The organism is Paenibacillus sp. J22P143, from assembly GCF_059692035.1.
Map to the genome: position 1 here is coordinate 1 of NZ_JCAUAQ010000033.1, position 46,291 is coordinate 46,291.

Annotated in this window: 51 protein-coding genes; 11 read left to right on the plus strand and 40 right to left on the minus strand. The window is 39.2% G+C overall.

All coding sequences use genetic code 11. From position 1 onward, the window contains the following. Positions 1-197: 197 nt before the first annotated feature. From AC58PQ_RS26485 to AC58PQ_RS26660, 36 genes are all read right to left on the minus strand, one after another. Positions 198-572: an ABC transporter ATP-binding protein gene (locus tag AC58PQ_RS26485; protein WP_497246871.1), complete on the minus strand. Its 375-nt coding sequence runs from the start codon at positions 570-572 to the stop codon at positions 198-200. A gap of 4 nt (positions 573-576) precedes the next feature. Beyond that, positions 577-942: a head-tail connector protein gene (locus tag AC58PQ_RS26490; RefSeq protein WP_497246873.1), complete on the minus strand. Its 366-nt coding sequence runs from the start codon at positions 940-942 to the stop codon at positions 577-579. Then, on the minus strand, positions 932-1,111 hold the full coding sequence (locus AC58PQ_RS26495; protein WP_497246875.1) for a DUF7210 family protein: 180 nt from the start codon (positions 1,109-1,111) through the stop codon (positions 932-934). The genes AC58PQ_RS26490 and AC58PQ_RS26495 overlap by 11 nt, the downstream gene beginning before the upstream one ends. Positions 1,112-1,131: 20 nt before the next feature. Beyond that, positions 1,132-2,175, minus strand: coding sequence for a major capsid protein (locus AC58PQ_RS26500; protein ID WP_497246877.1), 1,044 nt, complete (start codon positions 2,173-2,175; stop codon positions 1,132-1,134). Between the two features lie 18 nt (positions 2,176-2,193). Next, on the minus strand, positions 2,194-2,565 hold the full coding sequence (locus AC58PQ_RS26505) for a hypothetical protein (protein WP_497246879.1): 372 nt from the start codon (positions 2,563-2,565) through the stop codon (positions 2,194-2,196). Between the two features lie 21 nt (positions 2,566-2,586). Beyond that, positions 2,587-3,216: a phage scaffolding protein gene (locus AC58PQ_RS26510; protein ID WP_497246881.1), complete on the minus strand. Its 630-nt coding sequence runs from the start codon at positions 3,214-3,216 to the stop codon at positions 2,587-2,589. 215 nt (positions 3,217-3,431) lie between these two features. Next, positions 3,432-4,403: an endonuclease NucS domain-containing protein gene (locus AC58PQ_RS26515; protein WP_497246883.1), complete on the minus strand. Its 972-nt coding sequence runs from the start codon at positions 4,401-4,403 to the stop codon at positions 3,432-3,434. Positions 4,404-4,780: 377 nt separating this feature from the next. Next, on the minus strand, positions 4,781-6,466 hold the full coding sequence (locus AC58PQ_RS26520; protein ID WP_497246885.1) for a minor capsid protein: 1,686 nt from the start codon (positions 6,464-6,466) through the stop codon (positions 4,781-4,783). Beyond that, entirely contained in the window at positions 6,463-7,905 is a 1,443-nt protein-coding gene (locus AC58PQ_RS26525; protein WP_497246887.1) for a phage portal protein, read from the minus strand. The genes AC58PQ_RS26520 and AC58PQ_RS26525 overlap by 4 nt, the downstream gene beginning before the upstream one ends. 22 nt (positions 7,906-7,927) lie before the next feature. After that, on the minus strand, positions 7,928-9,169 hold the full coding sequence (locus AC58PQ_RS26530) for a PBSX family phage terminase large subunit (protein WP_497246889.1): 1,242 nt from the start codon (positions 9,167-9,169) through the stop codon (positions 7,928-7,930). After that, positions 9,162-10,004 (minus strand): phage terminase small subunit, encoded by an 843-nt coding sequence (gene terS, locus AC58PQ_RS26535; protein WP_497246891.1) that lies wholly within the window; start codon positions 10,002-10,004, stop codon positions 9,162-9,164. The genes AC58PQ_RS26530 and terS overlap by 8 nt, the downstream gene beginning before the upstream one ends. Before the next feature lie 68 nt (positions 10,005-10,072). Further along, the gene (locus AC58PQ_RS26540) at positions 10,073-10,300 is read right to left on the minus strand and encodes a hypothetical protein (RefSeq protein WP_497246893.1); all 228 of its coding nucleotides are present in this window, start codon (positions 10,298-10,300) and stop codon (positions 10,073-10,075) included. A 170-nt stretch (positions 10,301-10,470) separates the two neighbouring features. Then, on the minus strand, positions 10,471-10,701 hold the full coding sequence (locus AC58PQ_RS26545) for a 3-ketosteroid-delta-1-dehydrogenase (protein ID WP_497246895.1): 231 nt from the start codon (positions 10,699-10,701) through the stop codon (positions 10,471-10,473). Between the two features lie 84 nt (positions 10,702-10,785). Then, positions 10,786-11,745, minus strand: a complete 960-nt coding sequence (locus AC58PQ_RS26550) for a hypothetical protein (protein ID WP_497246897.1) — start codon at positions 11,743-11,745, stop codon at positions 10,786-10,788. Between the two features lie 304 nt (positions 11,746-12,049). Beyond that, positions 12,050-13,063 (minus strand): stalk domain-containing protein, encoded by a 1,014-nt coding sequence (locus AC58PQ_RS26555; RefSeq protein ID WP_497246899.1) that lies wholly within the window; start codon positions 13,061-13,063, stop codon positions 12,050-12,052. A gap of 708 nt (positions 13,064-13,771) precedes the next feature. Continuing rightward, complete coding sequence (locus tag AC58PQ_RS26560; protein ID WP_497246901.1) at positions 13,772-15,082, minus strand: DNA methyltransferase; 1,311 nt, start codon at positions 15,080-15,082, stop codon at positions 13,772-13,774. A 149-nt stretch (positions 15,083-15,231) separates the two neighbouring features. Next, positions 15,232-15,858: a hypothetical protein gene (locus tag AC58PQ_RS26565; protein WP_497246903.1), complete on the minus strand. Its 627-nt coding sequence runs from the start codon at positions 15,856-15,858 to the stop codon at positions 15,232-15,234. A 15-nt stretch (positions 15,859-15,873) separates the two neighbouring features. Continuing rightward, positions 15,874-16,305, minus strand: a complete 432-nt coding sequence (locus AC58PQ_RS26570) for a colicin E3/pyocin S6 family cytotoxin (RefSeq protein WP_497246905.1) — start codon at positions 16,303-16,305, stop codon at positions 15,874-15,876. Between the two features lie 267 nt (positions 16,306-16,572). Beyond that, the gene (locus AC58PQ_RS26575) at positions 16,573-16,743 is read right to left on the minus strand and encodes a hypothetical protein (protein ID WP_497246907.1); all 171 of its coding nucleotides are present in this window, start codon (positions 16,741-16,743) and stop codon (positions 16,573-16,575) included. A 184-nt stretch (positions 16,744-16,927) separates the two neighbouring features. Continuing rightward, a complete protein-coding gene (locus AC58PQ_RS26580) occupies positions 16,928-17,551 on the minus strand; it encodes a DUF1643 domain-containing protein (RefSeq protein WP_497246909.1) in 624 nt (207 codons plus the stop codon). Between the two features lie 33 nt (positions 17,552-17,584). Further along, entirely contained in the window at positions 17,585-17,866 is a 282-nt protein-coding gene (locus AC58PQ_RS26585) for a hypothetical protein (RefSeq protein WP_497246911.1), read from the minus strand. Between the two features lie 116 nt (positions 17,867-17,982). After that, the gene (locus AC58PQ_RS26590) at positions 17,983-18,549 is read right to left on the minus strand and encodes a sigma-70 family RNA polymerase sigma factor (protein ID WP_497246913.1); all 567 of its coding nucleotides are present in this window, start codon (positions 18,547-18,549) and stop codon (positions 17,983-17,985) included. 93 nt (positions 18,550-18,642) lie between these two features. Continuing rightward, the gene (locus AC58PQ_RS26595) at positions 18,643-18,993 is read right to left on the minus strand and encodes a hypothetical protein (protein WP_497246915.1); all 351 of its coding nucleotides are present in this window, start codon (positions 18,991-18,993) and stop codon (positions 18,643-18,645) included. A 17-nt stretch (positions 18,994-19,010) separates the two neighbouring features. Continuing rightward, positions 19,011-20,408 carry a replicative DNA helicase gene (gene dnaB / locus AC58PQ_RS26600; RefSeq protein WP_497246917.1) on the minus strand — a complete coding sequence of 466 codons (1,398 nt, stop codon included), beginning with the start codon at positions 20,406-20,408 and terminating at the stop codon, positions 19,011-19,013. Further along, the gene (locus AC58PQ_RS26605) at positions 20,386-20,787 is read right to left on the minus strand and encodes a replicative helicase loader/inhibitor (RefSeq protein WP_497246919.1); all 402 of its coding nucleotides are present in this window, start codon (positions 20,785-20,787) and stop codon (positions 20,386-20,388) included. Before AC58PQ_RS26605 ends, dnaB begins: the two co-directional genes overlap by 23 nt. After that, positions 20,747-21,685, minus strand: a complete 939-nt coding sequence (locus AC58PQ_RS26610) for a hypothetical protein (protein WP_497246921.1) — start codon at positions 21,683-21,685, stop codon at positions 20,747-20,749. Before AC58PQ_RS26610 ends, AC58PQ_RS26605 begins: the two co-directional genes overlap by 41 nt. Positions 21,686-21,746: 61 nt before the next feature. Then, positions 21,747-21,899, minus strand: coding sequence for a DUF6906 family protein (locus tag AC58PQ_RS26615; protein ID WP_236286980.1), 153 nt, complete (start codon positions 21,897-21,899; stop codon positions 21,747-21,749). After that, positions 21,896-22,093 carry a hypothetical protein gene (locus tag AC58PQ_RS26620; protein ID WP_497246923.1) on the minus strand — a complete coding sequence of 66 codons (198 nt, stop codon included), beginning with the start codon at positions 22,091-22,093 and terminating at the stop codon, positions 21,896-21,898. Before AC58PQ_RS26620 ends, AC58PQ_RS26615 begins: the two co-directional genes overlap by 4 nt. Then, entirely contained in the window at positions 22,090-24,636 is a 2,547-nt protein-coding gene (locus AC58PQ_RS26625; RefSeq protein ID WP_497246925.1) for a sbcc family protein, read from the minus strand. The genes AC58PQ_RS26620 and AC58PQ_RS26625 overlap by 4 nt, the downstream gene beginning before the upstream one ends. Next, entirely contained in the window at positions 24,633-25,805 is a 1,173-nt protein-coding gene (locus AC58PQ_RS26630) for a metallophosphoesterase family protein (protein WP_497246927.1), read from the minus strand. The genes AC58PQ_RS26625 and AC58PQ_RS26630 overlap by 4 nt, the downstream gene beginning before the upstream one ends. 11 nt (positions 25,806-25,816) lie before the next feature. Continuing rightward, entirely contained in the window at positions 25,817-26,818 is a 1,002-nt protein-coding gene (locus tag AC58PQ_RS26635; RefSeq protein ID WP_497246929.1) for a hypothetical protein, read from the minus strand. A gap of 1 nt (position 26,819) precedes the next feature. After that, positions 26,820-27,167, minus strand: a complete 348-nt coding sequence (locus tag AC58PQ_RS26640) for a hypothetical protein (protein WP_497246931.1) — start codon at positions 27,165-27,167, stop codon at positions 26,820-26,822. A gap of 19 nt (positions 27,168-27,186) precedes the next feature. Beyond that, a complete protein-coding gene (locus AC58PQ_RS26645; RefSeq protein WP_497246933.1) occupies positions 27,187-27,435 on the minus strand; it encodes an AbrB/MazE/SpoVT family DNA-binding domain-containing protein in 249 nt (82 codons plus the stop codon). 353 nt (positions 27,436-27,788) lie between these two features. Further along, on the minus strand, positions 27,789-28,295 hold the full coding sequence (locus tag AC58PQ_RS26650) for a helix-turn-helix domain-containing protein (RefSeq protein ID WP_497246935.1): 507 nt from the start codon (positions 28,293-28,295) through the stop codon (positions 27,789-27,791). 143 nt (positions 28,296-28,438) lie between these two features. Then, a complete protein-coding gene (locus AC58PQ_RS26655; RefSeq protein ID WP_497246937.1) occupies positions 28,439-28,642 on the minus strand; it encodes a helix-turn-helix domain-containing protein in 204 nt (67 codons plus the stop codon). A gap of 13 nt (positions 28,643-28,655) precedes the next feature. Continuing rightward, on the minus strand, positions 28,656-28,880 hold the full coding sequence (locus tag AC58PQ_RS26660) for a helix-turn-helix transcriptional regulator (protein ID WP_497246939.1): 225 nt from the start codon (positions 28,878-28,880) through the stop codon (positions 28,656-28,658). A 155-nt stretch (positions 28,881-29,035) separates the two neighbouring features. Here AC58PQ_RS26660 and AC58PQ_RS26665 point away from each other — a divergent pair, with 155 nt between their 5' ends. Beyond that, entirely contained in the window at positions 29,036-29,401 is a 366-nt protein-coding gene (locus AC58PQ_RS26665) for a helix-turn-helix domain-containing protein (RefSeq protein ID WP_497246941.1), read from the plus strand. An 83-nt stretch (positions 29,402-29,484) separates the two neighbouring features. Here AC58PQ_RS26665 and AC58PQ_RS26670 read toward each other — a convergent pair whose 3' ends face one another. Continuing rightward, positions 29,485-30,174 carry a stalk domain-containing protein gene (locus AC58PQ_RS26670; RefSeq protein ID WP_497246943.1) on the minus strand — a complete coding sequence of 230 codons (690 nt, stop codon included), beginning with the start codon at positions 30,172-30,174 and terminating at the stop codon, positions 29,485-29,487. A gap of 189 nt (positions 30,175-30,363) precedes the next feature. Here AC58PQ_RS26670 and AC58PQ_RS26675 point away from each other — a divergent pair, with 189 nt between their 5' ends. The 3 genes from AC58PQ_RS26675 (at position 30,364) to AC58PQ_RS26685 (ending at position 32,792) form a co-directional block, all read left to right on the plus strand. Next, a complete protein-coding gene (locus AC58PQ_RS26675; RefSeq protein WP_497246945.1) occupies positions 30,364-30,552 on the plus strand; it encodes a hypothetical protein in 189 nt (62 codons plus the stop codon). Between the two features lie 67 nt (positions 30,553-30,619). Continuing rightward, entirely contained in the window at positions 30,620-31,654 is a 1,035-nt protein-coding gene (locus AC58PQ_RS26680) for an SAP domain-containing protein (protein ID WP_497246947.1), read from the plus strand. A gap of 397 nt (positions 31,655-32,051) precedes the next feature. Next, positions 32,052-32,792, plus strand: a complete 741-nt coding sequence (locus AC58PQ_RS26685) for a hypothetical protein (RefSeq protein WP_497246949.1) — start codon at positions 32,052-32,054, stop codon at positions 32,790-32,792. A gap of 234 nt (positions 32,793-33,026) precedes the next feature. On the opposite strand, the gene AC58PQ_RS26690 is transcribed toward AC58PQ_RS26685, so the two are convergent. Then, on the minus strand, positions 33,027-35,651 hold the full coding sequence (locus tag AC58PQ_RS26690; protein WP_497246951.1) for a DEAD/DEAH box helicase family protein: 2,625 nt from the start codon (positions 35,649-35,651) through the stop codon (positions 33,027-33,029). Continuing rightward, positions 35,644-37,533, minus strand: coding sequence for a DNA methyltransferase (locus AC58PQ_RS26695; RefSeq protein ID WP_497246953.1), 1,890 nt, complete (start codon positions 37,531-37,533; stop codon positions 35,644-35,646). Before AC58PQ_RS26695 ends, AC58PQ_RS26690 begins: the two co-directional genes overlap by 8 nt. Positions 37,534-37,973: 440 nt before the next feature. Here AC58PQ_RS26695 and AC58PQ_RS26700 point away from each other — a divergent pair, with 440 nt between their 5' ends. The 7 genes from AC58PQ_RS26700 (at position 37,974) to AC58PQ_RS26730 (ending at position 44,446) form a co-directional block, all read left to right on the plus strand. Then, positions 37,974-39,176, plus strand: a complete 1,203-nt coding sequence (locus AC58PQ_RS26700) for a hypothetical protein (RefSeq protein WP_497246955.1) — start codon at positions 37,974-37,976, stop codon at positions 39,174-39,176. An 80-nt stretch (positions 39,177-39,256) separates the two neighbouring features. Next, entirely contained in the window at positions 39,257-39,793 is a 537-nt protein-coding gene (locus AC58PQ_RS26705; RefSeq protein WP_497246957.1) for a hypothetical protein, read from the plus strand. Further along, complete coding sequence (locus tag AC58PQ_RS26710) at positions 39,777-40,799, plus strand: hypothetical protein (protein WP_497246959.1); 1,023 nt, start codon at positions 39,777-39,779, stop codon at positions 40,797-40,799. The genes AC58PQ_RS26705 and AC58PQ_RS26710 overlap by 17 nt, the downstream gene beginning before the upstream one ends. A gap of 236 nt (positions 40,800-41,035) precedes the next feature. After that, positions 41,036-41,626 (plus strand): ImmA/IrrE family metallo-endopeptidase, encoded by a 591-nt coding sequence (locus AC58PQ_RS26715; protein WP_497246961.1) that lies wholly within the window; start codon positions 41,036-41,038, stop codon positions 41,624-41,626. A 2-nt stretch (positions 41,627-41,628) separates the two neighbouring features. Beyond that, a complete protein-coding gene (locus tag AC58PQ_RS26720; protein WP_497246963.1) occupies positions 41,629-42,021 on the plus strand; it encodes a hypothetical protein in 393 nt (130 codons plus the stop codon). A gap of 3 nt (positions 42,022-42,024) precedes the next feature. Then, positions 42,025-43,188 carry a tyrosine-type recombinase/integrase gene (locus tag AC58PQ_RS26725; protein WP_497246965.1) on the plus strand — a complete coding sequence of 388 codons (1,164 nt, stop codon included), beginning with the start codon at positions 42,025-42,027 and terminating at the stop codon, positions 43,186-43,188. A 148-nt stretch (positions 43,189-43,336) separates the two neighbouring features. Beyond that, positions 43,337-44,446, plus strand: a complete 1,110-nt coding sequence (locus tag AC58PQ_RS26730) for an RES family NAD+ phosphorylase (protein ID WP_497246967.1) — start codon at positions 43,337-43,339, stop codon at positions 44,444-44,446. A 644-nt stretch (positions 44,447-45,090) separates the two neighbouring features. Here the strand turns inward: AC58PQ_RS26730 and AC58PQ_RS26735 are convergent. Next, positions 45,091-46,086: a tetratricopeptide repeat protein gene (locus AC58PQ_RS26735; RefSeq protein ID WP_497246969.1), complete on the minus strand. Its 996-nt coding sequence runs from the start codon at positions 46,084-46,086 to the stop codon at positions 45,091-45,093. Positions 46,087-46,291: the final 205 nt, after the last annotated feature.

A 46,291-nucleotide genomic window follows, 5' to 3' on the forward strand; every position in this document is an offset into this window, starting at 1 on the left:
ATCTCAGGCAAAGCACTAGAACATTCACGTCTCATTACCCACTGAACATTGTGAATCATTTCACACCTTAACTATATTAAAATAACTGTCTTGACATCTTGTAGCACCATATAGGAATGCAGGAGCATGTTCTTGAAGTTGATCTAGACCTTTCTTAAAATCCTTCAACTCCATTAAACTAAAGTCACCTAAGCGGCTCATGCACGGCCAACATCACTCAACAAAATCTCTTGATGTGTTGGATAACGAAACGGCTTTCCAACTTGCTGAAACCTAATATCCATTCCATCTTGAATGACGTTTATCTCACTACCTGCTTTAATAATGGTTACATCCGGAGAAATAAAGAGCTTAGCGTCGTAATCAATCGTATTATCGGTATCCGTACTCGTCACACCTCTAAGCGAAGTTTGAGATAAGGAGCAAGGCTCCTCCTGTAGGACTATAATCCGCTGTTGGCCTGTCGCCTTAGTTACCGGATCCTTTACTGACTGTAATTCTATGACCGTACAACGTCCTTCATAAGTCATTTCAATCGCAGCTCTCTCGGCTGCAACATTTCCAAAACCCAAGAGACTACCACCTCAATTTCCTATAAGCGATTAGTTGGCTTTCATATCGTTGCAAAAATGACGCTCCTGGGCCAGCTTTAACCGTAGACTTTGATGAACCGAATGTGGTTGTAACGTCCCCGCGCTTAACGCTCTGTAGTACCTGCTCCGTTTCCGGAAACTCTGATGCATACTTTGTCCTATATTGATCCTCAGCGATTTGTAAAACCACATTCTCTAGCTCTACCGGAACACTTGGAATGTTACACCAGGTACGTACAGCCTGAATGACCGTCTCTATTGTAAAGATTAGACTGCCATCCTTGCTGCTCTCTTCCATAGGGATAACTAATAGCACCTTAAGTTTGTTCAAGTAATCATTAATCGTCATCGTCAACATCACCTGAATCGATGACACCATCTTTGATAAGGGCAGCAGTATCTTCAACAGGAACTTCTAATTCTGTTCCTGAAGGGTAGTAATTACCGCGATACTTTACGTTTGAAGTAAATTTCACTTTAACACTCTTCGACTCTTCTTCTTTTGCTTTAGCCGTCATTTCTTTTCACCTCTACTTTATTAATTTACTTTTGAAATATAAATCTGATCGATGCGCTCGAACGAAGGCAAAGTAATCGCGGAAACGATCGTCTCCACATTGACTGGATGCGGTTCTTTAATCGTTGTAATCGCAACACCGGTATTTACAATAGAAACATCCGCTGAGGTACTTCCGGACATTAGATCAGATTCTTCAGGCGTGGTGCCGAAATACGTATTCCCTAGTGACCCCTCAGGGATGAGGGTGAAGTAATCATCCGGGAAGAACAAGTTGCTGCTGCCGTCCTGCAGAGCGAACTTTTTGTTATAGACTGCAATCGAAACACCTAATTTATTTTGCAGATACTGCTTCATGAGCGCATCCGTCATAATGATGTTCTGGCCGCCTAATGGATTCATGTCTAAGCGAATGGCATTGTTCGAAAGAATATAATTCCAGGTCTTCCGTGTACAAATCCCATTCAACGGTCGAACACCGGTATCATCCTCGACCGTATCCTGCCATGTTTTGATATCTCCTACAATGTCCGCTGTTGGATCACTCCATTTGTCAGTCCCCGTAAGCGTGACCTTATGAGTAGCAGGCATCTTGTAGTCGTAGTCATAATTCAAACGATTGGCAACGATGCTGATCTTACCCGTTGAAAGAAGCTGCATAATCATCCGCTCTGGATTAACCATAGCGCCACCAACAAGAGCCGTTACATCGTCATAAATATTTGTAATCAACGGCATCAAATAACTTTCATTTTCGCTCGCAGCTAATCGATTTAATTCTTGACGATCTTTCTCTCCGATCCTCATGGCTTCTCGGAAGAACGGCATTTCCGTCTCTACCTTTTTAAATCCAATGCGATCGCGAAGCGTGGCCTTTGCATCAAAAGCCGATGGCAGCAAAGCAACCGGTAGTCCTTTGGAACCTTTGATCCACTTGAGATCCAGGCCCAATTGTTTCTTAGCCGGGAATAAAGTAGCTCCGAGATAAGGAATTGCATTTGAAGTGTTTGTGTCGTAATACGTTGCAATGTTCTTCGCATTAACGAGATCAAAAATTGTTGGCATTTTAATTAATTCCTCCTTTTATTTCAAAAACGCGATTTGGTTTAATGCTGCTATTTCTTCAGGGGTTGGTGCTGTTGGGATTTTAGCGAGATCAATGAAACCATGAATAAGCATTGCACCTGCAGCAGGACCAAATGTTACATCAACATCAGTGAACAGCACACCTTCAGCATTGGAGACACCTGTAGTAGTTACTGCTTTTTTCGCCTTCTTCGTTAGGTCGGTTAAAATGCCATTACCAACGATCGTTCCTGCTGGAACAATCTTCTTGCCGTCAGCATTCGCAACAATTCCCGTGTCATCAACGGTCACCGCCAAGTTCACGTAATGATCCGGGAACTTTAAGATTTCCTTTCTGTTGTTCGTATAGATGGTTTCTGTGTATTTCATACGATTGTTACCTCCCCTATATTATTGAAAATAAGATTCCCTTGCCTTATCTAACCCCTCAGTCTGCTTAGCAGCCTGCTCGGCTAGACGTTTACCCATGTTGTTCTGAGTTTCGTCTCCACCGGCTCCTGGCGTCTTCCCCTCACCAGGTGTAATACCTTTGAATTGTTGCTGCGTAGACTTCTCAGGAACAAACAAAAAAGCCTTGCTCGTCTGCAGGGCTTTCACTTGATCATCAAGACCACTTTTCACATTTCCGGTATCATCCAGCTCGACTTTACTCCTATCCAGTAAACCCGTTACGATATCAGGATCATGGACCTTACCCGTTAAAGCCAGCTTAAGGGCTGTATTTATTCGAAGTTCTTTCAACTCCGATTCATACTTGTCAGAAGCAGCTTTATTATCCGTTAGCAGCTGAGTGATTTGATCCTGCAGCACCTTGTTGTCGCCTGCTGCTTTGCTAAGAGTTTCAAGCTGCTTGTCTCGTTCCTTTAAATCCTCATCAGCTTTCTTTTTTGCGTCATTAACATCTTTAAAACGGTGCTCCGGTACCCAGCCTTTAAAATTTGTTTCAACTCCCCCAATAATTGCAGCGATTTGTGTATCCGAGAGCCCTTGGCTTTTCAGTAAATCCTTTAACCAGTCCATCTTATCATCCTCACTTTGATTCCCGGTTGTGTCCGGTGAATGAAATACCCAGTTTAAAGCCATCTGGCAGGGCAACAGAAAAAGGACTCCTGAAGTTCAGGAATCCTATATAAATTTCTCTGTTATTCTTTATTGTTGATTTCAATCAAAAAACCGCCTTATGTGAACGCGGTTTATTGAACGTGCTCCGTTAGTGTAATCGTGTATTGTGTTACCTAATTGGAATGACCTTGAGCAAACAGTTCGTCTAATGCCTTTGAAAATTCATTAACATCACTCTCATTCATGAATTTCCATTGATCGCCACCCAATAATAAATTAGATTTTTCTATTGGTAATTGGAAAAATTCAGAGAATGCCGAAGAGAAAATATACGTCTTGGCTTTTCCGTCTTTAGGGTCAACCCAAATTGTAAATAAACCATGATTTTTATTGGATTGAGGAGTAAACATTACACTGGTTTTATAAGTTCGAGGATAAAGATCTTTCTCCATACCGATCGAACATAACTTTTCAAAGAGTTCCCCTATCCCCTTTTCTGACGCCATTTGTTTCAGATCTTCAAGTTTTGTTCTAGAATTATTCTTACTTTCGAACAATTGTATATCTTCTTCTGTGTCATTTAACTCACGGATTAATATTTGATTGCCTTGCTTAGTTTTATATACATTGAATGTTACAATTGCAAGAGGGAAGTGAAATTTGTTAGCAACAAAATTTACGACCCTATCAAACTCAACAGAACGATCTGTACCAACCAACACCATTTTAATATTTCTTTTTTCTTTATTAAGGGACTCACGTGCATTTCGTTCATCCAATAGTTCAATTAAGGTCTGGTCAATACCAACTTTCCTCGGATCAACTTTGTTAATCAGCTCTTCTTCGGTTAGATCAGCAACGCAAGCAGCATAATCCAAAATCTGAGCTATGCTCTCCCTCATAAGTGAGCCACGCTTTATTTCAATGATGACCCAAGAACCTTGAAGATCAATTGCTAACAAATCGAGCCTCCCACGCCCTTGGTCAAATGTTAGCTGTTTTCCAACAACTGTTAGACCGGCTTGGACTAGGCTTGGATCTTTATAAATCCATGTTTCAAGATGCTCTTCCAAAGCTATTTTTGCTTCATATACCCTTATGGGAGTATTATTGTCTATTTCCCAAACTCCAAGTGTACTATTCACCTTATCAACTTCTCTCGTATAATGGACGCTCAGCATCCACTATCATTGACCTCCAACAGCAGTTTGATACCTACGAATTTTGTTTTGTGGTGTATCTGGACCAGAGATCGTTTACCCAAGCTTGGTACTATTTTGTCTAGCAAGAGTTTCTCACATTGGAAAAGCCTCTTTTCTCAAAGTTCAACTTCTATGCTAATCTGGCCCGTTATAAGAAAATCAACATAGAGTTGTAACAGACCAAATAAATAAGCACCCACGCAAATGTGAGTGCCTGCTACTTATCTTCTTTTACATTCTCGATCGGCCGTTTAACAGCTTCGATAAATTTCTCAACAAAATCCGGATCATCGGGGTTGAGGTTATCCATATAACCCTCGTCAAATCCCCCAATCTCTTGCTCTTGATGTTTCGAAGTCTTCGCCATATAACCACCCCAATTCTTCAATAACGGCTAACATCACCGCATGCGAAAAGTAAGCCTTTTGCTCTGATACCGACATTGTAGCATACTTGGAAGAAGATTTTAACTGTCCATTTATCTTTACAGCCGCCAATGCCATGACTTCATTAAATACCAGTGTATCAACTGTTTTTCCCAGTGTTGAAATACTACTGATACCACCGTCATGACCTACAACAACGATATGAGATAGCGATGAGTACAGTGCAAGGTTACGTGCATCCTTAATATTTATTCTCGTCCCCTGAGGATGGTTGTGAGTCAATATAATAGAGTTTTCAGGCGCCTCTCGAAGCACTCGATCCATTTCCACACTAAATTTAGCTTGATTGATCGTCCCCATAGCGCGACCTAACTGCTCTCCGGTTTTACCATCTAGAATTACTGCAATCTCTTTGGCTTGCTGATGACCTTCCTTAGCAATGTTTCTATTCACCTCAGTCAATCGTTCAACAGTATCCTCTGGTACTTCTGGAAGTTCAATATGATAGCTCGCCTTCGGATTAAAGCGACGATTAGGAGTCCCAGGTGGTTCTTCTACTTCTCCTACCTGTGACATTTTCGGCTGACTTACTGTAGCCTCGACATGCTGCTCCTCCCAGTCTTTATATGTCATGTCACCAGGAACATCATAAGTCTTTCCTTCGGGGTTGCTAGCTGCCCTCTCTTTTACGTTGTCTTCAAAGTGCGGGATATCGACTGTTCGACACCTGGCATGAAACGGAGCGCAATTCAATCCAGCCTGTGCTTCTGAGACCAAGAAAATACTACCGTCCATGGTGCGGCATTTATCCGATGTTTTCTTATCTAACGTGGCAACGATCTTATACCTTTCAACATTTAGCTCACCATACGAAGCCCTACGAGACGCACCTGAGAAATAGGCTGACTCCGTTAGGACTAAGGTTTCAGCACGAGCACGAGACACACCCATTCGCTCAGATAGCCTGCTAATCATCATCTCGGATGAGTCGCCTCGAATTAATCCTTGCGTTAATGTCGTTTGAAGCTCATGGATAAGCTTGGATCGATCAGCCCAAATCCGCTGACTAAAGTTACTGCCATCCGGCGCCCAAGGTGTTACAAGCAAGCTATTGATTTGCTGCGTGTTCAGCTTAGCGAAGCTTGCTCCCAACCCTATACCCTTCTGCAGCTCAAAAATGCTTTGATAGTAATTATCCTTATAAATGCCACTTAACAATTCGGTAGCCCCTGTTTGACGCTTAGCTGTAAGTAATTCGATATGCTGCTTCATTTGCAGCTGCAATGACTCTAGCCGGCTCATTCGAACGCGAATACTCGTATTCTCTAATTCCTTCATCCATCGTTGATCAATTGCATTCTCACGGCCAGCCTTCATGTAATCCTCTACGGACCATTTGAATTCCTTTAACTCACCAGCTTTCAGCATCTGACGCGCTGTTGCTAAATCCACGCTATTGTTTTTGGCAAAGCGCTGATAAAACACATCCAAGTCTTTTTGAATCGACGCCATCGCTTTACCATATTCGCGGTTCATGTTCTGGACATATGCCTCACTCTTAGCGAGCTGCGATTCATTGAGCTGCTCCATCCGTCCAGCCCAGTATTCTGCAGATCTCATGCTGATGTCCCATTAAGTTGATTTATATAAGCCTCATCCTCGAATGCTTTCTTTCGATCGGACTCGAGCCTTTTCATTTCATCTTGTGTGTTTGTTACCCATGGGTGATTGGCGACAATCGTCTCTTCAGAGATAACCCCCACGCTATTCTTGGCATTTGTGATGGTATCCATCTCATTGATGAGAATATCTCGGTTCAAGATGAAATCAACGGTTTCTCCTGAATAATCACCTAATCCACTGTTGGCAAGGTGCGTATCGATGAACCAGCGTAGCTGCTCCAGACTGGCCTGAAATTCGGTTTCAATGTCATTGGCGTCTAAGTCTAGGTCTTGGTAAAGAAACTTCAAAGCAATACCACTTGGACTATTTCCGAACTTGTCGGACTGCGTATCGACGCCGCGCCCAAACTCGTAAATATCTTTACGATTCATATCTTGGTGGGTTTTATAGGCTTCTGTGTTGATTTCCAAGGATAGTGTATCTACACCACCATCATCAATTACCTTCACGGCACGAAACACCGAGAGATTACGCCGAAATTCCCCGAGATCCTGTCCATCGTAATTCTTAATTACATAAATGCTATTAGGTAAATCATCAAGGTTGTTGGAGTTATCACTTTTCTTGCGATCATAATCATCCACTAATGCTTGTACGAATTTAACTAGTGGTAGCTCATCTTCATGATATTTAAAACATACAAAGGGAACTCGCTGCCAGTTTAAAGGAAGCTCGTTATCACCTTCAACAAAACTAAAGTGGGTCCCTCGATCTCCGGCTTCAATATCGGGGCTCATGCCAACACCATCTAGAACGTAACGATACACACCGGTTGTATCCCAAAACTCAATTTTCTTGATTGTCTTTTTTGTTTTGCCTTCGTACACTTCTTCTTCATATACACGAATGAGCGCATCCAGCTCGGTGTGAGCCGCGTCTCGCCACAAAGGAATACATTCCTCAGAGGGGATTCGTTTCAGTGACAATATGCCATCAGGATTGTAATAGACATGGATCCAAGCTTTGCCCTTATTAATTGCTTCACGGCCAACGGATTGTAATAAGCGCAAAAAAGACTTACTAAAAAAATTCTTTAGCAAGTCCTCATAGCTTGTATTCTCCGTTTGAATACTCAGCGGCTTGCTAAGCAGATAGCCAACTTTCTGATCAACAAGCTTACGTACAAACCCATGTGGTAGTTTGTTGTTAGCCAAATGAATAGCCTCAATAGGGATGCCGCCTTCACCAATCGTCATGCGCTTATGTTTTAAGACATCGTGGTCTAATCCATAGTACTGCTCTCCGATTAGCATCAGCTTTCTGAGTGGATCTCTCTTCCAATCACTTATTTCTTGTTGGATGATTTCTTCGATACTCATAGCAGAAGCTGCGCCTGCCCTTAGAATAGCTGCGATGTTTTGCATTTCAGGTGTCACCTTAGATTACCTCCAATCTTCATTAATCAAATGAAACGCCTGAACCTTTACGAATCTGCTCCATGGCATAACGCAGAGCATCCATCGCATGGTTGAAATCATCGATGGGTCTATTAAGGAAACGCCCAGTCTTATCCTGATCCCACACGTAGCTCGAAAGCTCCATACTGACATTAGGGCATCGAAACTTATGAACGATGATTTCATACTGCTGCAAAAACTGAATGCCATTTATCACGCTGTCCGGCCCCTTCTCAGCAGCACGAATCCGATTTATCCCATAACCCCGAATCTCGTCGATGGACTTAGGCTCCGAAGAATCTGCAATAATCTTCTCTTTCGCGTAACTCTTCTTCTTAATGATCTCTGCAATTTTGTCATTGGTCAGAGCCCCCTCGTAGTGTTCATCGAAGATATAGATCTTCTTCAGGTCCTTATTAACGAGAGCTGCAATGAAAGCACTCGGGTCATTTGTATACCCGAAATCCAACCCGAAAATGGCTTTGTAGCCTGGCAGCTTGGCTATGTCTCGCCATTCGAATTCCTCTTCACACCAATTCTCAAAGATAGCCCCTTCTGCAATCCCCCAGTTACCCTCACCTTCTACCCGGTAACGCTTTGGCTTATGCTTCCGCATCCATTCGAACAATTCTCGGTCGTCGTCTCCAAGAAACTCGTTACTCTGAAAAGTAGTCGTTAGAGCTAGGATATTAGGATTGGATGCATCAAAAAAACGCTGCTTCAACCAATGGCGTTCATTCCATGGGTTAAAAGTCAGCGTCAATTGTTTAAAATAGCCCACCGGTAACTCACCACGGATGGACATATCGATTTTATCAAAATCATCTTCGTTTAAAACTTGATATGCCTCTTCGAACCATGCCCAGCACAAATACCCCGTATCCACAGTAATTGAGGTAATGGACATCGGGTCATCCAGGCCACGAAAGAGGATCTTCTGGCCGGTTGGTTTATAAGTAGCTTCGAGTGGACTTTTCTTAAACTGCCATAAGTGAGCTACACCTAAACGATGAGTGGCCCATTTAAGCTGTGCAAACGTGGAGTCCTTATGAGCATTGAAAGTCTTCCGTATAATGAGTGTGTTGGCCTTTGGCATCTTCATCATGTGATAGATATGCCATAACGCTGCGGTAACACTCTTCTTAGACCCTCGGCCACCCTTTACTACACGGTAACGACCGCGGAAGCGCCAGAAATCCACATATCCTTTACCTATGGTCTGCTGCAGGCTGACTTCACTCATGCAGATCATCCTTGAACACGACTGGATCCACGTTGGTATTGTTGTTTAAGGTATTTACTTCAGCCTGCAACTTTTGAATACGAAGATCTCGCTCAGCATCAACAAATCTATTTTTCAGATCGATTGCTTTCAACTTCTTATCCTGTACCCTAGTCAGAGCTTCCTCCAGGCGAAGCAGATCATCAATGACTCTTATATCTGATTCTTCTACCTTCGTGGTCACCAACTTATCCATTGGAACAACTACGCTCTTTGAATGGCCCGTCTTCTCATCGTGAATGGTTTGAACATCTTTAACTGTGATTCGTTCCTGGAGGACCTTCCGTTGTTTATCAGAAAGCGCGTTGCGTAGATTCTGGATCCGCTTCATAATACGGCGTTCACGGATAGACAAAAGCATAATGGTCTCATTCACCTGACTAATAGGGTCTGTCTCCACCTGCAGGACAAGCTCTTGTTCTTCTTCCTCGAGAGTATCCATCCAAATGGACTCGAACTCACCGGTGGATACTGCCTTCTTGTTGCCAAATGGACCACCGGTACCGCCACGGTTACCAAGAGCGTTCTTACTCCCTTTGGGAGCTCCGCCTTTGTTACCAACAGCGTTCTTATTACCTTTCGGGGCTCCTATTCGTTTAGTAACGGCGTTACCTTTCACTTCATAGGTATCGTTACTTTTCAATAAGGCGTCCCATTTATCCTGACTCTTCCATTTCCGTATCTGAGTTTCACCAAGGCCGAGCTCTGCTGCGAGGTCCTTGAGCTTCTTTTCGCCGTTGCTACCAATCCAAATTTGTTTGGCTTTGTCCCTATCCGGACTGCGTTCTCTTGGCATTACATATCACCCACCTCCGGATTAAAAAAAAGCATCAGGATTTTACCCTCGATGCTAACGGTTATTCATTATATTTCATCCTTCTGCAACTCCATATCAATCTCAATCACCTTCTTCAGATCCTCAACAGTCTTGATCTCGATGCGGCCATCTTGAAAGTCTTTAACCCAGCGAGCAATGCCGGCCTGAATGATTTTACGATACTTTGACTTTGATTCCAGGATACCTTCGATCAACGCAAGCTCATGTTTGAGCAACAGCTCTTCATAATCGTTGTTCGTATTTTCATCTTTCAATTGCGAACACTCCCAACTTCCGTTAGAATAGTTGTGAGATCATGCGTTCGTATAACCGTGGCCACGGCAAACATGATCTCACCGGGAGTGTCCGGTGCCTGAGGAGGACGTTAGCGCGTCCTTTTTTTTACTCATAAATAAAACCGCCCATTTTAATAGGCGGTTTTATTTCATTTACCCTTGTATTCACTTTTGTCTAAATCGCAATACGCTTTTTCCCACAATTTAAAAGTCTTAAAAAGTGTTCTTTGTCCATGTTTATTAAGATGAACATTAGCGTAACCATACTCGTCACCCTTTCGATGACGAACACGATTATTTCTTTTAATAACAATCCTACCTGACCTAGTAATGTCATAAAGTTCTTCATATCCAGCTATACTTCTTCTCTCTTCGTCCAAAGGTATCACCTCTAATTAAATTTCTTTAGACTAATAGATCTAAAGATATTTGAGAATTCAGCAGCCTCTCATAAAACATCTACCTTACTTTCCGTTTCCTGTTAACACAACATATTTCGCGTCGATTTCAGGAATTGAAACTTGACTACCCAAAACTGCTTTGTAAGTTTTTAATCCTTTTGCCACACCCCAAAAAGTAATCAAATCCTTCTCAAGAATTCTATCCTCACCATTTTGCCTGCGGTAATTTACAAATACTGTGTCTTCCCAAAAATCATATTGGTTTTTGGTTACATTAACCCTTAAATTAACATTGTTACCTGATTCAATGACTTGTACTACTTGACCTTCATAAGTTACTTTCCCGCCTTTGTATTTATCTGGATTACGTGCAAAATCCACGTAAGGTATTTTAGTTGCTGATGCTTTATATTGTTCTTCTGATTCTTGAACAGAAACTGGTGCGCTTACCTGTTTCGATTCAGTATTCAAAGAGTCTACACTGCCCTTTGGAGATAGCACCACTATTAAAATGAACATAACTATTAATACTAAACCATAAACGGCAAAGATTTTCTTTCTTGAAGATAACTTGCCAAGGGCAATAGAGGGATTAATCAACCCAAATATTAACTGAATAATACTTATTACAAGAAGAGACAATGGTATAGCAACTAACCCACTGCTTTTTGAATCCGGGCTAAACAAAATTAATATTCCTATTAATATTGAGATTGTGGTTAATGTATACATAACAAATCTCAGAAATTTAGAAAACCCAGTAACCTTAGATACTCTGATTTCCCTTGTTTCATAATCTGTACTAAACAATGGCTTGAAACATTTTTTGCATGCATTCTTTCCAGGTTCATTTGCGGTATCACAAAAGGAACACACATACAGTCTGTCAATATTTTTATTTGCCTGATGCTTAACTGCAGGAAACCGCTCGCTTAATAGCCACGTGCCGCAACCAGAGCAGTATTTTTGTTCTTCATCATTCTTAATCTTACACACTGGACATACATATAATGCCTTTGCCACTGTTCAATCTCCATTCTATTATCATCTAACCTTGCGCTCAAATCATAATATATATTCGACACTCCCTAGTAGACTCCTTTATTTTACTGATATGTTTGGTAACTGTAACCTTTAGAAGGATAACTTTTGCAACCCCTACTCAATTTAGAAGAGCTGGCTCAATCCTCGTCCACTTGGAAAAATGATCTCACCCGTTACGCGTCCTTCTTTTTTGATTCTGCTAATTGGATAAATAAATACAAAAAAACCGCCGAGTAAATGGCGGTTAATTCTCTCAATATCAGTTTAAAAGTACAGATTTTTACTACTCACACGCCACTCCATCACCATCACGATCGAGTTTACTGCTATAACCTGGACTACCTTTATAAAGTGGCGCCTTGCCTGCCGCTCTAACTGCAGTACAATTTTGATAAGTAACATTACCTGATGTCTCAGGTCTAGGCGAAACTTCAGCCGGTGTAGATGTTGGAGCCGGCAACTGTTCTAAATCTGCCCACACCCCTCTTTTTGCGTCTCTAGCATTGGTTTGCAGGTATTTAAACAACTCTACCCAGCGAACATTAGGCGGGTATGTTGCCATTTTTGCAAATCCCTCGCCAGCTAATGCTGCATTATATAATGAACCATCTTCCATGTATACGTACCCAAGTAAACGACCATATTTATCTCTCTCTTCCACATCCAGTTCCACATAAACCGTCTTCCCTGTCAATTGACCTTTAGAAAAGTTGGATGCCTCTAACCCGCCTTCTTGAACAGGCTTAGTCGGATGAACCGTCTCCGGTGTATCAATACCAATCAAACGAATCTTTTCCGTAATTCCATCCCAAGTCACTTCAAAAGTGTCGCCGTCAACAACACGGTTAACTGTAACTTGTTTCTTTGTGGTCGAACTAATTGTTATTGTCCGGGAAGCTCCTTCCCAACCTACAGTTGCACCGAGTGCTTCACCTACAAAACGAAGTGGTACAAGCGTTGAACCATCTATAACCCTTCCTGCAACTGGAATAGTAGCTACTTGTCCATCTTTCGTATAGTAGTCATTTCCGACTGTATAGACGATAACACTTGTGCCCTTAATTGCTGTGACCGTTTTAGTTGACTGCTCCCATTCTACTTGAGCGCCCAGAGATTCAAAAATCTTGCGTAACGGAACTAATGTGCTTCCATCAATTATCTGAGGATCCACCTCAAAAACTAATTGCTTGCCGTCTAAGAACACAGCAGGTGCAGAATTGCCAGCTTCACTTAACGTTGGTACAGCGGTTAATACAATCACAAGACATAGAATTGTTGAAAATAATTTTTTGAACACTAATAAGCCACCCTTTCCAAAATCTCCAATTGTTTTAATTGGAGCTCACCCATCCTATACTAGCACATTTCCTATTAATCTGGGTGAATTGGGTGATATTGGATTACAACTCTAGTTAATACATAATAAGTTTCTGGTGCATTGATCATACAAAAACCGCCTTTTGAAAAGGCGGTTCAATTTAATATGTAATGTTATATCTTGTTCCAGAGTATCGTTATATCTGATATGTATCCCATTTTCATTCCTTTTTAAGATCAACTAAAATCCTCGGCCTTTGAGTAACATAAATTTCAGTTCAAAACCTGATTCTGATTTCACGTGGCGATTTTTCATTTTCATAAACTGTAACCCCACCGTTTGAATTTGATGGCCGGGTTTGATTCTTAGGAGAAACTGAATTTGATGGACCCGTTGGACTCATTCGGTTCTTAGGAGAAACTGAACTTGATGGTCCCATTGGATTCGGTGGATTCTTAGGAGAAATCGGATTCGGTGGACCCATTGGATTCGGTGGTGGTGGTTGTTGCGGCGGGGCAGAATTTCTATTTTGAATTTCAAGCAGACTAGGATAAGAATCGAAAGCACGTCTTTCCCACGTATTGGCTTCATTGTATAACCTAAATAAAGCCCATACAGTCAAGCTACACCCAACTACCGCCATACCTATCATTTCTATGCCACCCCCATAATAATATTAATACATCTTTACTTTATGCATTCTGGAGCTTGACCTAACACAGTTTGTTCAATTAGGACTGGCTCAATCCCCGTCCACTCATAAAACCGCTTCTTAATTACATCACAGAAAACCGGATCCAATTCCAATGTCCGGCATGTCCGATCCATCTGTTCACAGGTCATCAGCGTTGACCCACTGCCTCCAAAGAAATCCAAAACAATATCCCAACGCTGGCTGCTATTACCGATCGGGATCGCAATGAGCTCCAGTGGCTTTTGCGTAGGATGAACATACTTCGTGACATCACCCCGGGACACTTCCCAAATCGTCTCTGGTTCTGGCTGCTCCAAAGGAAGCCCAGCCTTCCAAATGGTTGTCTGTTTGCGATCCCCGTACCACGCTGGCGACTTGCCTTTCAAATGAGCGTAGAACACAGGCTCATGCTTGTAGCGATACTGCGACCATCCAAAGGAAGCAGCGTTCTTAGACCAAATGCATTGCGATCTAACCACGATCCCAGCCGCGTTCATCGCATCCTCAAAATCCCGTTGATACGAAGATGGGTGGAATACATAAATGGCTGCCTTCGGGTCCATGACTTCGGCATAACAAGAAAATACAGAATTCAAAAAGCCCGCAAACTCCTCAGCGGGCATATCGTCGTTCATTATTGTCCCGCGACCATCAGCGGCTAATCGTGCTGAATCACTCTCAACAGCAACATTATAAGGTGGGTCAGTAACAACAAGCGCAGCCTTAACCCCTGCCATGAGCTTCTGTACATCCTCCAGCTTAGTTGCATCGCCACACACCAAGATATGCCTACCAAGCTGCCACACATCGCCATATCGTGTCTCAGGTTCTTTGATCTCGTCCAATGCTCGCTGGACATTGAACTCATCCTCCTGGACCGGAGTAATAAGCTCGGTGACCGAGTTTAAACCGGGTATTAATGTATTCAGCTCTTCCATTTGAAATCCGGTCTGTAATGATATGTCCTCAAGTGTAAAGTATGCGGACAGCTCATCCAAAAGCGAAGCTAGCAGTTCTTCATTGGTCCGGCCCCTTAGATGGCTTAGGCTGATTGTTAAAAGCTTAGCTTCTTCATCGGTAGACTCCACGATCACACAAATAAGTTCTGTTAGGCCTGCCTCTTGCGCCGCTCTCCAACGCTTCTCCCCTTTCACGATAGTCATGTCACTCCGGACCAGGATAGGCTGCAGGACACCGTGTTTTCGTATGCTCTCAACCAATGATCTATAAGTATGATCGTCCATTTCATTCGGGTTCCAGCCGTTGGGTTTTACTTGTTCAATTTGTATAGTTTCAATTCTCAACTTAGTTCCTCCTTAAGTTATGTCGGTTTATGGCAAAAGAAAAAGCACCGGTTAGGGTGCTTTTTAGCATATAAAAATTATTCACTCACTTGTAAATGGCATCTGTACGACAAAAATTGTAGTTCTGAAGTTAAATCAATTGTTAATAGTTAATTAGTCTCCAAGTAGTTTACATTCGCAGCATATGATGAAAGTGTTTGACTTTCATCATTACATAACTCTAAGACATCACTAAAAACTGCTTGCTCTAGTGTTAAACTTCGACCTACAGGATCAATATTGGGTATTTCCGACCATTCAAAGACGGTATCCTGCAAGTCATAACCCTGATGTAATTCAATGAAATCATATTGCTCGAAAGCTTTTTTAATTTTTTTATACATTGAATTCGATATTGAGGTTTGTGGAGGCCCGAAAAGTTCTAACTCTTCTTCTAATTTTTCATGTTTAATAACATATAAAAAAGAAACATCATACACTGGAAAGATTTTAGAAATTCGAATTTTCACCACTTCATTAAAAGAGAACCCCTGCTCAGCAGTAATTCTGTTATCAATTTTAATAATTACATCAATAACTGGAGCAAATGTGTTCTTATAAGTTAACTTAACTTTAACTTTATCGTATTCCTTTAAGAAATTAAACATATTTTTAGTGATATTCACTTGCTTACATCGGCTAATATACTCATCGTCTAAACTCCGTAATACGAATAATTGATCAAAGTAACTTTTGAATTTTGGATATTCCTGAATAAATTTCAAACCGTGCTTCATCTTATCACCCCTACTTTACATATCCCATATCCGACTTTTTTCGCCATCTTTGGTTTGTTTTCCAGTAACAGGATCATATTCTCCTAAATGGTTCTTCTTTCGTGAACACCATTTTTCTAATCGACCATTTTCAGAATCCCACTGCCAAAAATAACCGTCATTACATTCCCAACTCTTACGTTGAGTTGCTTTCAAGGATGACATACCTTTATCGTTCATCCAATCTGTTTTTTCCTTTAGTATGTGATAAGAACTGTTATTATCACCTTTTTGTATTTTTTCGTAATCATTATAAGTTTTTATCTTAGTTTGTTTGTAACTATAATACTCTCCCTTTCCCTTATGCGTCTCAAAAAAATTAAAGATAGTTTTTTTAAATTTATGAATTCCATAACCAATTAATCCCTTAATGTTGAGGGCCATCCCTTGATCAACAAATGTACTCATTAATTCCTCCTACAGCCATGCAATAAATTATAAAGCAGATTTTTCAAAGTAGTACTTGTTTTATAAATAATGTTTTTCTATTAAAACTAATATACCATATTTTTCAAAAAAAATGTTTCATGATTTGGGATTAATAAAAGTCAACCTTAATCCCCCTATAGCTTTTGAAATTTTTCTTATCTCAATTTCAACTTTCTCCTACTAATTGAGTCATCACATTTATTGAAAGTGCCTATTCCAATGGGATAGGCTGCTTCATTTCGTTATCTAAGCTTTAGCAATTGGAGCAAGTCTGCCGTTAAGAAATAAAACAGTTACTTTTTCTCCTGTTCTTTTCCCTTCAAGGTACACTTCGAGCCAACAACCTTGTAGCATTTTACAATCCTCATCGGACTTCCCTAAATATTTATAGGTTTGTTTAGTATCAAATTCCTTCATATAATTCAAAACTCTTTGCTCGTAGCTTTTTTGTTGATATAAATAATAAAAATCGCAAATCACCAGTAAAATCATAAAAATAACCAAAAAAATTTTCAAATTACTTTTTACCGTATCTGTGAATTTAGTGAAATCAAACACCTCATATCCAAACTATATGCATCTACTAGATGTTGAAATAACTTTATATTTTTATCTTCCCAACAGATGCTTGCAGAAAATAATCAGTATTCATATAGAGTGGATGCACAGGATACTCCACGTCTAAAATCTTGCCTTTGCTATTTAGCTTATGTACTTTTATCGCCTCAGGAAATTTACTATTCAGTTCCTGCTGTCTCTTTTGATTAATGTTTTTTATATTTCCCCAAGCCAAAAACACAAAGCCATATTTATCATTTAATTCTCTAGGCTTAAACATTAAATCATCAAGATTCCTTAAGTTTCTCGCTAATTTCTTTGCTCTTTCGTTATATTTTTCACGAACATTAAACAGATTTTCAATGTGAATAGTATAACGCTCCGGCAACTTTAAATTATTGTGTTTTGTAGCAACATTTATCAATCTCATAACTTTCCCCATAGTTTGATCTGGTTTTGTCTGAACTGGTCCATCTGTTACAAATTCTGTATTGCAAAGTTTATTGAATATTTCATCTGATTCTGGTCTTGCCTTTCCAGGATTCATCATAACGATTAGTCCAATTACATCTCCTGGTCCGTGTGGCGAATGAAATTCAGTGAAGTATCTAAATATTTTAATTCCTTCTCTTGTATCCCTAGATTCAAAATAGGCAAATGTTTCCATATTATTAATCCTTTTCTTATTTTCAAGAGCAGATTACTTTTTAAATTTCATGCTCTTCTCTATCCACTTCCTATATTCATATGATCCTGCGTATTTATTACTTTGTAGTTCAGTAATAAAATACTGGTCATCGGAAGTCAAAAAGTTGTTTAATAATAAAGAAATTTCAACAAGTCGGAAAGGCCAATTACCAGTATCAACAAACCAAACATTGGAATTGACTTTAAGTACATCATGATAAATAGATAACATAACATTAATCTGTTCTTCTCTTCTTCGATCAACCAAATTACATATTATTAAGAAATGTGCCAATTCATCACCGCCTATAGTAGTTAATTAATTATATGTAAAAATCAAATTAATAAGAGCTACCCCTATTTGAATAGTAACATCTAATGGAAATAGATTTGATTAAAAATGAAAATAACCTATCCCAAAAGGAATAGGCTACTCTGTAAATCATCCGATATTTTCTTCTGAGCCCGAGTCACGTACACTTCCACCGTCCCCTTACTCACCCCAAGCATCCCAGCAATCTCACTAAACGAAAAGCACTCTCCATGAGCCAGCACATAACACTCTTGCTCCCTATCGCTAAGCCTGGACAGCGCATCTTCAATCTGAAACCTCTGCCAATCAGAAAGGTTAGCCGGACTCCCAGCCGAGCTCTGTGTGACGTATGCCTGCATCCGGACCGGATCCATTAACTTCTCACGCTGGTACGCAGCACGCCGCTCAATTCCCCGCTTATTCCCTGGCCGGCGGCCACTGTCCAGCCACTCAATCGTCCAATCACAATCAGCAATCATTTCATTTATAATCCGTCGCTCAGCTTGCAGCGCCGATAGCTCATCCTGAATCTCGATTACACGTTCAAGACTCTTCTCGTCTTCGTAAACTTCTATTTCTTTAATCCTAAATGTTTTCTTCTCGGCTATCTTTTTCAACATAGCCGCCGTTTTTTTGTACCCATCAGATAAATCGTTGTTTCCCATTCCCTCACACCCCCGCAGTGTGTTAATATAGGTTTCAGGAACATATGTTCTATCCCCCGTGGTCTTGCTAGGAGCCGGGGGATCTTTCTATGTCTAAATAGCTACTTGTAGAATTTTGGATTTCAATTCCGTGTAAGTTTCAATTAGTTGTGGTTCACCACGTTCTAACAACTCATCCTCATCCGATGCACCGTATAAGTGGCACAACAACTTGATAGCCTCTTCTGCTTGCTGCAGTGTGGGTTTAATAATTTGAATGAGTTCAAAATAACGATTTAACGAAGCAAATATCGCGAATTTATCTTTAGAAGTGTCTGCCAGACCTACCTCCTCATCATCGTAAAACTGATCGGCTGGAACACCCGGAGGCCGCTCTTCCTCCACTCTAAGTGCTACACCTTGCTCGTTTCGCTTAACCCACAAAAGCTCTTGTTTCCATTTCATATACGATCCCTCCTTATTTAGGCCCATCGACGCTTGTCATTACCCTGCGTTGGGTACCTATTTGGCTTCTCCAGATGAATCTCATGTGAGCGATCCAGGTTAACAAATTTGTTATAACTCTTCTGGAAAGCAAGCTCCACGGTTCCAACCGGACCATTCCGCTGCTTAGCTATGATGATTTCAATAATGTTTTTCTTCTCTGATTCCTTGTCGTAATAATCATCTCGGTACAAGAAAGCCACGATATCGGCGTCTTGCTCGATGGATCCAGACTCACGAAGGTCCGACATCATCGGTCGCTTGTCTTGTCGCTGCTCTACGCCACGGCTCAATTGCGACAATGCAATGACTGGTACATCCATTTCCCGTGCTATTTGTTTGAGCGTACGCGAGATCTTAGAGATCTCCTGCTGCCGGTTCTCGCTACGACCAGATCCGCTGATCAGCTGAAGATAATCGATGAGTATGAGTCCAAGAGATCCCGTATCTTTCTTAAGCTGCCTGCAACGGGTTCGAATCTCGTTTACCGTGATCGAAGGGCTGTCGTCGATGTAGACATTAGACCTCGACAACTCGCCCATCGCCATGGTCAGCTTTTCCCAATCATCGCCCTCCATGAATCCGCTGCGCATTCGACTGGCATCAATCCGGCCTTCCGAAGAGAGCATTCTCTGAACCAATTGCGTAGCGCCCATCTCCAGACTGAAGACTGCTATTGTTTCACCACTTGACGTGCCAGCGCTCTGCGCAACGTTCAAAGCTAAAGCCGTCTTACCGACTGACGGTCGAGCTCCGATGATAATTAAATCCTGCCGTTGGAAACCTGAGGTCTGTTTATCCAGGTCAACAAATCCAGATGAAATGCCCGTGATGCCCCCGGGATTCGGGTTCGCATTGTTCTTTTCAATCTGCTCGAACACCTGCATGCTGACTTGATCGATCCGTTTGAATCCACCTTTCTTGTTAGCAGATCGTTCCGCAACTTCTTCAGCCACAGCCTGCGCCTGAGCCGCCATTTCCTCGGCCGTCAGATCATCGTTTTGGAAAATCTTTTGCATCCCTGACCTAGCTTTTCGTTCAAGCGCTGACTCTAGAACGATCTTGGCATAATAATCCACATTAGCCACTGTAGGAACTGCGCTTGTCAGATCCGAGAGGTACTCGACACCGCCGACATGTTCAAGTTGCTGACGCCGCTGCAGATGCTTAGTAACGGTTAATAGGTCAACAGGTGTATCTGTCTCTGCAGCGTCATAGAGCTCAATCATGGACTCGTATATGATTCGGTGCTTGGGTTCAAAGAAGTCCCCTGGCAACAACCGTTCAGAAACGACTGACATCATTTCGTTCTCAATGAAAATGGCCCCAAGAACAGCCTGCTCAGCACTCAAGTCATCGTTCATTACCTGCTGCATATGTCCGGATCGCCTCCAACCTCTGCTCGTTTGGCAAACTCATCATGGCCCTGATGTGATCAGGAGGACCGACCGAAGTCTTCAACCATTCATCTCGTTTTGCCAAGAACTCTTGAGCTGTTCGCTTCATGGATTCGTGATACAGCTCCTCTTCGGTCTTTAAGGGCTGCTTGAGCTTGCCGATACTTGGCGGCCATTGCTCAGCGTTGTCCGAATGCCGGCGCAAGTTCTCTGCTGCCACCTCGAAAGGTGTGCTTTCCAGATCCTCCAGCCATTCATCCACCATGGTTTGCAGCGACAGCAAATCATTTGGGATTTGAAACCCAGGGTATTTCCCCTTAATTTTCTTGAGCAACTGGGTGACTTCCGCTCTGTTCACGTTCCCGTTCCTCCCTTGCAATTTGATCGAGCATGTTAAAAACTTGTTCTTGCTTGGTTTTATGAGCCTTACCCGGGGCGACTTCACCTGACGGCACAGGGATAGTTTGGGTATTCTCATTTCTCCAAGCCTCCCAGATCCCGTTCTCGTAATACAGAAAACTGGTCGGAAGCTTGAAGCTATTCCCTTCACGTTTGCGCTTGTCCTCAAGGAGGATCTCCATAGTTCGGATGGTAAAAGGGTTAGGCATACCTCCGGCGACCATCTTACCCATGGCTTCGCGCTCTTTTGGTTTAACGTGAATGTCGAACTTGTGGTTAAGCTGGCAATAAGCATCCAGCAGTTGTAATAACGGGCTTTTCTTTTCAGGTTCGAATTCTGGATAAATAATAGTAGTAGTAATAGTAAGATCTTTAAAGTCTTTTAGATCTATCATATTTGATAGATCACTCTCATCTGATCTATCATTTTTGATGTATCTCTTGCTATGATCTATCATTTTTGATGTATCACTTTTGCTGTGATCTATCATTTTTGATGTATCACTTTTGAGTGATCTATCATTTTTGATATATCTCTTTTGGTCCATTTCTTTCTTATTTTTGGAAACTTTAATGATTTCGCCGCGGGCTGTTCTGACTGAATTTATGTAACCTCCACTCTTCAAATTAGCCATGTTTCTTTGGACCGTGACCTGGCTGGAACCAATTTCTTGAGCTATCCTCTCATGCTTCACCGGGGCGCCACCATGTACAAGCCCCCAGCGAGCTCCGTCGCCATCTGTTTCTTCCACGGTTATGGCGTCAATGCACCAGAGGAATTCCCAGATTGCTGAGCCAATGCGATCACGATGTTCAAAAAGCCCGCTGGAGACAGGAATTATGTGGTTTTCAGGCATTCGCGTCTCATCCCCTCCCGCGGGCTCCTCTGTTAATTACCGCTTTGTGATTACGCCACCCCTAAGCAGGTATAACTTTTGAATCCTTTTTAACGCGGTGCAGGATGTGTAATTCACTGGATAAGTTCTTCATGATGAGCCAATCCTTCGGATCCAAGTTGGCTGCGATTATCGCAACCTGCTGCTGCCGGGTAGGTTTCTTTCCGTTTTTCAAAGTGATTGCCTCCGATCGTCTCTTAAATAAATGTCTGGGTATTTCGCTCGCACAACCGTGAATCCTGAGTAGGCTGTAGCAAAATACTCGATAACCTCTTTCTTAAATTGAACGGGATCCTTCTCAAACAAATCCCATATGCGTTTACCGACACCCGATCTCGTAAGTGGTGTGCTGCCGTCGAGCTGGTTCATGCTACATTTACACGTACCGCTGCTTCTGTATTTTCAAAGAAAATCTGTTGTTCAAACACAGCCTGTGCTTCTTCAATATGTGTGATAACCAGAACCTTCTTAAATCGATCTGCCACTGCCTTGATGGACTCTAGAACAAGTCCGCGGTGCTCAGCATCCTGGGACCCAAGTCCCTCATCAATCGTTAACCACTCCACTTTACTGCCGGCACGCTGTGCCAGTAACTCGGCTAGAGCAAACCGGATAGCATAGTCGATACGAAGCTGCTCGCCACCGGAGAATGTTTCATATGGCCGCTCAGACGTCCAATCACCAATGATAATATCAAGCGTCTCTTGGACACCGTCACGGCTCTTTAACTCTCGTTGTGTCTCAAATCTGATGAAATGCTTTCCTTTGGACATCTTACCTAAGATCTCATTCGCGATACGCTCAAGCTGTGGAACTGCATTCTCGATAATTAAAGCTGGGATACCACCACGGCCAAAAGCACGAATTAAAGTTTGATACCTGCTCCACTTTCTAGCCTTTGGCTCCAGCTCATTTGCCAGCTGCAGGCGAGCCTGCTCATCCTTCTCTAGAGAAGCAAGCTCAATCTTCAAGCCGCCAAGCTGTTCAATGAGTACATGTTGCCGCTCACGCAGCTGCTGCAGGTCACGCTTAAAGATTGGAAGCAGTGCTACCTCAGAATCCAAACTCGTTAAATCCAGTTGTAGAATTACGATCTCTTCCTCGATAGTATGCTTACGCTCTGCCTTTACTTGTTCTTCAATATTAATGGATGCAATCCGAGCTGTTGAACCCTGTTTAGCCTCACGTGCAGCCCCAAGCTGTTCTTTCAAATTCGCCCAGGCTTGGAGATTCTCCACGCGTATGCGAAGCGCAGGAAGAGGTGCCAGAGCCTCACGCAACAAGCTCAGATCGTTTTGTGTGCTTGATTGCTTCAGCTCAAACTCTTCTAGTTGTCCAATAAGCCGTAATCTTTGAGCCTGCAAACTCTCAAGGAGCTCTTCCTTTGCTTGCATTTGACCTGCTTCTTCTGCCATTGGCCTAAGTTCTTCAATGGTAATTTTCAAAGCTCTGTGAGCAGCGAAATCATAACCAATCGCTTGCTGAGTTTCAGTTAGGCTGTTAAGGGATTCGTTTAGCGTATTAAATAAAGAATGGTCTAGCCTGCTTAGCTCTTCACTTTTGGTACCTAACAATTGCTTGGCATCTTGTGCATCCGATAGAAATAAGCAAGCTGCTTTCGTGACATCAATGCAATTGGAATCAGCAAGCATCGATGTCTTTGTTTGAAGCATTCTAATTTCTGATTCAAGCAAACTCTTTATTGTGTTGATCCTTGTCTGCTCCGCACTCGCTTTTGCTCGAACATCTAAGATTTCCTTCTCAGTTGAATCCCACTTTTCAGCAAGCAACTCTGTTTGTTTTAACTGTAAGCAAGCGGTCCTATACGCTTCCGACTTAACCATAAACAGCTCTCGACTCTGCAGTAATTGCTGAAGGTTCCTGATTCTATGGTCTAACGGGTCCAGCTCATTTTTTAAATGAAGGATAGATAAGTCCATGTGTTTGAGTTCAGCCGTTAATCTCTCTTGTTCTGGAAGACGTGCCTCGAGCGCTGCTATCTGCTCTTTTGCTAGATAAAACTCATCTGTGTTTGTAACAATCTCCGCTTCTCTCGAAAGAATCTTCTCTGCACGCCCCAGCTTTGCAAGAAGACCTTCCTTTTCTAATTGAAGTGGAGCCAGCTCGTTGGAAATCAAAACCTTTTGCTTATTAAACTCTGCAGATTTCTCAGCTTTAGTTTGAAGGTCGCGAATCTTTTCTTCCTGTTGCCTTAACGCTTCTTCTTTTATCAGGATCAATGATTTCAATTCTTCGGCTTCTTCCGTTAGTTGTTCAATTAACTCGATCCGGGAAGGCTTCAGCAACAGCCGAGCATCATGCTCAGCCAGTTTATCCTTCGCTTTTTCAATCTCGATATGGAGTGCTGCAGCCTTTTGTCTCGCTGCTTCCTGCAGACGCTCATATATGTTAAGCCCAAGTATCTGCTGCAGGATCTCTTTTCGCTTTCCGGCTGACTTGGCTGTAAACTCATTGGCTTTGCCCTGCATAATCATGCTCGATGCTGTGAAGGTTTCATCATCAAGATTCAACAGATTACGGATTACTGCTTCTGTATCTTTGATTTTCTCAGCAGACTTACTCTCCCACCGGTCATTAATTTGTTGTTGGAACTCTAAAGTGCTCTTACCATTTCCTTTAAGTGAGCGCGTCCTGATTGTTCGATAGGTACTGCCCTGGTGTTCAAATGTAAAGGTGACGGCCATGTCCTGCGTACCTCGCCTCACAAGATCGTCCATGCTGACTCCCTCGATCACATCACCGAATAATGCAAATCTTGGTGCCATGGTGAAACCAGAGCTCTTCCCCGCACCGTTTCTTCCACAGATGGCCGCGATCGTAACGTCAGTCAGATCAATATGTGCATATGGAATTGCGCGGAAGTTAATTAATTCAAGCGTTAATGGATTCATGCAATTACCTCCAGTAGTTCCGCAGTGAGTATCTGCAGCTCGCTTATTTCCGCTGCTTCAATCGCTTGGTTCTCACTCCATTTAGCTAGCGCCACTTGTGGACCAAGATTCTCGGTTACCTCAACGTCACGAACCCGATCTGAGCGTTCAATGTCTGCTTTAATTTCATGCACATAGAACGCACCAGCATCGTATAAGGACTTTTCCAACGTCCTTCGATCGAATCGTTTCTGTAGATCTTCGCTGCAGGTGTATCGGACCCGGACGATGGTATCCTTTATGGCTGCGAACTCATCCACTTGTCCATCCAACCAAGCTTCAATGTCCATGTCGCACCAATCAATGGTTTTAAAGCGGCGGGCAGGCGTTTCTATAAAGGAAGATGCAAAGGTTTGCTTTCCAGTTAATTTATGAATCCAAAATCCAGGAGTTGTTCGTTCGTCTCCGAAGTTATGACGCTCAGGAGCTCCGCTGTAAAAGACATTTCTACCAGCCTGCTGCGGCCGATGAATATGACCAAGAGCGACTAGATCGAACAGCTGTGCAGTCTCATCAGTTAATATTGGTTCGTTCATCAGCAGTACATCTTCAAAGCCTGTATCCGCTAGGTCAAAGGTTAGATGAGACATGAGTAGCTTAGTCCCCTTACTTTTAAGGACCAATTCAGAACACTTCTCGTAAATCCATTCCGTCATCTTCTGATGAAACTCATTAGGAGTTAAATCTTTAAACTCTTCTTGAGTGGCAAACTGACTGCGATTCATCCCGGGTAGGCAGCTAATGGATAATTCATTACCAGGTGATCCTAGTACGAGACCGCCTGGTGAAGTGAAGATAGTAACATTAGGAATGGACATTTCTTTAATGATCTCGTAAGCGGAAACGGCATCGTGTGAAGGTGTTCCGCTAATCACAATGACCTTACACCCCGCGCTGCTTAATCGCCGTAACCAATGCGTAAACGCCGCAATCTCAATCGTAGCCCGATCGATGAATACTCTGGCATCCTTGAACGCATCGCCAGCAAAGAGTACAATCTCGCATTCTTCTGCAATAATCCGATCCGCAACCCAATCCATTGCTCTGGTAATGTCTTCAAACCGAGAATATGGATTCGGTCCCGGGTAACCGAGCCCCCAGTGGCTATCTGCAACATGAGCTATTTTCAAACCAATTCACCTCACAAGTCTTCTGGGATATCGAAGTTCATTTCTTTTTGATCAGACTGGCTTGCTGCAATTAAAAATTCTAGATGGTCTCCGACAGTCTTCCAATCTGCATCCGATTGAATATCTGAAACGACCTTTCTGATTTCACGATTCAACGCGATCGTGGCCTCTTTTGCTAGAGAGTTCCAATCTAAGGCAGCTTTTTTCATGAGATCCAAAACGCGATTTTTCTGAACGACATTGCCTGTTTGACCTGAACTACCTGCGCCCGCGCTGCGGCTACCTGTCTGCCGGCTCTGGGTGTTTTGCTGATGAGCCTTGGATTGAGGTTGGGCATCCCCTTCTCCATCCGGATCTTCACCTGACAGATAAGCTTCCAGCTCTTGCTCAGTTTGCGTGAAGATTCCGCTGGACCTAGTCGCAGCAAGGGTAGCATCCACAAGTGCACGTTTCTTAGCCATCTTCAGAACAGTGTTCCAAATGGAATGCATGTCGTCATTCTCCATTCGGTAAGATACAAACTTGCCATATCTACCAGAGCGTTCTTTACTAACTAGGTCATCCTTTTCGACACCCTTTGGAAGATCTTTCTCTTGCACCCATCTCCAGCGATACCGACTCTCAAATGTATTCGCATGGCCTACACCTTCACCAATGATGGCGCCTGAACCGCGGTGGATTAATCGAATCGTGATATCCACTCCGTAGTAACCTGTCTCGAAGTTTTTATCTTCCACCTTGCTAGCGATCGTCGGAGCGAAATTATATAACTCACAAAGGCCTTCGGCGCCTGGCTTCAGTAAAGTGGGTTTATCTGTACCCGGAATAATTCCGTAATCAACACCTTCTTGCATAACCTCACGGAAAAATTCTTTGGTTAGGTTTAGCTTTTGCTTCATATCGACCAACTTCTTCCGTAAATCCGTCGCACTCCCAAATTCGTAATCAATGATTGCTCCGCTGCCGGATTGACCGTTAGATGGTTGAGGCTGAATAACAGTGACTTCGTTCAAATTACGCCGCCCCCTTAAGTAGATCCACAATGGACTGCAACGCCTTAAGTTCCGTCTTCAACTTCTCCAGTTGATAGCGAGACTCCATTGTGAGGTGCTCCGTGCGTGCTACCTCATTTCGTTCAATTGTCGAAAACTTCCGAAGCTGTGCGCTGCGAATTTCAGCGTTTTTGCCATCGATGACCATTCCCTCATCTTCAAAAACCCCAAGGTACAGTCCATCCTCTCTATGCGTCAGCTGCGAGCGAGCAATATTGAGATTGTTTTGTGCATTGATCAATGCAACCTCTGCATTTGCGATAAGGTCCGGCAATTCCATTAACCGTGCGATAATTGTTTGTTTATTCATTTGAACGACCTCCCGTATTTTAAATAGATTGAATTTGGCTAATACAGCTCGTACAAATTAATTTGCCACCAGGACCTGGCTTCACGTTTTCGATATTGGTACAAAGCACGCAACCCGGAGCATATTTCTTTAAAACAATGCTGTCGCCGTTCGTGAAAATCTCAATGGGATCCTTAATTTCAATCCCAAGATTCCTCCGCAGCTCAATAGGAATTACCACACGACCGAGCTCATCTACTTTTCTTACGATTCCAGTTGCTTTCAACATGTTGTTTCTCCTCTTGAATTGATTTGATAGATTCATAGATTTATAGACAAAAAAATGAGTCCTTGAATTGCGATCTTTCAGTCGGTATACTGGAAACAATATTATTTTCAAAAGCTGTTATCTTGAAGTAGTCATCCTGGCCGGTGGCTGCTTCTTTTTCTATTCCATACAATTCATTCTCCAAGGTAGCAATTGCCCCTCGAAGCCAATCCTCTGCAGCAGGTCTCACTTCCTTATGGAAATAACCTGGGTTAGTCCGCAAAGCCTCTAAATAGGAATACAACTTACTTAAATGTGCGTAGATGCCTACGTTTTTGCTTACAAGAATCTGCGGCAGATATCTTCACCTCCTCTCAACGATCACATTTCTTTACTTCAAATTCATGTTTCTGGATCATTCGTTTTCTGTCTAAACAGAACTCTTCCTCCAGAACCCCTTGCATGACATTGGCTGTTTCAATGACAACTCTCATCTCATGCCAAACTATCTCAGCATTCTCTCTTCGTTTCTCAGGAGATATGTGTTTTGCCATAGTAAGTCTCTCCAATGCTTTCCCTGCTTCTGCAAGTTGTTTAAGTAGTACATCTTTAAGTGCTGCCGGATGTAAATCCAGATTTGGAACATCCTCAAGGATATTTGATATGTAGCCTCCTGTCCGCTCATCAGCAATCTCGAGAGCAAGTTTCCAGGATAGCCCAGATACCACCGTGTCATACCCGCTGGGCAGCGGACGCTCTCCGCTTTCAATTCGTGCAAGTACAGAACGATCAATTGGAATTCGATTTGCAAGTTCTTCTTGAGTTAAGTTTTTTTCTCTTCGGAACGCTTGAATGGCTTTTCCAATTGCGATTTTTTTCACCACCTTTCAAATTAATGTGACAAATTAGCACTAGAACAATGTAGCTTCGTGACATTGAAGCGATATAAGATGAAGCTACAGATGATCGTTTCATCTCCCCTCCCTGCAGCCGCTGACAACATTTTCCGTCAGCGGGTTTTGTTTTATTGAGCGATGCGATGATTTTGACTTTCTTGTAGCTTCATCCAACTCTCGATAGTCTCCATTCGGAAAAGAATGCGGGCGCCGACTTTGAAATGAGGAATTTCTTTTTTACGAACCATTGTGTAGACGGAATCGCGGTGCACTCCTAAGTAAGACGCGATTTCGTCAACAGTTAAGGTTTTACGTTCGACTTGTTGGTCCATGTTTTCACCTCCTCTATGCAGTTTCGTTCCTTTTCGGAACATTGGTATTAAAAAAAATAGCATCTACTGTTGTGTTTAATACATCTGCAATCTTTTTTGCAACTGCCATTGATGGGTTCTTTCTTCCAACTTCAATATTCGTGTAATAAGCTCTTGAAATTTCTAACAAGCCAGCAATATCATCTTGAGTGAGGTTACTTTTCCTTCTAAATTCGATCAGTTCCAAACGTTGATTCATTTTGATCACCCCATTATGTTCCGATTAGGAACTGTGTATAATACCAATATAGTTCCTTTTCGGAACATTGTCAACAAAATTTGTTCCTTATCTCATCGTTTCTTTTAGGAACAATTTAATATAGAATTAAACAATAATGTTCCGGTGGTGAGACGATGGCATCTTTTGCTGAGCGATTTAAGCAACTTAGAGAAAACCAAAAGAATTGGACTCAAGAACAAGCAGCAGAAGCAATTGGCGTTTCCAGACCAACTATTGCTGGATATGAGTCTGTTGAAAAATCAAGGGTCCCAAGGGAAGAAACATTGCGTAAGATTGCAGACTTGTTTGATGTCACTATTGATTATTTACTTGGCTACACTGATCAAAATAAAGCTGCCGACGACTTATCGTCTTCAAGCGTAGGCCGCGCGTTCTTCGGAGGTGCCGATCAATACTCTGAAGATGAACTGGAGATAGCCCGTGCCGCGGCACAGGCTGCTGTGGAGGCTTATAGGAAAGGTCTAAATAAAAAGAAATAAACGACACTCACATTGGTGTCGTTTATTTCTTTTTATTTAGTGATTAATAGAATTAATCCGCGACTCGAGTGCTGCAGCATAAATTACTTTACTAACTTAAAGTTAAAATTACCTACCTCTGACTTATTTGATGCAATTACAGTACCAGTCATTAAGTCATCTGAAATGCTACCTGAAAAATCCACAAAAGCCCATCCTGATGGTTGATTAATCCATTTCACACCAGTTAAAGTGATTGCCTTTGTATCTTTGTTGTACTCCACTAGAGCAGTATATTTACCTGTTGGGAGTTTTGGGTTTTTAGTAGATGGCCCAAAATCTACTGTTGCTAATTGGTTCTCTATGGTAATGGTCGCACTTGTTTCACCTTGACCAGTATAGACGGAGTATGTTCCCTGCCATTTCGAATCTAGAACATCAAAAACTTTTTTTGAAGATGTATTATCTTTACTTGGAATCCCAGGTGAACTAGAGGTACTGCTTGAGATTTCAACAGTTTGAGTTTCATTGTTCCATTTTACAGATGCCCCAAGAGCTTCAGCAACTGCTTTGGCCGAAACATAGCTGTGCCCTTCGTACACAATTGGGTACATCATACCATCATCGCTTGAGAGATCGATGGATTTCCCATTAACTGTCACATTTAACGCTGCGTTTTGATATGCTGAGATTTGTTTCACCATAGTATCAGCATTAACAGCCCAAGCGCCGCTTGCTAGAAGTACAGAAGATATAGCTAAGGCAGTAATCATTTTTTTCTTTTGAAATTTCATAGTATTCTCTCCCCATATGAATAATTGTGTTGTTTATACGACGAATTATTGCATTTTGCTTTGCACATGCTATTTTAGCATAGTAAATTCGACCTGAATAGACAATTTTTGTATCCTTGGAACTAGAACTATGTTATTATCATGGAAGATATTTCTATATTAGGATAGTATATTTTCGGAGGTTTTATAATGAATAAAGTTTTATCAACTGATATTGAACTCTTCGCGGCGGCACTCTCGCAAACATGTGTAGTTGTTAGCAATGATGACAATTTAGAAAATGCCGGGATCATTCGCGAATACTGTGACAAATATGTAAAGATTGGTGATTCATGGTTTTCGCGTAACATGTACGAATTCCACATAATGACACGCTAGTCACAAACAACAACCGCCATGTTTAACGCATATTATGTCAAATGTCAAATAATCCTCGAGGTGTTACATGAGTATATTAAAAAAAATTATTAATACATTTAAACCATCTTATGAAACCGTTCAAACGAGAGAATCCACCAGTGGAATACAGTTGAGTACATACTCTTCTTTGAAACCAGTTGATCTGCTAATGTTAGATTACGTCAATGGTTCACCTAGCGATATCAAGTTTCCTGGGTATTTTCAATATCGATATGAGGTCGACCCATATACTCTGCTAAAAAAACTAATTGATCAAGATTTTCTCATCACCAGCCATAATATTGAGGAAAATATGAGAAAATCAACTGTAAGTGATTTAAAGGATTTACTTCAACTGCGTTCACTAAAAACCTCTGGAAAAAAAGATGAATTGATTCAAAGAATACAAGAAAATGTCAGCCCGCAAGAATTAGCACATTTATTTCCCGACTTGCTTTACCAATTGACTCAGAAAGGTATTAACACTATTCAAGAAAATGAGCACATATGGTTCTTTCACTCCCAAAGTTATGTTGATATTTCTATTGAAGAAGCACATCAAGAAAAATTAAAAAATCCAAACCTTTCTAAATTCGAGATTGGATATTCAATTTTAGATGTTAAGAAAAAGAACCATTGGAAGGCGCAAAATTTCGGACTTTATAGAAATATTCTGCATGCCTTTTCTGTTTTACAAGAAATTGAAGACAAATATGAAGATTCTCTACGGAGTCTGTTAGAGGTTTGTTTCATTGACTTGAGTGGTATGAGCAATAACTTCAACAAAGAATACCTACATATTTTAGAGAAAAACTTCTTCCCTTATGACAGCTCTTCTTGTAAGGTTGCTCCCGGAATCATTAATAGAATTTCGCATCTCCTTGTAGAAATGAACCTGTCTGAAAAAGAATTTAGAAATCTCTATTTTATTGTTGTTAGTCCCCTCAAGGTCCCGTACCATATTTTCACTAAAGAAGAGACTTATCAGATTTTATTCGATGAATTGAATGAAAATAATCAGAACTTAAAACAAATCTATTTAAAAGCTGAGAAAAGATACAAATCTCTTACTAAAGGGTGAAATAAACATCGCTTTCTGATCTTGCACTTCTTTGTTTAGTTAATTATTAATCTAAACCAACACTACTAAAAGTAATTATTAGTTTTACACAACGTGTACGAGTTCCACATTATGACACGATAGGGATGAACAAACGCCAAGTACAACGCATTAACTGCGATATTCTTGGCGTTTGTTTACTAAACGATACGTGCAGTTTATATTTTTATACAAAAAGAGAACCGCTCTATAATGTCAGGTTCTCTTTTTACTAAGAAAAATTGGTGTTAGTTTATCAGCTAACGGCTTTCAGAAAATACTATTACAATAAAATGTAATCCATTTTTGAAACGATTATCTTATTTATTTCGTATCATACCATTAAATACATATATAATTTTTAGTCAAGGGAGATTTTATGTCAGGAATTATTGAATTAATATTGAAAATTGCTCCACTAGTCACAATCATTTTAGTGTTAGTCAGATTTTACATTGTTACAACTAACAAAACAGAAATTGATATTATATTAACTCCAATAACTACAAAACTTTGGGAGGATTTTTTAGAAATTGTATGTGTATCACTAATACTTGTATTTACACTAAATATTTCAAACGTGTTAGTTGATTACAGTAAGATAAAGGATATATTAAGCATAATCTTTTTAATTGATATTGGGGTAATAGTTATTACTATTTTAATTCTGCTTACTTGTTGGATAATTTCTCTCTTCCGTTCCATTACTGCAACTAAATTTATAAACGTAAATATTATTATTAACTTTGCCTCACTCTTACTTTTTTCCGTTTTACTCACAATTTCAGGTAATAATGAAATTACAAGTTATTTTGCTACTAAGCAATACACTAAATTAATAGTTGTATTTGGGCTACTTTATATTTTCTATATTTTCTTATTCTACATCTATAGGTTTATTTACCAAAAATTTAATAAGCCACAAGTAGTATCCTACATGATTGAAAAAATACCCAACTCTGATATTGAAGAAGAACTGATAGGCTTATTTTTTATTTATATGTTTGATAGCGAGCGGCACATTCTTACTAACTATCCTTGCCGTCGTAATTCAATTAAATTGCCTGCATACGTTTATTATCCTAAAGAAAATTCATTAATCAAATACAGAAAGAACTAAGTTTCACAAAAAGAGATCCGCCAATAATGGGCCTTAATCAAGTTTCCAATTTAAAATTCTTTAATTGGAATACTACATTATTAAAAGCGTTAGTTTTAGTAGATTTATTGAGTTCCCAGGCTCCGACAATGTTAAGTAATAGACAAATTGTTTATCTTGTTACAAAGTTTCGTGAAGTTCAATTTCAGGTCTGATAACAAAGAGAGGCTATTCTTAGCCTCTCTTTATGTTTATCTATTTATTTGATAGAGAATAACTTAATTGCTCAACTTCTTCATCATCTAATAGCTTCGCATTAAAATCTTCACGGAATGCTTGCTTTAGTTCTTTATCACTAGAGAAGAATTTAATACCAATTAAACGAACTTGTTCATTCTCACTTAGCACTTCAATATCTGAGCGTGTAGAAAGCGACAACAAAAAGTCTTCCTTCCATTTATCATGCTCCCGCAAATTATCCCCCTTAGGTTCCAGAAAAACCTGATAAGTGAATTCTGCGTCTCTCATATATAACAAGAAATCGGGCATAAACCCACGAACACCGTCAATCTCAACAATTTTAATTTTACGTTCATTTCGAATGAGATAAACGTCTTGATACTTCAATCTAAGACGTTCCATAAAATCATTAATAAAATCAATCATTTCACTTTCCAATCCATTTACGATCGCTTGATCATATATAAACCAATCGTGATCCCTCATATTTCTTGTTCTCAAAACTGGTGAAAATACATTCGACATCCTCTGATTTACATGATTCATCTCGACCACATAATCATCAATCAATTTATTGAAAGAAACTCCTTCAAACACTGTTGTTCCACGCTCTTTCATATAGTTAGAACGGATGTTCTTTTCGGCATATGCTAGAAATTTCTCAACAATTGAAAGCACTTCTTTCGACGATAAATCATTAACAAATATACCTTGTGGCAATGAAAGGTTAATTTTAAGATCACCTAAGAAACTCTCGCTTTCTATAAACTGTTTCGTGCTTGAAATGCTCGGTATATATTCTTTTAAGTTATTGAACCGAAAAAATACATTACGCTGAATCGCTTTTTGCAACAACCTTTTGTCTATATACAATCGTTCTTCATGCTGTTTTGTTCCTGACGACGTCGTTTGCTGCGAACCAAAACGTTGCTCGACAGATGATTCCAACTTGATGTCATAATTCTGCGAGATATTATAATCGCGAAAAGATTGATAATCTTCTGCTGAGGTTGGAACTAGCTTGTTGATATATATTTTTCCCTCTTTGTAAAGCTCTAGCTTTCGAAATTTCGCTTTTACCTTCGCTTCTAAACGGTCGTACTTGTCCTCTTTCACTTGAATGTTAGCTGCTTCCAACGACTCATTAAGGTTTTTAATATATGCTATATCATTAATTGTATGATAATGTAATGTTTCAATAACCCTTAATTCACTGCCCGAATAATTGAAACGTCTGACATATGATTTTTTCCCTTCATGCTCAAATGGATAATATCGAGCACCACGACCGATTAATTGGGCTTCACTATCCGTCGTCGTCTTCGTATTTGATGCCCCTTCACTAATTCTAATAATATCGAAGAGATTTAGCACATCCCAACCCTCGTTCAATTTCGCAACTGCAAAAATTGCCCGAATAGGATTATTTACATCTTCCAGTGTATTTAACAAGATTGCATTACTTTCAGACATAAATGTGGAATCATTCGCATTTAGAATCGTTTCATTTGTAAAATCCCATTTAAGCTCCCGAACCACTTGTTCCAAATCTTTATCATTAAAATAAGCGAACATCTTCGACCAAATACTTTGTTCATTTTGATAGATAATAAGCCCCTTTTCAATTGTTCCTTGCAGTTGCTCTGTGGATAGGCCTTCTACAATGCTTATGAAAGTATTATTTGCTTCTAAAGAAGTTGCAATTTTGTTCGACTTAAATAGCATTATCGGTTTTAAATAAACCCCATGATCTCCTGCGACATATTTCCTATATTGACTAAGCAACAACCCATACAGCATCTTTTGGTCATCATTTTCGTTTGAGCGAAGCAAAACAACATTCTTAGAATAACCATCCTCCATGAACTTTTTCAAATCATACTGATACACGATCTTATCTCTGTACTTTTCGAAGAGCTCATCTTTAGTTAAATCAATTGTTGCCGTAAATTCAATCAAACGGTTAGTAGAATGTAGTCGCAGTAACTTGTTGACAGTATTCTCCCACGTCTTTTCTTCTGCTTCTTCTGATTTTAGTTTTTTCTTATCGGTTCTAGTCAATGCATTAATGTGATGTGCCTCATCGGCCAGTAAGACCAGGTTGGTTTCCATTAACGATTCATAAGTAAGGCCATTCTCTCTTGGATGGCTTAAATCTATATGCATTTTTTGTATGGTCGTCAACTTCAAGTAGATCACATTGTCAGCTGGGATGGCCGGAAACACATCCACTACCTGAATTGTTATCGAACTCCCATCAATGATAATACCTTCAGAATTAAATAAATACTTTGGCGAAGTTGTATTAGTTAGGTTGTCAAAGGTCTTCTTGATGATTGCATCAGTGTTGACAAAAAATATGAAGTTCTGATGTCTTTTTTCTCTAAATAAATAGAGGATTGTTGCTGCTAATACAAGTGTTTTTCCTGATCCAGTTGCCATATGAAATAACAGATGATTAAACGAAAGATCAGCAACATTCGAACGCTGCGTGTAAATAAACTGTTGAAGTGCCAATTCTTGGTATGGACGTAGACCATGACTTAAATTATCAAACAAATACTTTGGCACTTCAGGAGGCTGTTCGAAAATATCATTAAAACGCTTCTCAATGCGTGCGTGCAAAATCTCATTACTCACTGCTATTCACCATCGCTTCATTTCTTTGATAAAACGATTTGTTAAATTTTTTATCCGATGCTGAGATCGCATATTCTGTATCGTTGATCTCAGAGAAACCTAAATACATTTGATTTGCATCGAGGCTTTCAATGAGTACCTTTTTCTTATCTTCTATTAATAATTCCGCAAACTGACTATCTTCATTGGTTAAACGATCAATGTTGACTTTGTAATCCAAATAAGCAATTTCCTTGACTTCCCTAATCAGTCCGTCAAGTTCTTGATCTGATTTTACTTCCTGAATTCGAGAAATGTATTTTTGATTTAACTCGCATAGTTCGGCATAAACAAAGCTACCACCGCCACTCCAGGCTACTTCTTTTGAAATCCCACCTGGATCGCCTTGTATTACCTTCTTTAGTCTTTCTGGCGTGTAATTTGTATCATATGTTAACTGCTCAATAGCAATGTATTGTCTGCCCATCTTATGACACACAGCGGCTGTTGTCCCACTTCCAGCAAAAAAATCTAATACTACGTCACCTTTATTGGTACATAAGGTTATAATCCTGTGAAGGAGCCTCTCCGGTTTAGGCGTAGAAAACGGATTTTTTTCTCCAAACAACGCAATTGATTCCTTTTTAGCTTCTTGATTGTGCCCGACTTCTTTATTTGTCCACCAGGTCCATGCTACACTACCTGGAGATTCAGATAAGTAGGTTTTTCTACGTGGTACTGAATCGTTATTTTTACCGAACCACATTCTTCCTTCTTCAAGTAATTTTCTAAACTCCGGTTCAGTCATGTACCAGCAACGTCCTGCTGGAGGTGTGTATTCTTTACCAGATGGTGTGACTATTTTATACATTTGATTTGGTCTGAATCCTTGAGCTGTAAAATCTGTTGACACCCATGGACCTCTAAAATCTTCATCTGGGTTTTGATATCTGGCTCTTTGTTCTTCTGTCAAAGGTAACGTATTAATGTTCTCCTTAAATTTCATAACATTGTTCGTATACACAAGAATATGATCATGTGCATCACCAAGTGCTGCCCGCGCATCTGGTGATGTTCTTTTTTGCCACAGAACATTAGCAATAAACCCATTCGGAAAGATACTGTCCATGATAACTTTTAGATAATGAACTTCATCATCATCAATATTCACCCAAATAGAACCTCCGTCACTAAGCATCTCACGCGCAACTTCCAAACGATTCCACATAAATGTCAGCCACGTTGAATGGTTAAAACGGTCATTATATTTAAAACTATCTCCCCCTGTATTATATGGAGGGTCTATATATATTAGTTTCACCTTACCCGCAAATCGTTTTTTTAATGAGTGCAGTGCAATTAAATTATTCCCTTTGATTACCAAGTTACTCTTTACATCAAAATCCAAGATAGCATGTTCTCCACTCTCATCATACTTCTTTATATTAGTAAACACTTTTGGTGACAATAGTGTATCAATTTCTTCTTTTGCTAATATTTTATGATAATAAACTTCTTGCTTACTTAAACTTTCCTTGGTCATTCCACCTTCTAAAATGCAATCTTTGTGTGGAAAATCCAATACCACACTCGTATTATATTTTAGATATTTATTATCACTAGTCAATCCGATCTCATTACTGAACTTTGTGTAGCTGTTATCCCAATAATTTTTATATCTTAACATATTGATAAACTCTTCGATCTTAAAAATTGTTCCTAAAGAAATATTAAATGAGTATGCTTCCTTAATTGCCTCATTGTTCAGCAAGTTCTCAATCAACTCTTTCTTATAATCCCGCAAATCTGCAATTACTCTTGTTTTATTTAAAACATCTCCTTCCCAATATTCAGGGAAAACCGATAAAACTTTTTTAATTTCTATTAATAATCTTGTTTCCATCCTAAACCCCTCCTGCAAATAGATCATATTTCAAATTTAGCTAATTGTTTATCTAACATTAATACATTTTCTTTTACATATATCCCTTGATGATATCGCACTTTTCCACTTTAATGAATATCTATTTTAAGATCCGATTTGCTAGCTTAATAATCACAGCTTCGGGTATTTAATACTTACTTTAGTAAGAACGAATTCCACATCATATCACTATTAGCCCGAGCAAACAAATACCATGTTTATCTTAATTTATAACGATATTCTTGGAGGGTGTTTAATTTTTCACTAAAGATACAACCCGTTACTCCAGCTAACTGATTCCCACACTTTTTCTATCCCAGATATTTTACCATACTAAATTCGACCTTAAAATACATATTTTGTATACCTAGGTAATTAGGCATGGTATAATTATCTTGAAAATTTTAGGGGGTTATTTCATGCTTATTGAGGCTTTTGAGAGAGTCTACCGTCAAAGAATGAGAAGAAACAAGAAAAAGAGAGTAATTTCAATTCAAGATTATTTCAATAATGAACTAAGAGTCTCTCCTAGAGTACATTTTAATCAAAATCCATTAGTATGTTTAGACTATATAATTACTTACATTCGTGCCAATCCTAGTCAAGAAGAATTAGTTTTGTATGAGATAATTAGTCTTCTTGATGATCGGCAAACAATGGGAGAGCCACACTATATTTCTAAATTCGAAGCCAATCTACCCTTAAATGAAATGAAACAATATCTCGAAGAAATATTTATTCAGGATAATGAATATGAAAATTTTCTCTTTGAAAAGTACGAAGAATTGCAAACAGATCTTACTGATAACATAGTTAGTCTCACTATTAAATACAAAGAATACTCTGGCGATCCAACTGTATTGGATTCCCCAAGATTGTTACACACAGGAGAAATAAAAATCACTTTTGATTTTGTTAATAATTTTGTCATTGGTTCTAGAGCTGGCTATCAAAGAGTATTTTCACAACTCACTGAGTTCATAGGCCTTTCAATTTCTGAAATAGTTATAAAACATTCATATATCCAAAAAGATATTAAAATTATGAGAGATACTTCTACGAGCTCATTTGCATCATTAACTTTATTAGTAGTTTATTTGATATTCAAAAAGCTTACGGAGATTGGCTATGAAATTAATAGTGTTAACTCCCTAACTTTTAACAATGATACTGCGCCTCGAGTAAAAAGTGCAAGATTAGGTGGAACTGATTTATTTTCAGATCCAGATGTAGTAGAAAGAATATTTAACACTGATAAAATAGCTAAATTTGTAATCAATGTAATTAAAATGGAAAGTGGAAGTGCAGTATTAATTACTGATTTACAAATTGATTTAATTGGTATGTTAAAGATTACCTTTTTTGAACCATCAGTTTTTTCAGCACGATTATTAGAAAATACTAGTCACGAACTATATACTGCACTACAAGAAATCATTAACGATCCGGATGCAACACAAATTGCTACGGAAAAAATAAATACAATTTTACTTAGAGGAACCTTTGAAAATAGATCGATGTTTAACCAATTTATTTCCGAACTAAAGAATGATCTCTTAGTACTAATTCCGGATTCTTCAGAAAAAATATCTGATTATTTTATACATAAACATAACGTTTAAGTTGTATAATATCTTTGCAGCTTAAAACAGAACAATAGTTCCCTTTTATAATAATAGATAATTAAATTGGAGGAAATATTGTGTTCCTTTCCAGTTCAGTTTTTATGGTGAGAATAAATAATTTAAACAAGCTTAATCTTAATTTACAGAATTTCATGTTTAAAGAAGATGGTCAGTTTTACTCAATCTTTTTTTATGATAGCCTGTTAGAAACCGGTGAAATTCATTGGTCTTTATCATTTGAGAATGGGAAAATGAATTTAATTAATTTCATACGAAAAGAATCGATTTTTTTTCTCTTCTCTTCATCAATTCAAAACTATGTTTATCTTGAAAAACTAATATCTAAAATTATAGGTGAGGATACTTTATTAGAAATATTAAAACCACCACTTAATGCTAAAATTAATAAATTACCAATTCAAGTAAGCTCATTAAGTATAGATCCTCATTTTGGTATTAACGCCACTTTGAATATTGATAGCAAATCAATTTTCTTAAAAATTTATACTAATGGACTTATTACATATTCAATGTCTTCTGACATAAATTTTATTACTAAAATTTTAAAAATTTCATATGATTTGGTGGAATCGTGTTATGCAAATGATTTCTGATTTTTCTCATTGGGTAGAAATAAATTTTTCTGTTATTACAACTAATTCAGTGGAATATTTGGCATGGGCAACCTCTGCAGTAGTTGCAATGCTTGCTTTAACGACGATTATTATTAGTCAGTATAATGAAAGAGCTATACAGAACTCTAATGATTTAGCATGGGAATTAAAAGAACATATTGGAAACTCGCCTTCATTAGCAAATCCAAATGAATTGATTACAAAAATAAATAAAATATATTATCTTATTTCTAACAAAAAAGTATTTAAAAATACACTAACTCTTTTTAATTTAATCTCATATTGCATCTCATTAATTTGGATATTTGCTTGCATCGGTTATCTTTATAATTCTTTCAATGTACCCGATGTTATTATTATTCTATTTGCCACTGCATTAATCACAATAACATTTATAGGACTTCCAATAATATTTAAATCTTTTAATAGTAATCAACCAATTGTTTTAGACAAAAAACAAAATCTATATTTAACAACATTATTCTACTTTTTTAATAACGAAATAAAAGAACAAGATATACTAAAAAAACTTATTCACCCTATCATCAAAATTAAATTAAATAATGATCAACTTTTTATTGATTATAATCAAAAAATACCTGCTTCAAATTATTCAATAACTATTTTATTTAACACAGATAACAGAAATAATTACTTAATTCATCTGGTTAAAACTACTAGCATTTTATTTGAAAAGTACAAAATAAAACCACAAGTACAAGATGAATTATTTATTGGTCTATTCAATAAATTGAAAAATTCAGATATTAATGGAGTAATTTTTTTTGCAACTGAAGATATGACTTCAATACGAGCTTTTCATTCTCAAATCATTATAAATGGAGATAATGAATTCAACATAGTTTTAAATGAACCCTTCAACTTCTCTGTTATCATCCCAGTAAAAAAAGCAATACAACAAAAAGAAAATCAATTGCAAATACTTGTAGATAGAAAATCTTATTCTTTAGAGAAGTTATTATGACGTCTTATACCCTTTACCCTCAAAACAAGCTGCTACTCCAAATTTGATAAAACAGTCTAGTAAGATCACACTCTTACTAGACTATTTTATATTCCAAGACTAAGTATTTTCGCAAAAAGAAGACTTCCTTGGTAATCCGACATACTCCCACTTAATCTGTTATTTTCGACAATTACACGAACGTATATTCCTATTTTGAATGAAATATGCTACCATCTACCTATGGGAGGTAGTATATGGACCTATCACTTTACAAACCTACTGAACTCGAAAAATGGCTAGAAAAAGAGTACCGCAGCATTGGCATCGAGTATGCGTCCGATATGGACCTAGACCTAATTTCATCCGTCTTTGATATAGAAATACGCATTTACGCCGGGCCCTCTTTTGCTGAATGGAAAGAAGATGAATACTCTTTTATTTTCCTAAATGCCTACCTTAACGAAAAACAAAAACGTGAAGTTTTCTTTCATGAACTTTGTCACCCTCTGCAGCATGTTGGCCAGCAAGAAATCATGCCAAAATCTTTCATTGAACTGCAGGAAATCCAGGCTAAAAACTTTCAACATTATGCAGCCATGCCTTCTTACCTACTTGAGGAATTTAAATCAGTCTCCCCTTCCCTACTTGTAAAGGTGATAGCCGAAGAGTTTTGCTTAACTGAACGGTTTGTTCATCACCGACTAGAACAAATTCAAAAACGAGTCCAAACGGCTCAATACGAAGAAGAATTGATTCGCCGTCGAAATACAAAGATCACAATCGATGATGACCATGTAAGGCGTGTGATGGCAGAGCTTGGTCGGAAACAACAAGAAGGAGCATAGGAATGGCAAAGATATCCGTTTTTTACATGGAGCACCCCGAGGATTTCCATCCGGTACCGGACAAATTAAATATCTTATTTGGCTCAGGAAACATTGCCTGGCACAAGAAATTTCTTTACATACCTTTAGAAGCTCCATTTCGCCCCAAGACGGCCGAAGACTACGCAGATGACTCTATGGGCGTCTCTATTCTTTTTGAGGACCTGACAAGGCACCCTGAGCGTCCTAATCAGTTTGGAATCGATATACATAGTGTTGTCCGTCGTTTGGAAAAGTTGAAATATCAAGAGGGGCTACAGTTTGAATATGACGACATAGAACAATTCATTATTCAAGTGGCTGATATTGAGGAAATCATGCAGATGGATGTAAAGTCCTTTTATGAATGGAGGTAGGACATGCCGAGTATAGAGAAACGAGGGAAAAATGCATTCCGTTTGGTTATCGAAGCAGGCTATGATTCATTAGGTAATCGTATTAAAAGATCTAGGACCGTAAAAGTCTCTACGTTGAAAGAAGCAAAAGCCGAATTAGCTAAGTTTCAAATTGAATTTGAAGTTGGCGAATACATTGCCCCCGAGAAACAAACCTTCGAAGCATTCGTCCAAGAATGGAAAACAAAGTTCGTTGAAAAGAATTTAGAAGCAAAAACTATTGTGAATTATCTTTATCACGTAAATAAACGCATTCTCCCCTATTTCGGAAAATTGCACATGAATAAGATCAAGACAATGCATATCATCGATTACTTAGAAAAGCTGCATACAGAGAATCGCATCATCGGTGAAGGTACCCTTTCCTCTTCGACGATTGTTTATAATTACCGTGTAATACGCAGCATATTTTCAAAAGCAGTTGACTGGAAGGTCATTAAAGACAATCCCGTTAAAGGGGTAACCAAGCCTAAAGAAAAATCTAAAGAGATGGATGTCTATAATGACGAGGAAGTTCGATGGTTAATCCAGGCACTTTCAAATGAAAAGCCTTTATTCCGGGTTTTAATCCTTTTGGCTCTGACAACAGGCCTCCGCTGTGGAGAGCTCCTGGGACTTGAATGGAAGCATGTTGATTTAGAAACCGGTGTTATCGATGTTAAGCAATCCATTCCGATGTTTAAAGATGGACAGCCCATCATCAAGGAGCCAAAAACGAAAAACTCAATACGCAAAGTCTCAGTTCCGAGCTTTGTGATTCAAGAACTTAAAGTTTTTTATAATCAAAGTAAAACGGATCGAGATGCCCTTGAAGAAAAATGGGCAGCCGGAGTACACTTCTTTGTCTTCAGTAGCTGGAATGGTAAACCCTTTTACACAAAAACTCCTGGAGATATGTGGCGCCGGTTCATTAGAAAGTATCCCCAGATGAAATACATCCGATTCCATGACCTTCGCCATACTTCTGCTACCCTTCTCATTAACCAAGGCGTTCATGCTAAGATCATTTCTAATCGTCTTGGTCACTCTAATATTTCAACCACTATGAATGTTTATGGCCATGCGATTCAATCTGCAGATCAAGCCGCGGCGAGCAAGTTCGATTCATTCTTCACTGCCCCCAACTAGCCTCTTCTTTGTCAAAGGAAATAAATGAGAGCTGTAGAATATATACAACTGAATAACTTTATTTTTAGGTTTACTCGTAGAACAGATCGGTTGGCAGTGCGTGAGTAGTCGGTGATTGAAGTAAGTAAAAAACTTAGGAGACATATTTATGGAAATGACTAACGATGGAAATATGAATGAAAGAATTGTTGCATGTTCTGACTGTTTTCAAGATCAAGGCTTGCGGTTAGATGCAGAGCGGATTGGTTGTCTTAGTAGTGATAGTTGTCCAAACTGTAGAATAATGACGGGAAACAAAATAACATTAAACCAGTTGAATGAGGTTGCTCATCGTTTTTTTGTATGGGGGTCAATTGTTCGTTGTGAATATGGAGCTTTTCCGGAGATTCAGTTTAATAAGTTTCAGGAAACTTCGATTTTTTTAAATGAAAACCTCGAAAAAGATATGAAGGTTTTTGAGAAGTTATTAGGAATTGGTTTTTTCTTTTATGGACCTAGAGCGTGGATGTACGGAGAAATCGAACCTTTGAAAGCTTTACTTGATACTGATAAACGTCGTGATATCATAGAAAGAATTATCGGAAAATATCCTGAAACAGTATTAACATCAACTGATGGTCCTCTATACAGAATTAGAAGTGGAACTAACCTCACATATAATTCAGAAGAATTTGACAGCCCACCAGATAAATTGTTAGGTAGTGGTCGGTTAGATTCGGCTAAGCAGCCAGTGCTTTATACCTCACCTGATTTGGAGCTATGTATACACGAAATGCGTGCATCGTTTGAGGACGAATTATATGTTGCTACATTGCAACCTACCGCTCCTTTAAAATTATTGAATTTGTCAATTATTCTAAATGAAAATGATCATATCTCTGAATTTGAAAGTTTGGATCTCGCAGTAAATATGCTGTTTCTGGCTGGAAAACATGCATATAATATTACTCGTGAAATTAGCTTAGCAGTGAAACAAGCAGGGTTTGATGGAATAGTGTATCCATCATATTTCAGCTATATAAAGAATGGGGTTGTGCCACATGAAGCAGCGATCTATGGAATGTCCAATAGACGCATACCACAATTTCGATCACATGAACAATCTATAATGGCTCAAAATGTAGCGATTTTTGGACGGCCAATACTTGAAGGAAAGGTGATGGTTAAAAGTATAAATAAATTAGTGCTAACAAATGTTAACTATAACTATCTTTTAGGAGCCGTTAAAGCTAATGATGAGATTACAGGGATCACATAGCCGTACTTGACAGTTTGCTCCCTTCTGCATTGAAGTAACGAAGGATATACATGATTGAACTAGTACAGTTTTGAAACAGCAAAATCTTGGGGACGGATTGGGGACGAAATTCTTCAAACCGTCCCCAACCGCATCAAATTGATTAATACCCGAAAGTTGAAAACCCTTATATATCAAGGCTTTTCCGGACTATAACAGGACCCATCAAAAGGACTTTCTCTCTTCTCCCATGAGGCGGCTGCGCAAGCAGTCGCCGTTATTATTTTATAGGACAATTTCCTAAAACCCTTATTCTATAAGGGTTTATTTGACTATAACAGACACTAAAATTATATAGTACAGCATGCATTTTGAGTAGTTGGTGACCAACTAATTTTAATCATAAAATATTCCGACTTTCTAGAACATAAAAAATCTGATATAACGGCCTTGTTTATTATAAAGGCTTTGTTATTCTTTATTTTTGATTTTCAACCAAAAGAAAAACCGCTTCATGATAAAGCGGTTAATAAGAACTATCGTTCTCCGTTGCGGTTAGCCTCGCAGGGTAGTCAGCATGTATCTGCTTCTTCGAAATCCCAAGGGGTGTCAGCCCAGCAGCGTGAATACGGTGTTATGCGACGGAACTTTGAGTTGCTTACAAATTATTCAAATGCTTCATTATCAATGTTGCTATTTAATATTCTTGCTTTTTTTAAATCAATTTCATGATTACTTAAATCGCCATTTTCTTTATACAATTGACTTCGAAAAAAATAGATCTTTGCATTATCCTCATCCATACTCAGTGCGCAATTTAGCCATTTAAGAGCGCATTGAAAATTCCCGAAAAATATTTCTGTTCTTCCTATGTATAAAAATAAATTGGAATTGTTGTTATAACCTAATTCAATTGATGTATTAAAATCATCTAATGCTTCATCAAATTGAGATGTATTAAAATATGTCAATCCCCTATTATAAAAATTTCTTCCATCAATAGTAGTATTATTTATGCACCATTCAAAATCTCTTCTAGCAAGTTCGTACTGTTTACTCTGATTATAAGCACATCCTCTAAGATCATATGCTATATCTTTTTCTAAATCATTCATAATTAATAATGACATTAGTTCAATTGTTTCATCAAAAGCTTGCTTTTTGAAGTATAAAGAGCCTAAAGTATATATAATATTAGGGTTATGAGGCTCAATCTCTCTTGCTAACTTCAAATCTTCAATCGCACTTACGATATCTCCTGATCTTCGATAAATATCTGCTCTGTAAATAAATATATTACATACATCTGCTTTATTGGATTTTAGAAAGTCTTTTAAAGCATTATTAAAATCGTTTAATAGATAATAACACATTCCTCTACAATTGATTACTTGATACATTTGATCATCTATTTCCAAACTAATACTAAAATCATCAATTGCTGCTTTATATTCTTCTTTGTCATAGAAAGCCATTCCTCTAAAATAATATGCCTGTGAATCATTTGAATTTATCGACAAAATCATTGTTATCAATTCAATTTGATTATGAGTATTGTTTTTTTTGCGTATCTTACTAAAGTATTGAAACGTATTATGATGTATCTGTTTGTAAAAAATATATTTGATTATTTCTATCAAAGAAATTAGACTACGCTTCATTGATATTCCCCCAATTATTTTCCCTCTTCGTTCTATCTTATAACTCAATTAGATCCTTAAATAAACAGGACTTTAAATTCAATCAGTATTAATGATGTTACTGCTAAACCATACCGTCCGCCAATTGACGGCGTAAGTTGTCCTAGCCCTGACGGACAAGCTGTCCAGTCGGTGGTTCGAAAAAAGGGAGAATCAAGAACATTCT

Coding starts and splice junctions, on each gene's coding strand:
- AC58PQ_RS26490 (WP_497246873.1), bottom strand. CDS start 942: ATGACGATTAATGATTACTTGAACAAACTTAAGGTGCTATTAGTTATC.
- AC58PQ_RS26495 (WP_497246875.1), bottom strand. CDS start 1,111: ATGACGGCTAAAGCAAAAGAAGAAGAGTCGAAGAGTGTTAAAGTGAAA.
- AC58PQ_RS26500 (WP_497246877.1), bottom strand. CDS start 2,175: ATGCCAACAATTTTTGATCTCGTTAATGCGAAGAACATTGCAACGTAT.
- AC58PQ_RS26505 (WP_497246879.1), bottom strand. CDS start 2,565: ATGAAATACACAGAAACCATCTATACGAACAACAGAAAGGAAATCTTA.
- AC58PQ_RS26510 (WP_497246881.1), bottom strand. CDS start 3,216: ATGGACTGGTTAAAGGATTTACTGAAAAGCCAAGGGCTCTCGGATACA.
- AC58PQ_RS26520 (WP_497246885.1), bottom strand. CDS start 6,466: ATGAGATCTGCAGAATACTGGGCTGGACGGATGGAGCAGCTCAATGAA.
- AC58PQ_RS26530 (WP_497246889.1), bottom strand. CDS start 9,169: ATGAGTGAAGTCAGCCTGCAGCAGACCATAGGTAAAGGATATGTGGAT.
- terS (WP_497246891.1), bottom strand. CDS start 10,004: ATGCCAAGAGAACGCAGTCCGGATAGGGACAAAGCCAAACAAATTTGG.
- AC58PQ_RS26565 (WP_497246903.1), bottom strand. CDS start 15,858: ATGAAGCACGGTTTGAAATTTATTCAGGAATATCCAAAATTCAAAAGT.
- AC58PQ_RS26570 (WP_497246905.1), bottom strand. CDS start 16,305: ATGAGTACATTTGTTGATCAAGGGATGGCCCTCAACATTAAGGGATTA.
- AC58PQ_RS26575 (WP_497246907.1), bottom strand. CDS start 16,743: ATGAAGGAATTTGATACTAAACAAACCTATAAATATTTAGGGAAGTCC.
- AC58PQ_RS26580 (WP_497246909.1), bottom strand. CDS start 17,551: ATGGAAACATTTGCCTATTTTGAATCTAGGGATACAAGAGAAGGAATT.
- AC58PQ_RS26590 (WP_497246913.1), bottom strand. CDS start 18,549: ATGGGAAACAACGATTTATCTGATGGGTACAAAAAAACGGCGGCTATG.
- AC58PQ_RS26595 (WP_497246915.1), bottom strand. CDS start 18,993: ATGAAATGGAAACAAGAGCTTTTGTGGGTTAAGCGAAACGAGCAAGGT.
- dnaB (WP_497246917.1), bottom strand. CDS start 20,408: ATGCAGCAGGTAATGAACGATGACTTGAGTGCTGAGCAGGCTGTTCTT.
- AC58PQ_RS26610 (WP_497246921.1), bottom strand. CDS start 21,685: ATGCCTGAAAACCACATAATTCCTGTCTCCAGCGGGCTTTTTGAACAT.
- AC58PQ_RS26620 (WP_497246923.1), bottom strand. CDS start 22,093: ATGAACCAGCTCGACGGCAGCACACCACTTACGAGATCGGGTGTCGGT.
- AC58PQ_RS26625 (WP_497246925.1), bottom strand. CDS start 24,636: ATGAATCCATTAACGCTTGAATTAATTAACTTCCGCGCAATTCCATAT.
- AC58PQ_RS26640 (WP_497246931.1), bottom strand. CDS start 27,167: ATGAATAAACAAACAATTATCGCACGGTTAATGGAATTGCCGGACCTT.
- AC58PQ_RS26645 (WP_497246933.1), bottom strand. CDS start 27,435: ATGTTGAAAGCAACTGGAATCGTAAGAAAAGTAGATGAGCTCGGTCGT.
- AC58PQ_RS26655 (WP_497246937.1), bottom strand. CDS start 28,642: ATGGACCAACAAGTCGAACGTAAAACCTTAACTGTTGACGAAATCGCG.
- AC58PQ_RS26660 (WP_497246939.1), bottom strand. CDS start 28,880: ATGAATCAACGTTTGGAACTGATCGAATTTAGAAGGAAAAGTAACCTC.
- AC58PQ_RS26665 (WP_497246941.1), top strand. CDS start 29,036: ATGGCATCTTTTGCTGAGCGATTTAAGCAACTTAGAGAAAACCAAAAG.
- AC58PQ_RS26670 (WP_497246943.1), bottom strand. CDS start 30,174: ATGAAATTTCAAAAGAAAAAAATGATTACTGCCTTAGCTATATCTTCT.
- AC58PQ_RS26675 (WP_497246945.1), top strand. CDS start 30,364: ATGAATAAAGTTTTATCAACTGATATTGAACTCTTCGCGGCGGCACTC.
- AC58PQ_RS26680 (WP_497246947.1), top strand. CDS start 30,620: ATGAGTATATTAAAAAAAATTATTAATACATTTAAACCATCTTATGAA.
- AC58PQ_RS26685 (WP_497246949.1), top strand. CDS start 32,052: ATGTCAGGAATTATTGAATTAATATTGAAAATTGCTCCACTAGTCACA.
- AC58PQ_RS26695 (WP_497246953.1), bottom strand. CDS start 37,533: ATGGAAACAAGATTATTAATAGAAATTAAAAAAGTTTTATCGGTTTTC.
- AC58PQ_RS26700 (WP_497246955.1), top strand. CDS start 37,974: ATGCTTATTGAGGCTTTTGAGAGAGTCTACCGTCAAAGAATGAGAAGA.
- AC58PQ_RS26710 (WP_497246959.1), top strand. CDS start 39,777: ATGCAAATGATTTCTGATTTTTCTCATTGGGTAGAAATAAATTTTTCT.
- AC58PQ_RS26715 (WP_497246961.1), top strand. CDS start 41,036: ATGGACCTATCACTTTACAAACCTACTGAACTCGAAAAATGGCTAGAA.
- AC58PQ_RS26720 (WP_497246963.1), top strand. CDS start 41,629: ATGGCAAAGATATCCGTTTTTTACATGGAGCACCCCGAGGATTTCCAT.
- AC58PQ_RS26725 (WP_497246965.1), top strand. CDS start 42,025: ATGCCGAGTATAGAGAAACGAGGGAAAAATGCATTCCGTTTGGTTATC.
- AC58PQ_RS26730 (WP_497246967.1), top strand. CDS start 43,337: ATGGAAATGACTAACGATGGAAATATGAATGAAAGAATTGTTGCATGT.
- AC58PQ_RS26735 (WP_497246969.1), bottom strand. CDS start 46,086: ATGAAGCGTAGTCTAATTTCTTTGATAGAAATAATCAAATATATTTTT.